At 55.2% G+C, this 56,054-nt stretch carries 58 protein-coding genes and 1 pseudogene (2 of these 59 running past the window's edge); 32 read left to right on the top strand and 27 right to left on the bottom strand.

The window, feature by feature from the left end; translation table 11 throughout:
• Positions 1–695 carry the 3' portion of a lipocalin-like domain-containing protein gene (locus tag BUA49_RS01655; RefSeq protein ID WP_072795058.1) on the top strand. It extends 406 nt beyond the left edge of the window, so 695 of the gene's 1,101 nt are visible here — the last part of the coding sequence; its start codon lies off the left edge, out of view; it ends in the stop codon at positions 693–695.
• Positions 696–700: 5 nt separating this feature from the next.
• Here BUA49_RS01655 and BUA49_RS17910 read toward each other — a convergent pair whose 3' ends face one another.
• From BUA49_RS17910 to BUA49_RS01625, 6 genes are all read right to left on the bottom strand, one after another.
• Positions 701–1,738 carry a circularly permuted type 2 ATP-grasp protein gene (locus BUA49_RS17910; RefSeq protein WP_228704377.1) on the bottom strand — a complete coding sequence of 346 codons (1,038 nt, stop codon included), beginning with the start codon at positions 1,736–1,738 and terminating at the stop codon, positions 701–703.
• Positions 1,739–1,944: 206 nt separating this feature from the next.
• A complete protein-coding gene (locus BUA49_RS01645; RefSeq protein WP_072795057.1) occupies positions 1,945–3,153 on the bottom strand; it encodes an ammonium transporter in 1,209 nt (402 codons plus the stop codon).
• A gap of 226 nt (positions 3,154–3,379) precedes the next feature.
• On the bottom strand, positions 3,380–4,303 hold the full coding sequence (locus BUA49_RS01640; RefSeq protein ID WP_072795056.1) for a flagellar motor protein MotB: 924 nt from the start codon (positions 4,301–4,303) through the stop codon (positions 3,380–3,382).
• A gap of 5 nt (positions 4,304–4,308) precedes the next feature.
• Positions 4,309–5,085, bottom strand: a complete 777-nt coding sequence (locus BUA49_RS01635) for a MotA/TolQ/ExbB proton channel family protein (RefSeq protein WP_072795055.1) — start codon at positions 5,083–5,085, stop codon at positions 4,309–4,311.
• A gap of 68 nt (positions 5,086–5,153) precedes the next feature.
• Complete coding sequence (locus tag BUA49_RS01630; protein WP_072795054.1) at positions 5,154–5,573, bottom strand: YkvA family protein; 420 nt, start codon at positions 5,571–5,573, stop codon at positions 5,154–5,156.
• A 48-nt stretch (positions 5,574–5,621) separates the two neighbouring features.
• On the bottom strand, positions 5,622–6,956 hold the full coding sequence (locus BUA49_RS01625; protein WP_072797580.1) for a DASH family cryptochrome: 1,335 nt from the start codon (positions 6,954–6,956) through the stop codon (positions 5,622–5,624).
• A 149-nt stretch (positions 6,957–7,105) separates the two neighbouring features.
• On the opposite strand from BUA49_RS01625, the pseudogene BUA49_RS18230 reads away from it, so the two are divergent.
• Positions 7,106–7,873 (top strand): annotated as a pseudogene (locus tag BUA49_RS18230) (PAS domain-containing protein); the annotation flags it as partial.
• A gap of 36 nt (positions 7,874–7,909) precedes the next feature.
• Entirely contained in the window at positions 7,910–8,407 is a 498-nt protein-coding gene (locus BUA49_RS18225; RefSeq protein ID WP_267283710.1) for a methyl-accepting chemotaxis protein, read from the top strand.
• Positions 8,408–8,464: 57 nt separating this feature from the next.
• Here the strand turns inward: BUA49_RS18225 and BUA49_RS01615 are convergent, their stop codons facing one another.
• The 3 genes from BUA49_RS01615 to BUA49_RS01605 all read right to left on the bottom strand — a co-directional run bounded on the left by BUA49_RS01615 (position 8,465) and on the right by BUA49_RS01605 (position 11,031).
• Positions 8,465–9,214, bottom strand: coding sequence for an SDR family oxidoreductase (locus BUA49_RS01615; RefSeq protein ID WP_072795053.1), 750 nt, complete (start codon positions 9,212–9,214; stop codon positions 8,465–8,467).
• A 33-nt stretch (positions 9,215–9,247) separates the two neighbouring features.
• Complete coding sequence (locus BUA49_RS01610) at positions 9,248–10,375, bottom strand: alkene reductase (protein WP_072795052.1); 1,128 nt, start codon at positions 10,373–10,375, stop codon at positions 9,248–9,250.
• Between the two features lie 68 nt (positions 10,376–10,443).
• A complete protein-coding gene (locus BUA49_RS01605) occupies positions 10,444–11,031 on the bottom strand; it encodes a TetR/AcrR family transcriptional regulator (protein ID WP_072797576.1) in 588 nt (195 codons plus the stop codon).
• Between the two features lie 101 nt (positions 11,032–11,132).
• Here BUA49_RS01605 and BUA49_RS01600 point away from each other — a divergent pair, with 101 nt between their 5' ends.
• Together BUA49_RS01600 and BUA49_RS01595 are read left to right on the top strand one after the other, a co-directional pair.
• On the top strand, positions 11,133–12,245 hold the full coding sequence (locus tag BUA49_RS01600; protein ID WP_072795051.1) for an S-(hydroxymethyl)glutathione dehydrogenase/class III alcohol dehydrogenase: 1,113 nt from the start codon (positions 11,133–11,135) through the stop codon (positions 12,243–12,245).
• Between the two features lie 81 nt (positions 12,246–12,326).
• On the top strand, positions 12,327–13,271 hold the full coding sequence (locus tag BUA49_RS01595) for a ketopantoate reductase family protein (RefSeq protein WP_072795050.1): 945 nt from the start codon (positions 12,327–12,329) through the stop codon (positions 13,269–13,271).
• Here BUA49_RS01595 and BUA49_RS01590 read toward each other — a convergent pair.
• The 3 genes from BUA49_RS01590 to BUA49_RS01580 all read right to left on the bottom strand — a co-directional run bounded on the left by BUA49_RS01590 (position 13,268) and on the right by BUA49_RS01580 (position 15,863).
• Positions 13,268–14,314 (bottom strand): peptidoglycan -binding protein, encoded by a 1,047-nt coding sequence (locus BUA49_RS01590; protein WP_072795049.1) that lies wholly within the window; start codon positions 14,312–14,314, stop codon positions 13,268–13,270. The two genes, BUA49_RS01595 and BUA49_RS01590, sit on opposite strands and share 4 nt — an antisense overlap.
• Positions 14,311–15,039, bottom strand: a complete 729-nt coding sequence (locus tag BUA49_RS01585; protein WP_072795048.1) for a MotA/TolQ/ExbB proton channel family protein — start codon at positions 15,037–15,039, stop codon at positions 14,311–14,313. The genes BUA49_RS01590 and BUA49_RS01585 overlap by 4 nt, the downstream gene beginning before the upstream one ends.
• A gap of 140 nt (positions 15,040–15,179) precedes the next feature.
• The gene (locus BUA49_RS01580) at positions 15,180–15,863 is read right to left on the bottom strand and encodes a type 1 glutamine amidotransferase domain-containing protein (protein ID WP_072795047.1); all 684 of its coding nucleotides are present in this window, start codon (positions 15,861–15,863) and stop codon (positions 15,180–15,182) included.
• A 204-nt stretch (positions 15,864–16,067) separates the two neighbouring features.
• On the opposite strand from BUA49_RS01580, the gene BUA49_RS01575 reads away from it, so the two are divergent.
• The 3 genes from BUA49_RS01575 to BUA49_RS01565 are packed head-to-tail and all read left to right on the top strand — an operon-like array spanning position 16,068 to position 18,161.
• Positions 16,068–16,820, top strand: coding sequence for a substrate-binding periplasmic protein (locus tag BUA49_RS01575; protein ID WP_072795046.1), 753 nt, complete (start codon positions 16,068–16,070; stop codon positions 16,818–16,820).
• A gap of 52 nt (positions 16,821–16,872) precedes the next feature.
• The gene (locus BUA49_RS01570) at positions 16,873–17,673 is read left to right on the top strand and encodes a substrate-binding periplasmic protein (protein ID WP_084063540.1); all 801 of its coding nucleotides are present in this window, start codon (positions 16,873–16,875) and stop codon (positions 17,671–17,673) included.
• A 47-nt stretch (positions 17,674–17,720) separates the two neighbouring features.
• Positions 17,721–18,161 carry a hotdog fold thioesterase gene (locus tag BUA49_RS01565; RefSeq protein ID WP_072795045.1) on the top strand — a complete coding sequence of 147 codons (441 nt, stop codon included), beginning with the start codon at positions 17,721–17,723 and terminating at the stop codon, positions 18,159–18,161.
• Between the two features lie 56 nt (positions 18,162–18,217).
• On the opposite strand, the gene BUA49_RS01560 is transcribed toward BUA49_RS01565, so the two are convergent.
• Positions 18,218–18,598, bottom strand: coding sequence for a rhodanese-like domain-containing protein (locus BUA49_RS01560; RefSeq protein ID WP_072795044.1), 381 nt, complete (start codon positions 18,596–18,598; stop codon positions 18,218–18,220).
• Between the two features lie 113 nt (positions 18,599–18,711).
• On the opposite strand from BUA49_RS01560, the gene rarD reads away from it, so the two are divergent.
• Complete coding sequence (rarD, locus tag BUA49_RS01555; protein ID WP_072795043.1) at positions 18,712–19,602, top strand: EamA family transporter RarD; 891 nt, start codon at positions 18,712–18,714, stop codon at positions 19,600–19,602.
• 3 nt (positions 19,603–19,605) lie between these two features.
• On the opposite strand, the gene BUA49_RS01550 is transcribed toward rarD, so the two are convergent.
• Positions 19,606–20,487 carry a LysR family transcriptional regulator gene (locus BUA49_RS01550; protein WP_072795042.1) on the bottom strand — a complete coding sequence of 294 codons (882 nt, stop codon included), beginning with the start codon at positions 20,485–20,487 and terminating at the stop codon, positions 19,606–19,608.
• A 94-nt stretch (positions 20,488–20,581) separates the two neighbouring features.
• Here BUA49_RS01550 and BUA49_RS01545 point away from each other — a divergent pair, with 94 nt between their 5' ends.
• The 9 genes from BUA49_RS01545 to BUA49_RS01505 all read left to right on the top strand — a co-directional run bounded on the left by BUA49_RS01545 (position 20,582) and on the right by BUA49_RS01505 (position 30,994).
• Complete coding sequence (locus tag BUA49_RS01545) at positions 20,582–21,451, top strand: cation diffusion facilitator family transporter (protein WP_072795041.1); 870 nt, start codon at positions 20,582–20,584, stop codon at positions 21,449–21,451.
• Positions 21,452–21,461: 10 nt separating this feature from the next.
• On the top strand, positions 21,462–21,680 hold the full coding sequence (locus BUA49_RS01540) for a DUF3565 domain-containing protein (RefSeq protein ID WP_072797572.1): 219 nt from the start codon (positions 21,462–21,464) through the stop codon (positions 21,678–21,680).
• A 70-nt stretch (positions 21,681–21,750) separates the two neighbouring features.
• Positions 21,751–23,427, top strand: a complete 1,677-nt coding sequence (locus BUA49_RS01535; protein WP_072795040.1) for a methyl-accepting chemotaxis protein — start codon at positions 21,751–21,753, stop codon at positions 23,425–23,427.
• A 122-nt stretch (positions 23,428–23,549) separates the two neighbouring features.
• The gene (locus BUA49_RS01530; RefSeq protein WP_072795039.1) at positions 23,550–24,617 is read left to right on the top strand and encodes a TRAP transporter substrate-binding protein; all 1,068 of its coding nucleotides are present in this window, start codon (positions 23,550–23,552) and stop codon (positions 24,615–24,617) included.
• A gap of 186 nt (positions 24,618–24,803) precedes the next feature.
• Complete coding sequence (gene potA / locus BUA49_RS01525; protein ID WP_072795038.1) at positions 24,804–25,940, top strand: spermidine/putrescine ABC transporter ATP-binding protein PotA; 1,137 nt, start codon at positions 24,804–24,806, stop codon at positions 25,938–25,940.
• A complete protein-coding gene (potB, locus tag BUA49_RS01520) occupies positions 25,924–26,784 on the top strand; it encodes a spermidine/putrescine ABC transporter permease PotB (protein ID WP_072795037.1) in 861 nt (286 codons plus the stop codon). The genes potA and potB overlap by 17 nt, the downstream gene beginning before the upstream one ends.
• The gene (gene potC / locus BUA49_RS01515) at positions 26,784–27,551 is read left to right on the top strand and encodes a spermidine/putrescine ABC transporter permease PotC (RefSeq protein ID WP_072795036.1); all 768 of its coding nucleotides are present in this window, start codon (positions 26,784–26,786) and stop codon (positions 27,549–27,551) included. The genes potB and potC overlap by 1 nt, the downstream gene beginning before the upstream one ends.
• Entirely contained in the window at positions 27,548–28,588 is a 1,041-nt protein-coding gene (locus BUA49_RS01510) for an extracellular solute-binding protein (RefSeq protein ID WP_072795035.1), read from the top strand. The genes potC and BUA49_RS01510 overlap by 4 nt, the downstream gene beginning before the upstream one ends.
• A 138-nt stretch (positions 28,589–28,726) precedes the next feature.
• Complete coding sequence (locus BUA49_RS01505; protein ID WP_072795034.1) at positions 28,727–30,994, top strand: diguanylate cyclase; 2,268 nt, start codon at positions 28,727–28,729, stop codon at positions 30,992–30,994.
• A 47-nt stretch (positions 30,995–31,041) separates the two neighbouring features.
• Here the strand turns inward: BUA49_RS01505 and BUA49_RS01500 are convergent, their stop codons facing one another.
• The 5 genes from BUA49_RS01500 to BUA49_RS01480 form a co-directional block, all read right to left on the bottom strand.
• Positions 31,042–31,482: a universal stress protein gene (locus tag BUA49_RS01500; protein ID WP_072795033.1), complete on the bottom strand. Its 441-nt coding sequence runs from the start codon at positions 31,480–31,482 to the stop codon at positions 31,042–31,044.
• A gap of 34 nt (positions 31,483–31,516) precedes the next feature.
• Entirely contained in the window at positions 31,517–32,803 is a 1,287-nt protein-coding gene (locus BUA49_RS01495) for a TRAP transporter large permease (protein ID WP_072795032.1), read from the bottom strand.
• A 34-nt stretch (positions 32,804–32,837) separates the two neighbouring features.
• The gene (locus tag BUA49_RS01490; protein WP_072795031.1) at positions 32,838–33,431 is read right to left on the bottom strand and encodes a TRAP transporter small permease; all 594 of its coding nucleotides are present in this window, start codon (positions 33,429–33,431) and stop codon (positions 32,838–32,840) included.
• A 111-nt stretch (positions 33,432–33,542) separates the two neighbouring features.
• A complete protein-coding gene (locus BUA49_RS01485; protein WP_072795030.1) occupies positions 33,543–34,571 on the bottom strand; it encodes a TRAP transporter substrate-binding protein in 1,029 nt (342 codons plus the stop codon).
• A 97-nt stretch (positions 34,572–34,668) separates the two neighbouring features.
• Entirely contained in the window at positions 34,669–35,220 is a 552-nt protein-coding gene (locus BUA49_RS01480) for a YqiA/YcfP family alpha/beta fold hydrolase (RefSeq protein ID WP_072795029.1), read from the bottom strand.
• 178 nt (positions 35,221–35,398) lie between these two features.
• Here BUA49_RS01480 and BUA49_RS01475 point away from each other — a divergent pair, with 178 nt between their 5' ends.
• A complete protein-coding gene (locus tag BUA49_RS01475) occupies positions 35,399–35,926 on the top strand; it encodes a glutathione peroxidase (RefSeq protein ID WP_072797570.1) in 528 nt (175 codons plus the stop codon).
• A gap of 1 nt (position 35,927) precedes the next feature.
• Here the strand turns inward: BUA49_RS01475 and BUA49_RS01470 are convergent, their stop codons facing one another.
• Positions 35,928–36,917 (bottom strand): LLM class flavin-dependent oxidoreductase, encoded by a 990-nt coding sequence (locus BUA49_RS01470; protein ID WP_072795028.1) that lies wholly within the window; start codon positions 36,915–36,917, stop codon positions 35,928–35,930.
• Between the two features lie 254 nt (positions 36,918–37,171).
• Here BUA49_RS01470 and BUA49_RS01465 point away from each other — a divergent pair, with 254 nt between their 5' ends.
• Entirely contained in the window at positions 37,172–37,921 is a 750-nt protein-coding gene (locus BUA49_RS01465; RefSeq protein ID WP_072795027.1) for a putative 4-mercaptohistidine N1-methyltransferase, read from the top strand.
• Between the two features lie 153 nt (positions 37,922–38,074).
• Positions 38,075–38,815: a ParA family protein gene (locus tag BUA49_RS01460; protein WP_072795026.1), complete on the top strand. Its 741-nt coding sequence runs from the start codon at positions 38,075–38,077 to the stop codon at positions 38,813–38,815.
• A 5-nt stretch (positions 38,816–38,820) separates the two neighbouring features.
• On the opposite strand, the gene nfsA is transcribed toward BUA49_RS01460, so the two are convergent.
• The 3 genes from nfsA to BUA49_RS01445 all read right to left on the bottom strand — a co-directional run bounded on the left by nfsA (position 38,821) and on the right by BUA49_RS01445 (position 41,312).
• On the bottom strand, positions 38,821–39,558 hold the full coding sequence (gene nfsA / locus BUA49_RS01455; RefSeq protein ID WP_072795025.1) for an oxygen-insensitive NADPH nitroreductase: 738 nt from the start codon (positions 39,556–39,558) through the stop codon (positions 38,821–38,823).
• Positions 39,559–39,661: 103 nt separating this feature from the next.
• A complete protein-coding gene (locus tag BUA49_RS01450) occupies positions 39,662–40,081 on the bottom strand; it encodes an acyl-CoA thioesterase (protein ID WP_072795024.1) in 420 nt (139 codons plus the stop codon).
• A gap of 73 nt (positions 40,082–40,154) precedes the next feature.
• Positions 40,155–41,312, bottom strand: a complete 1,158-nt coding sequence (locus BUA49_RS01445; RefSeq protein ID WP_072795023.1) for an iron-containing alcohol dehydrogenase — start codon at positions 41,310–41,312, stop codon at positions 40,155–40,157.
• A 216-nt stretch (positions 41,313–41,528) separates the two neighbouring features.
• On the opposite strand from BUA49_RS01445, the gene BUA49_RS01440 reads away from it, so the two are divergent.
• Both BUA49_RS01440 and eutC read left to right on the top strand, forming a co-directional pair.
• Entirely contained in the window at positions 41,529–42,929 is a 1,401-nt protein-coding gene (locus BUA49_RS01440; RefSeq protein ID WP_072795022.1) for an ethanolamine ammonia-lyase subunit EutB, read from the top strand.
• Positions 42,922–43,752: an ethanolamine ammonia-lyase subunit EutC gene (gene eutC / locus BUA49_RS01435; RefSeq protein ID WP_072795021.1), complete on the top strand. Its 831-nt coding sequence runs from the start codon at positions 42,922–42,924 to the stop codon at positions 43,750–43,752. Before BUA49_RS01440 ends, eutC begins: the two co-directional genes overlap by 8 nt.
• 31 nt (positions 43,753–43,783) lie before the next feature.
• Here the strand turns inward: eutC and BUA49_RS01430 are convergent, their stop codons facing one another.
• The gene (locus tag BUA49_RS01430) at positions 43,784–44,578 is read right to left on the bottom strand and encodes an enoyl-CoA hydratase/isomerase family protein (RefSeq protein ID WP_072795020.1); all 795 of its coding nucleotides are present in this window, start codon (positions 44,576–44,578) and stop codon (positions 43,784–43,786) included.
• 156 nt (positions 44,579–44,734) lie between these two features.
• Here BUA49_RS01430 and BUA49_RS01425 point away from each other — a divergent pair, with 156 nt between their 5' ends.
• From BUA49_RS01425 to nhaD, 7 genes are all read left to right on the top strand, one after another.
• The gene (locus BUA49_RS01425; RefSeq protein WP_072795019.1) at positions 44,735–45,550 is read left to right on the top strand and encodes an ABC transporter ATP-binding protein; all 816 of its coding nucleotides are present in this window, start codon (positions 44,735–44,737) and stop codon (positions 45,548–45,550) included.
• Positions 45,551–46,429 (top strand): branched-chain amino acid ABC transporter permease, encoded by an 879-nt coding sequence (locus BUA49_RS01420; protein WP_072795018.1) that lies wholly within the window; start codon positions 45,551–45,553, stop codon positions 46,427–46,429.
• A gap of 1 nt (position 46,430) precedes the next feature.
• A complete protein-coding gene (locus tag BUA49_RS01415; RefSeq protein WP_072795017.1) occupies positions 46,431–47,474 on the top strand; it encodes a branched-chain amino acid ABC transporter permease in 1,044 nt (347 codons plus the stop codon).
• Between the two features lie 36 nt (positions 47,475–47,510).
• Positions 47,511–48,719: an ABC transporter substrate-binding protein gene (locus BUA49_RS01410; protein WP_072795016.1), complete on the top strand. Its 1,209-nt coding sequence runs from the start codon at positions 47,511–47,513 to the stop codon at positions 48,717–48,719.
• Positions 48,720–48,727: 8 nt separating this feature from the next.
• Positions 48,728–49,537, top strand: a complete 810-nt coding sequence (locus BUA49_RS01405) for an ABC transporter ATP-binding protein (protein ID WP_072795015.1) — start codon at positions 48,728–48,730, stop codon at positions 49,535–49,537.
• Positions 49,534–51,336, top strand: a complete 1,803-nt coding sequence (locus tag BUA49_RS01400; RefSeq protein WP_072795014.1) for an AMP-dependent synthetase/ligase — start codon at positions 49,534–49,536, stop codon at positions 51,334–51,336. Before BUA49_RS01405 ends, BUA49_RS01400 begins: the two co-directional genes overlap by 4 nt.
• Before the next feature lie 241 nt (positions 51,337–51,577).
• Positions 51,578–53,002: a sodium:proton antiporter NhaD gene (nhaD, locus tag BUA49_RS01395; RefSeq protein WP_217650392.1), complete on the top strand. Its 1,425-nt coding sequence runs from the start codon at positions 51,578–51,580 to the stop codon at positions 53,000–53,002.
• A 60-nt stretch (positions 53,003–53,062) separates the two neighbouring features.
• On the opposite strand, the gene BUA49_RS01390 is transcribed toward nhaD, so the two are convergent.
• Together BUA49_RS01390 and BUA49_RS01385 are read right to left on the bottom strand one after the other, a co-directional pair.
• Positions 53,063–53,626 (bottom strand): NADPH-dependent FMN reductase, encoded by a 564-nt coding sequence (locus BUA49_RS01390; RefSeq protein ID WP_072795013.1) that lies wholly within the window; start codon positions 53,624–53,626, stop codon positions 53,063–53,065.
• 66 nt (positions 53,627–53,692) lie between these two features.
• Positions 53,693–53,953, bottom strand: coding sequence for a CSS-motif domain-containing protein (locus BUA49_RS01385; protein WP_072795012.1), 261 nt, complete (start codon positions 53,951–53,953; stop codon positions 53,693–53,695).
• Between the two features lie 65 nt (positions 53,954–54,018).
• On the opposite strand from BUA49_RS01385, the gene BUA49_RS18220 reads away from it, so the two are divergent.
• Positions 54,019–54,147 (top strand): DUF6351 family protein, encoded by a 129-nt coding sequence (locus BUA49_RS18220; protein ID WP_407656650.1) that lies wholly within the window; start codon positions 54,019–54,021, stop codon positions 54,145–54,147.
• A 16-nt stretch (positions 54,148–54,163) separates the two neighbouring features.
• Here the strand turns inward: BUA49_RS18220 and paaX are convergent, their stop codons facing one another.
• Positions 54,164–55,135 carry a phenylacetic acid degradation operon negative regulatory protein PaaX gene (gene paaX / locus BUA49_RS01380; RefSeq protein ID WP_072795011.1) on the bottom strand — a complete coding sequence of 324 codons (972 nt, stop codon included), beginning with the start codon at positions 55,133–55,135 and terminating at the stop codon, positions 54,164–54,166.
• A 503-nt stretch (positions 55,136–55,638) separates the two neighbouring features.
• Here paaX and BUA49_RS01375 point away from each other — a divergent pair.
• A protein-coding gene (locus tag BUA49_RS01375; RefSeq protein WP_072795010.1) for an ABC transporter substrate-binding protein crosses the window boundary here: on the top strand, positions 55,639–56,054 show its 5' portion. It continues 745 nt past the right edge of the window; the window shows 416 of its 1,161 coding nt (coding positions 1–416); its start codon is at positions 55,639–55,641; its stop codon lies off the right edge, out of view.

Genomic DNA, 56,054 nt, shown 5'->3' with positions numbered 1-56,054 from the left:
TTGCCCGTGGGGACATAGGTAATGCTGGGGCTATCGCTTTACCGTTCCGGGTCTGGCTGGATAACTGGCGGCTGACTGGCAATGCCGATAACAATCGCTGGCACTTGCAGGCCTTTGGCGAGAACTGGAGTTATGACTTGACGCTGAGTATTGACGGTGCGCCCGTGGCCCATGGAGAGGAGGGGTTCAGCGCCAAAGCCGCCAGTGGTGAAGGCTCGATGTATTTCAGCCTGGTGGATATTGCCATTACCGGCGAGGTGACACTGGATGGCGAGGTGCTTGCGGTCACGGGCAAAGGCTGGTTTGACCGGGAATGGAGTAGCCAGCTACTGAAAACCGGGCAGAAGGGCTGGGACTGGTTTGCGCTTCATCTGGAAAGCGGAGACAAGCTGATGGCCTTCCGTTTACGGGATGACAGCGGTAGCTTCCGGTCTGGCACTTGGCTTCCTGAAAACGGTGATGCCGTGCCATTGAACTCTGAAAAGCTGAGCCTGCAGGAACTGGATTGGCGCAAAGGCGTGCCTGTGCGCTGGCGGCTCAGCGTTCCGGCCTATCAGGTAGATCTTGAGCTGAGCGCGCCACCAGGTGATTACCTTAATCGGGGGCTTTACCCCTATTGGGAAAGCCCGGTCAGTGTGTCAGGTAGTCACTCCGGCGAGGGTTACATGGAGCTGACCGGTTATAAGGCGCAGTGAGTCGGTTAGCCCAGGTAGGGTGGCTCCAGACCGGCAACTAAATCCTGGATTCCAAGGTGCCATTGCTGCCGAAGGGTCTGGAAATATTCGCACTGTTCTTCCAGGCGATCGGTAAAGCACGGCTTGAGGCCGTCCTTGCGATAGATGGCAACGTCTAACGGCATCCCCACGGACAGATTGCTCTTCATGGTGGAGTCGAATGAGATCAGGGCACACTGGTAGGCCCGGTCCAGAGAGGTGTGATAATTCACCACGCGATCCAGAATCGGCTTGCCGTACTTGGATTCGCCGATCTGGAAATAGGGAGTCTCTTCCGTCGCCTCAATGAAGTTACCTTCCGGGTAGATATTGAACAGGCGCGGTTCTTCGCCCCGGATCTGGCCGCCAAGAATGAGGGAGCAGCTGAAGTCCACATGATTCAGCTTGCCATCGGGGTTGTCCCGGTGGATCACCTCACGCATGGTCTGGCCGACAATCTCAGCGGTTTCGAACATGCACTTGGTGTTCAGCACGTTCGTCACGTCCGTGTTTGCCCGTCGTTCAAGAAGGCTGATCACACTCTGACTGGTGGCCAGGTTACCTGCGGATAACAGGACCAGCTCGCGCGCTCCCGGCTGTTCGTTGCGAGGCAGTTTCAGGTCCTGCATGCCGGGCTGGTACTGGGGGTTGGCGAAGACCTGTTCGGCACTGATGACACCGGCCCGGACAATATCGTAACCATGGTAGATGTCGAACAGAAAACGATTGAGGGCCTGAACCCTCTGGCGCAGTCCGGCCTGGAGCTTTTGCCAGTCACTGGCGGAGATAACCCGCGGGATAAGATCAAACGGAATGAGCCGGTCGGCTCCTTGATCCTCACCGTAAACGTTGAACGTGATGCCCAACCGCTGGAACAGAACGTCGGCTTCCCTGCGCTTTTCCGCGATCAGGTCTTCGTCTGCGTTGACCAGCCATTCTTCGAGCATCTTGTAATGGGGGCGTACCCGGTTGTCTTGATCACACAACTCGTCATACAGGCCTTCGCCTGGTGTCTGAATCAGCATGATACTGCTCGTCTCCCTTGACCGTGCCGGTGGATTTGGCACCTATGGAGTATCAGGCAGCAAAAGGCGGGCCAGTCGGTGTGGGGTTGCTCATATTATCTCCTTTTAATAAAAGGCGACGGCTGAGTATCTGTCAATCCGGGCCATGCAAAATGCAACAGGCGGCCAGGTGGCCTCCTGTTGCAGGGTGTGGGCACCCCGGCTGCTTATTCGACCGCGGTCGAGCCAATACGGTGGACACTGATGTCCGCACCGTTGAACTCTTCTTCCTCGGTCAGGCGCAGGCCTGAGACGGCCTTGACGGTTCCATAGACGATCAGGCCGCCAACAAAGGCAACCATCACGCCAGCAACGGCGCCGATGATCTGGGATATCATGCTCACACCACCGAGTCCGCCCAGGGCCTGCTGGCCAAAGATACCGCAGGCGATCGCGCCCCAGACACCACAAACACCGTGTAGAGGCCACACACCCAGAACATCATCCAGGCGCTCGATCTTGTCCTGGGCCCATTCGAACATATAAACGAAGACACCGCCGGCTACGGCTCCGGTAATAAGAGCACCAACGGGGTGCATAAGGTCGGAGCCTGCACACACAGCGACCAGGCCGGCCAGCGGCCCGTTGTGGATAAAGCCGGGGTCTTTCTTGCCCACCACCATGGCTACCAGAATGCCACCAACCATAGCCATGAGGCTGTTCACAGCCACGAGACCACTGATGCCATCAAGGGTCTGCGCAGACATGACGTTAAAGCCAAACCAGCCGACGGTCAGGATCCAGGCACCCAAGGCCAGGAAAGGGATGTTCGACGGGGCGAAGGCCACCACCCGGCCGTTGCGATAGCGACCTTTTCGGGCGCCGAGCAGCAAGATAGCGGCCAGTGCGACCCACCCACCGACCGCATGCACTACAACAGAGCCGGCGAAGTCGTGGAATGCTGCACCAAACTGGCTCTCCAGCCAGCCCTGGAAGCCATAGTTACCGTTCCAGATCAGCCCTTCGAAGAACGGGTAAACCAGCCCGACAATCAGGCCGGAGGCGATCAACATGGGGTAGAACTTTGCGCGCTCGGCAACGCCGCCAGAGACAATCGCCGGGATGGCTGCGGCAAAGGTCATCAGGAAGAAGAATTTCACCAGTTCGTAACCATTACCGGCAGTCAGTTCAGCGGCTCCGGCCATGAAGTGGCTGCCATAGGCGATGTAGTAACCGACGAAGAAATAGAGCACTGCGGAGACGCCGAAGTCGGTCATGATTTTGACCAGGGCGTTGACCTGATTTTTGTGTCGGACCGTGCCCACTTCCAGAAAGGCAAAGCCCGCGTGCATGGCCAGTACCATGATGGCACCGATAAGAATAAAAAGCGTGTTGGCGCTTTCGGTCAGGGTGTGTACTGCACTCGTGATGTCCACGGGTTTTCTCTCCTGATGTTGTGGTTATCAGCCTCTGGCGGGCTGTCGTGCATTGCTGGGGTGCAGGCAAGCAATAAGTGTTCCAAAATGATGCATATTAATGAGGGCGGGGGTTTGGCAGGATGCCGGGGCGTAAAATAGAGGGTTTGAGCTATATTACCGCACTAAATGGATGCATTTTTTGTAAGCGTGCACTGAATTGGGCGGTAGAGAAGAGCCCAGGTGGTTACCAGCTAATCTCGCCGGATGGTGCACCGCCAGACTCAATACCGATGATGGCTTCCTGACTCCGGGATTCCGACTCAATGAGCGCTTTCAGCTCTATTTCCTGTTCCTGCAGGGGGCCGGAAAGATCAATGATAATTTCCACGCGGCGGTTCTTCGCGCGGTTTTCAGCGGAGGTGTTGGGAACTCTGGGCTTCGTATCGGCAAGACCCTTGACCGCCAGGCGGGTGGGTGTCACATCTCCGGTGGCCAGCAGGACATTGGCTACAGCGGCAGAACGTGCTGCAGACAGGTCCCAGTTGCTGTAGAAGCGGGAGGTGCGGATAGGGACGTTGTCGGTGTGCCCTTCGACCGTCAGCTCTCCAGGCATGTCTGCCAGCACTTTGGCCATCTCCAGAAGCAGGCCTTCAAACTCCCAGGTGAGCTCAGCAGAGCCAGAGGGAAACGAGCCTTTCTCCTCTACCCGTATAACGATGCGGTGCTGATCCTGATCTTTCTCTACCGTAATGCGACCGTCTTCAATGGCGTCGTCAAGAACTTCCCGAATGCGCGAGGCACTGGCCTCAAGGGATTCTTTTGCGGCGGCCTCCAGAGCCTGCTCCGTCGGACTCTTCAAAGTCTGCAGTTCCGGCTGCTGATCGGTTGTGGTTTGCTTCACTTCATTGACCAGCGTCGGCTCGGGAGGCGCCGGAGAAAATTTGTCAAAAATCGGGCTGGTACCCTGCGGAATCTCCAGCGCCGGTATCTCACGCTGAACCCCGAAGGCTTGTGAGAGCTCACCGGCAATCTGTTTGAACTTCTGGGCGTCGATTTCAGAAAACGACAATAGAAGCACAAAGAAGCACATCAGCAGTGACATCAGGTCGGCAAAGGTCACGACCCAGGCCGGGATGCCCGGTTTTTCCTCTTCTGGCAGCTCTTCCATGGGGGCTATCCGCTGGTGGCCTCCGCCTCAGGCGCTTTGTCACGCTGGTTCGGGGGCAGGTAGCTGGAGAGCATCTGTTCGATAATACGCGGGTTTGTGCCTTGCTGAATGGCCACCAGTGCATCGGTATAAAGCATTTGCAGGCGGGCCTCTTCGGTCATCCGAAGCGAAAGTTTGTCAGCAATGGGGGTGGCGATCATGGTTGCAATCATCGCGCCGTAAAGGGTGGTCAGCAGGGCAACTGCCATGGCTGGCCCGATGGACTTCGGGTCTTCCATATTGGAGAGCATCTGTACCAGGCCGATCAGGGTACCGATCATGCCCATTGCCGGCGCAACATCCGCCATGGCCGTGAACACTTTGGCGCCGGAACGGTTGTGGTCCAGCGTCATCAGGCGCTCTTTGTCCAGCAGCTGTTTGATGGTGTCGCCGGTCTGGCCATCCACCAGCATCTGGATGCCCTTGCTGAGGAATGGTGAGGCTATTTCCCGTCCTTCAAGCCCGAGCACGCCCTCTTTACGGGCAACGTTGGCAACGTCCACCAGCTCTTCAATGCTGGCCTGGGTCTCCGGGAGCTTGAACTTGAACGCCCGCGCAGCCGCTTTAAAGGCCCCAAGAAACTGCGGAATGCTGAACTTGGCGAGCACCACCAGCATGGTTCCGCCAACAACGATCAACAGGGATGCTGAGTTGAGGAAAACATCGGGTGACACGCCGAGAATAACGGCGGAAGCGATGAGTACAAGGGCGCCAACAAGGCCGATCAGGGTGGCAAAATCCACATGCTCTCCGAGAGGAATTAACGGTTGAAAACTGGGGGTAGTGAGATTACCTGTAGTTCATTATTCAATCAATGTGCTTTTGTCGGTTGCCCGGCTTCTTCACCATGTTCTTTCCAGGCGGCGTACTTATGCAGGTCAGACTCCACCAGTTTCAGGCACAGTGCAACCACGCCGGCATCATCCAGAAAGCCAAATCCAATTATAAGGTCCGGGATGAAATCCAGAGGGTTCATTACGTATAGAAGTGCCCCCGCTACCGCCGCAATGCTTTTCCAGGGGACATCGCGGTAACTGCCATTCCAGTAATCCCTGATCATGGAGAACATCAGTTTGATATCGGCGCTGAACCGATTCAACTTTCCGCTGCCTTTGACTTTGTCTTCAATCGCCCGCTGTCGCTCAAGCAAAGTCTCCAGATCGGCGCGATTTACTTTCTCTGCTTCGGAATTTAACTGTTTTTGCGCGTTCCTCTGGCTAAACAGAGCCATGAACAAGTGTCCTCTCTCGATTAAGTTGGATAGCCAACTGCAATAATGTCATGAAACCGGCCAGTCTGCTGCATCCACTGTGTGCAATCCCACGGGTTGTTGGGCGTGGCCGCGCCACTTATTAATGAACGTGCCCGCCGGGTCGTACTGCTGTGCCTGCTTTTCCAGGTTGAACTGGCGCATGCCTCGGGGGTCGGCACCTACACCAGCCAAGTACTGCCAGTTGCCGTAATTGCTAGCGACATCATAGTCGATTAACTGCTCCTCGAACCATGCTGCACCATAGCGCCAGTCCAGCTCCAGTTCGTTCACAAAACAACTGGCTACCAGTTGCCGGCCCCGGTTGCTCATGTAGCCGGTTTCCCGGAGCTGGTTCATGGCGGCATTTACCAGCGGGTACTGGGTGTTGCCCTCGCACCAGGCTTTGAAACGGTGCCCGTAAAACGTTACCGGCCGGCGCTTGCGTTGCACGCCGTTACGACGAAAAAGATCAGCCCTGTGCTTCATTGCGTACCAGTAGAAATACTCGCGCCAGAGCAGTTCAAACCACAGCCAGTACGTGGATTCGTTTCGGATTTCATGGAGCTCGTAGTCAGCAATGGTTTCCGCGACCTCCCTGACCGAGAGCGAGCCATCGGCGAGCCAGGGCGAAAACTTTGAGGAGGCATCCCATTCATGGAGTGCATCGAGGGTATTTCGCGTTTGCTTGTAATCATCGATTGCGTGGTTGCCGAACAGGAACGCCTGCAGCCGCGCCAGGCCGGCCTTTTCTCCTCCGGTGAATGGAGTAGGGTGCAGTGGCTCTTTAACGGCGGGACACGCTCCCCGGTTATCTTCGGGAAACCCCGGAGCGGGGGGCAGGGCCGTGAGAGTGCGGATTCGCAACAGCTCAGGGCCGTGATCGCCGAAGTTTTCGACCAGTTTACGGAACTTTGAAAAGGTATCCGGCAGATCCTCGAGGCTCATGGGGAGCGAGCCTTCGGTATACAGGCTAAGGGTTTCGAACTCCTGACATACTGTGCCCGGTAGCTTGTCGCGGATGGCCTGCCACTGGCCCGCTTCCCGCGTGCCTGGCTGGCGGGAACGGATTACTCGGCTGATTTTATGGCTATGTGTCAGTGTCGGAATCACCTCTTCCGGATTGCCATACGCAATGTGTAGCCGCTGGCCGAGGGCCCGAAGGCTGTGCTCCAGCGCCATCAGGCTCTGCCATAAAAAACGCCAGCGATGGGTGCCCATCGCCTTGCATTGCAGAGGACCGGGTGCGAACCAGCGCGGATCAACCACGTAAGCACAGAGCAGCGTGTCGGACGTCGAGGCTGCCAGCAAGGCAGCGTTGTCGTGCAGGCGAAGATCCCGGGTAAACCAGTAAAGCGTATGCAACGTATCAATCCCCTTGAACTTCCCTTTGGTTATAACCATACGCTCCCTCCCTCTAAAAGGATGATCCAGAGCGCCCGTGCAACAAGGGGCGCCAGAGGTAAAGCCATTTTACCGGGTGTTGCCAGCAAAGTTTAATATCGAGAACCACCATGTTCCTGAGTAAGAAACGAAAAGATCAAATGGCTGCCTCTGAGCAGCGAGCCAACCGAGTTGCAGCCGTTCAGGAGGCGATTAATGCCGCCGTTGCCACCATCGAATTTTCTCCCAACGGACTGATTCTTGACGTCAACGATCTTTTTCTCGAGGTTGTTGGTTATCAACGACAGGATGTCATTGGCAAGCATCACCGGATGTTATGTGACCAGGATTATTCCAGCTCTGCCACGTATCGGTCACTCTGGGAGACTCTGCGAAGTGGTCGTGCGCACTCAGGCACTTTCCCCCGCCTTGCCAAAAGTGGCAGGAAAGTCTGGCTGGAGGCGACTTACTTTCCCGTAAAGTCCGCCACCGGCGCCGTGGACCGAGTGATGAAGATCGCGTCTGATGTTACGCCGGAACACAATCGTATGCGTGACCAGCGAGCGATGTTTGACGCTATCAACCGGTCCATGGCGGTTATCGAATTCAAGCCTGACGGTACCATCCTCGAAGCGAATCAGAATTTCCTGAATACGATGGGATATTCTTTGGAACGAATAGCGGGTAAGCACCATCGGATATTCTGTGACGAGTCGTTCTACAGGGAGCATCCCGGCTTCTGGAAGAGTCTCGGTAGCGGCAGACTGGAAAGTGGCCAGTTCCGTCGCTTGCACGCTAATGGTGGCGATGTCTGGCTGGAGGCGAGCTATAACCCGATTTTTGATGAAGACGGTCGTGTCGAGAAGGTGATTAAGTTCGCCAGTGACATTACCAAGCGGGTAGAAAAAGCGAATCAGACCCAGGAGGCGGCCTCGGTGGCTTCGGCCACGGCCACCCAGACCGCCAGCGTTGCCAGCCGCGCTCGTGATGCGCTTCAGCAATCAAAGGTCACGTCTGAACAGATTGCAAGTGGCGTCGACAAGGCCAAGGTTATTATTGCGGAGCTGAACGAACGTTCCCAGAACATTGAGAAGATGGTCGATACGATCGCCGGTGTGGCAGATCAGACCAACCTGCTTGCGCTTAATGCGGCGATCGAAGCCGCAAGAGCCGGTGAGCATGGTCGCGGCTTTGCCGTCGTCGCTGACGAAGTACGAAAACTGGCGGCCAATACCGGGGCTGCAACAAAAGAAATTGAGGGCGTAATCGCGGCCATCCTGGAGCTGTCGGGGGGTGTCGAAAAGCAGATTGATAGCGTCACGGCAGTGGCGGCAGAGGGCTGGCAACAGGTCGCTGAAGTGGAGCTTATTGTGGCGGAAATTCACGATGGCGCAGACCAGGTTCTAGATGCCATCGGTGCTATTGGCCGTTAGCTTGTTCCGGGCGCGGACAGGGTCAGCGCCCGGAACATTTCAAACCTGGAAGCGGGTTTACATCTCCTGAGCCGTAGGACGCAGGATGATCTCGTTGATATCCACGTCATGCGGCTGCTCAATCGCGTAGACAATGGCGCGGGCGACCGCATCGGCGTCGATGGCGACTTTGTAGAGTTCTTTCGCCGCTTCCGCAGCATTGGGGTCGGTGATGGTGCTGGTCAGCTCGGTGGCTATCGCGCCAGGTGAGATGTTGGTGCTGCGAATTTCGTCACCGGCTTCCATGCGTAGCCCTTCTGAAAGCGCTTTGACCGCGTACTTGGTAGCGCAGTAAACCGCACCGCCCGCGAACACTTTGTGTCCGGCTACTGAGGACAAATTGATCACGTGCCCGCTATGCTGCTCCCGCATGGTCGGCAGCACGGCAGCAATGCCATACAAGACGCCCTTGATGTTGACGTCTATCATCTGTTCCCATTCGTCTACCTTCAGGGCATCCAGCGGTGCCAGGGGCATAAGGCCTGCGTTGTTGATCAGAACGTCGATACGGCCAAAGGTTTTCCTGGCGGCTGCAGCCAGCTTTTCTACCTGATGGCGATCTGTGACATCGGTGACCTGCCACAAGACGTCTGCACCTTTCGCTGTCAACTCTTCAGCCAAAGACTTCAGCCGGTCCTCTCTGCGGGCTGCCAGCACCAGTTTGGCGCCACGATCGGCCAAGCGACGGGCGGTGGCTTCGCCCAGACCGCTGCTGGCACCTGTAATGATGACAACCTTGCTGTTAATCGGATCGTTGGTGTTGCTCATAGTCTTTCTCCTGTCTGGATCAAAAAATTCTGATCAGGCGTTAGCTTCAAGTTCTTTCAGCGTGGGATAGTCGGTATAGCCGTGCTCATCGCCACCGTAGAAGGTGCTGTCATCCCACGCGTTGAGCGGGGCATTCTGGCGGAAGCGCTCTGGCAGGTCCGGGTTGGCGATAAACGGCCGGCCGAAGGTCACCAGGTCGCAACGCCCTTCGCTGATACGGGTGCGGGCTTCCTCAGCGGTATAGGCGCCGTTGGCGATATAGGTGCCCTTGAAAACGTTCTGGATCGCATCGATCACTTCTTCCGGGCGGCCGTTGGCGTGATTGCCCTGGAAGGAGTCCTCAACCACCTCGAGGTAAGCGATACCCAGGTCGTTCAGGTGTTTGGCAAAGGTGCCAAAGGTTTCAATCGGGTTGTCGTCATACATGCCATTGAAGCTTCCGGTTGGGCCAACACGAACGCCTACCTTGTCTTTGCCCCACACATCAATCACGGCCTGGATCACCATCAGCGGCAGGCGCAGGCGATTTTCCAGAGAGCCACCAAACTCGTCGGTGCGGTGGTTACTGCCGCTTTTGATGAACTGGTCCAGCAGATAACCATTGGCGGCATGGACCTCAACACCATCAAACCCGGCTTCCTTCGCGTTCAGTGCACCCTGGCGATATTGCTCAACAATATCGGCCATTTCGGCGGTTTCCAGTGCCCGCGGTTCGAGCACATCCACCATGCCGGAATCGGCACTGATAAAGGTCTTGGCGCCTTCCGGCTTGATGGCTGAGGGAGCGACTGGCTGGTTTCCGTTCGGCTGTAGGTCCGGGTGGGAAATGCGGCCCACATGCCATAACTGCATGTGGATGCGACCACCGGCAATGTGCACTGCGCCGGTGACCTTTTTCCAGCCATCAATCTGTTCCTGAGAATGAATGCCCGGTGTGAATGCGTAGCCCTTGCCTTGGGGCGAGATCTGAGTCGCTTCACTGAAAATCAGTCCTGCGGTTGCTCTTTGCTGGTAGTAGTGCGCGTTCATGTCGTTCGGGATATCGCCCGGTTGGCTTGAGCGCGAACGGGTCAGCGGAGACATCAGGACTCGGTTGGGCAGCGTGAGATCGCCCATATTAAATGGCTGAAATAACGGATCATTCTGTTGTTGATTGCGCATAAAACAGTCTCTTCGTGAATGAATTAATATTAATTAGACCAGTCTACTAGAGAGTGTGCGAAAAAAAATTAGCCGATGCCAAGGCACTGCTTGAAAAAGACGCGGACAAATCGCTCCATCGGCTCTGTTGATTTCACAACCTTGGACCTCAGGATGGCGCCTTCCCAGCCAGACAGCAGAAAGCTGGCTGCATCCGGGGAATCAATGCCGGCACTAATGTCACCGGCGCTCTGTGCTTCGGCAATGCAGCGTTCAAAGCGTTTTTCCCAGCCGGAGAACACCTTGTTCAGTCGAACACGGAATATCTCGTTCTGCCCCGCCAGCTCTTGGCCCAGATTGCCAATGAGGCAGCCACGGGTGCAGTTGCAGCTGGCCATGTTGTCAAAGCCAGTATCGAAATAGGCGCGCAGACGATCAACGCAGGAACGGCTGCTGTCATTGAGAATCTGATCCAGTTTCGCATTGTATTCCTCGGCGAACGTATCAATGATTGCAAGGCCGAAGTCATTCTTGCTGCTAAAATAGTGATAGAACGACCCTTTGGGCACGCCGGCAACAGTCAGGATGCCATTGATGCCGGTTGCACCAAAGCCCTTCGTGCCGATAAGGTCGGCGCCTGTCTGAATGATGAGATTGCGTGTGTCGTTCGTTGTCATGGCTTCCATACTAGACCGGTCGTCTAGAATCCGTCAAACTCTCGGTATCCGAAATAACCGTAACTCTTTTAACCGTAACTCTGCCCGCAAGGAGATATCCTGTGATTAAATCCCGTGCCGCCGTAGCCTTTGCTGCCAATCAACCGCTGGAAATTGTGGAAGTGGATGTCGCACCGCCCCAGAAAGGCGAAGTCCTGGTGCGTATTGTGGCGACCGGCGTGTGCCATACCGATGCCTATACGCTCTCAGGTGCCGACCCGGAAGGCCTGTTTCCGACCATTCTGGGCCACGAAGGCGGCGGCATTGTCGAGGCCCTTGGCGAAGGCGTGACCGGCCTTGAGGTCGGTGATCACGTGATTCCGCTTTATACCGCCGAGTGCGGCAAGTGCAAATTCTGCACCTCCGGCAAGACCAACCTGTGTAGCGCCGTTCGCGCAACCCAGGGAAAGGGCGTAATGCCGGATGGCACATCCCGTTTCTCGTATAAAGGCGAGCCGTTGTATCACTACATGGGTTGCTCAACCTTCTCTGAATACACCGTTCTGCCAGAAGTTTCCCTGGCCAAAATTCCCAAAGAGGCACCCCTGGATAAGGTGTGCCTGTTGGGTTGTGGCGTAACTACCGGTATTGGTGCGGTGCTGAATACTGCCAAAGTTGAGGAAGGCGCAACGGTTGCAATTTTTGGCCTTGGTGGCATTGGCCTGGCGGCGATTATCGGTGCCAAAATGGCCAAGGCCGGCCGCATTATTGCCGTTGATATCAACCCCGGTAAGTTCGACATTGCCAAGCAGTTGGGTGCAACCGATGTGGTGAACCCGAAGGACCACGACAAGCCGATCCAGGAAGTTATTATCGAGATGACAGATGGTGGTGTGGATTACTCGTTCGAGTGCGTTGGCAACGTGAAGCTCATGCGTTCGGCGTTGGAGTGCTGCCACAAGGGTTGGGGTGAGTCCATCATCATCGGTGTCGCCGGTGCAGGAGAGGAAATCAGTACCCGCCCATTCCAGCTGGTTACCGGCAGGGTCTGGAAAGGTTCTGCGTTTGGTGGCGTTAAAGGCCGCACGGAGCTGCCGGGCTATGTGGAAAAAGCCGAGAAGGGCGAGATTCCCCTGGATGTGTTCATCACCCATGAGATGCCGCTGGAAGACATCAACAAAGCATTTGATTTGATGCATGAGGGCAAGAGCATCCGGACTGTGATTCACTTTTAAACTTACGCTTGGTGTGTCCGGGCTAACGGAGTCAGTAGCCCGGATCCTTATCAGAAAAAAGGACGGATAAAGAGGCCTGTTATGCTCAGCATACTCATGATCGGCGCAGGTGGTATTGGCGGATACTATGGAGCACGGTTGTCTGAGGCCGGCCACCGGGTTGTCCTGACTGCCCGAGGTGCGCATCTTGCAGCCCTGCAGAAAAAGGGCCTGATGGTTCACTATGAAGAGCGGCTGATAAAGTGCCGGGTTCCGGCTGTTGACCATGCTGCCCTGATGCAGAAATACCAGCCTGGCGATTTTGATGTGATTGTCATTGGTCTAAAATCCATGGCCACAGAGGCGGTGCTGTATGAGCTTGGTACCTGGCTGGCGCAAAGTGACGTGCCGGTTCTGTCGTTGCAGAACGGTGTGGACAACGAGCCCATGATTGCTCGGGTACTGGGCGAAAACCGCGTTCTGGGTGGATTAGCGGTACGTATCGGTGGCCATATTGTTGCGCCAGGTGTGGTTGAGGCAGAAGGTGCGGCTCAGATTGTCATGGGCGAGTGGCCGTCTGTTCCTGACGAGCAGGATGCCCGTCGCCCGCTTCTGGAAATCCTGCAGAGTGCCTTTGAAAAGGCGGGAATTCCTACGACGATTTCGGATGATATTCGCTACGAACTCTGGCGTAAGCTGGTCATCAATAATGGCGTTAATCCGATCTCGGCCCTCACCAGGCTGGATACACAAAGCCTGACCCGGCACCCGCAGTTCAGCCGCATTGTGTATGGCATGATGGCGGAAACAGCGGCTGCCGCAAAGGCCGACGGCCTGGACCTTGGAAAAGAGGATGTCGACGAGATGTTCGGGCTGATCAGCAGCTTTAACGCGATCAAAACCTCCATGCTGGTCGATAAGGAAAAGGGCCGCCCGCTGGAACTGGACAGCATTGCGGGCGCGGTCCTTCGCCGCTCGGAAGCCCTCGGTATCGACGCACCTTATACCAGCACCGTTAATGCTCTCCTGGAGCATGGCTTGGGTTAGCGGTCGGTCAGCTTGATTTCGATGCGCCGGTTTTCCTGTAAGGCTTCGGGTGTGGTGCCGTTTGCCACCGGGAAGAACTCACCAAAACCTGCCGCAACCATGCGGTTTTGCGGCACGCCCTGATCTGCCAGGTAGCGGACTACCGCCACAGCGCGAGCGGTTGAAAGCTCCCAGTTAGAGGGAAACTGCGGTGTATTGATGGGAATCAGGTCGGTATGGCCATCAATGCGCAGAATCCACTCAAGGTCTTGGGGGATCGTTTTAACCACGTCCAGAAGCACTCCGGCCAGCTTGTCGAGTTCTTGCTTGCCTTCTGCTCCGAGCCGGGCTGAACCGGAAGCGAACAGCAACTCGGATGGCAACAGAAAGCGGTCCCCGACAATGCGGATGTTTTCATTGGCGGCCAGAATGTTTCGCAACCGTGAGAAGAACTCGGACTGGTAACGCTCCAGCTCGTTAACCCGCTCAGCCAGCAGGGTGTTTAGGCGCCGGCTGACGTTTTCCAGTTCACCGTCCTTATCTGCAGTCATTTCTTTTTGCAGTTTCAGTGCAGCGGTTATTTGCCGCAGTTGGTTCTGAAGCGATGCAATCTGATTGGATAGCCGCATGATCATGTTTTGCTGGCTGATGGACAGTTCGTCCTGATCATCCAGCTCCCGGTTCATGTTCGCCAGTCTTTCTGACCGGGCTTCGGCATCGGCGGCCTGCTGCATTAACTGATTGCGGGAGGCGTCCAGTCGCTCTTGCAGGCCTTCATTTTGGGCCAGACTGTCGCTGAAGTTGCTCTGCACGGTGAGCATTTGCTGTTCCATGGCTTCCGTTTTGCTCTGTTCCAGCCCCAACAACTCTGATATTTCGTTGAGCCGCTGGTTCAGACGGGCCAGTTCGGAGTTGCGGTCAGACAGTGTCTGGGACAGGAAAAGCTGGCTGACCACGTAAATCAGCAGCATAAAGATCACCAACATAAGCAGGGCGGAGAGTGCGTCTACATACCCCGGCCAGACATTGGTGGTGCTTCGGCTTCGGCGTCTTGAACCGATCATGGCTGGCGTTCATTGCTGGTGAATGGATCCAGCAGGTTGGTAACACCAGTAAGCCATTCTTCCAGCCCGTCATAGAAACGGTTCTGGGCATGGCCGGCCTGGATATCGAGAAAGCCCAGTATCAGCGATCCACCAAGACCGAGCAGAGATGAGCTGAATGCCGTGCCCATTCCCTGCAAGGGCGTTAACAACCCGGTCTGAAGGTTTGCAAATACTTTGCCGAAATCACCCTGTCCCATATCCAGATTGGTAATCACCTCGCCAACCGCATTGATGGTGCCCAGCAAACCCCAGAAGGTGCCCAAAAGCCCCAGAAATACCAGAAGGTTGATGAAGTAACGGGTGATTTCACGCTGTTCGTCCATCCTGGAATGAATGCCATCCAGAACCGTTCGAAGCGACATGGTAGAGAGCGTGAAACGATCACGCTTGGAGTCTTCGCCCAACTGCCGCGCCAACGGCTTGAGCAAGCGGGGTTCCTCCAGCACCGAAAGGCCGGAATGGCCGGTGCGGAACTGGGAGATCCAGCGCAGTTCGGGGAATAAAACGAATACCTGACGGTAAGTGAGGCCGATGCCGACTATTAAAACGCCGACAATTAACAGGTTGAAGACCCAGTTCGCCATAAATGCGGTTGTCAGAGGTTTGTGGACCAACACGCCGACGACGGCAACAATCGCCAGAAAAAAGGTCATCCAGAAAAGGGTATGTTTTGGATTACTCATAAAAAAAGCCAGCCTTTTGAGATGTTCTTCAAGACGTTAGCACAGACTGGCGGATGTTGGTGCTTAATTGGCAGGAGATTATGTGAGTGAGGGTTCCCCGGCGAGGCAAACTGCCACGCCGGGGGCAGGTATTACGGATTTCAGCCTTGCTGAAGTGCCTGAACCACTGCCTTGGCAGCACCCTCAGATGAAGCCGGGTTCTGGCCGGTAATCAGCTTGCCATCCACAACAATGTGCGGAGCCCAGTCGTCACCCTTGGAGTAGGTTGCGGTGTTTTCCTTCAGCATGTCCTCGAGCAGGAAAGGTACGATCGCTGTGAGACCAGCCGCTTCCTCTTCACTGTTGCTGAAGCCGGTGACTTGGCGACCGCCAACCAGGTTCTGCCCCGGCTTGATCTCTACGTTTTTGAAAACAGCCGGCGCGTGGCAGACAGCGCCAATCACCTTATCCTGCTCGTAGGCAGCTTTGATCAGAGCAGCAGACTTGTCGTCGTTTACCAGGTCCCACAGAGGGCCGTGGCCGCCCGGGTAGAAGATGGCATCGAACCCGTTCATGTCAACGTCGCCGAGTTTTTTGGTGCTGGCGAGTGCTTCTTTGGCGTGAGCATCGCCCTCAAAGCGGCGGGTAGTTTCTGTCAAGGCTTCGTCGGCTTCGCTGGTGGGGTCAACCGGCGGCTTGCCGCCTTTTGGTGACGCGATTGTGATGTCTGCACCCGCGTCGCGGAACACATAATAAGGTGCGGTGAATTCTTCCAGCCAGAAGCCGGTTTTGTGGCCGGTATCGCCCATCTGGTCGTGGGAAGTCAGAACCATGAGAATGTTCATAGTGCTCGTCCTTTACGTTGAGAAGTGAAAGTGACCTGTTATTACCAACTCTGCTACCTTTTCTTGTGCTGTTAGCCTGTTAATTCAACCATGGTGATGCGCGTCTTTTTACGCAGCCTGGCCTTTCACAGATCTGAGAGCGTCTATACTGTGAGCAGTTCACTGCAAGTGTTTGGTTTAAATGGCGTGGAGGGGCAATAGATAATGCGGATACTGATTGCCGTTTTGTTTGCGGCGATGACTCTTTCTGCGAGCGCCCAGCAGGGGACGGAGACAGTCCGTGGCCTGACAGTCACGGTGGGCGCTAATCATGCGCCACCGTATCGGATTATCGAAGGCGGGCCACCCACAGGTCTTTACGTAGAGATTTTCCGGCAAATCACGGATCGGCTGGGCTGGAAAAGCCATTATCGGGAAGCCCCTTTCCGACGCGTTCTGAAGATGATGCGACAGGGCGAGGTAGACGTCATGCTTGGAGCCCTAAAGACGTCGGAGAGGGACGATATGATGGAGTTTGTTGCGCCGGCGTTCCCGCCGGAGCGCAAGTTGTTCCTGTATATCAAAGATTCTGGCCGTATTGAGCGTTACTCGGATCTCTACGGGAAAACCATAGGTGTGCTTGAGGGTTCCAGCTACTTCAATCGGTTTGATAACGATGAATTGCTGCTTAAAAAAGCTGCCCCGCGGTATGAGAACCTGATGCTGATGATGGAAAAAGGCCGGTTGGATGTTGTTGTTGCCCCGGAACTTATAGGGTTGTATACGGTTCGCGAGCTTGGTCTGTCAGTTAAGGTGTCTCCGTTTTTTATGCCCGGGGAACGCTCCTGGATTGCAGTTGCCGAAACGTCGCCGGTGCTGGAGTATTCAGACGACATACGCGCAGCGCTCAAGCTGATAGTCGCTGAAGGCATTTACGAAGATCTGGTATTGAAGTATATGGATCAGTACGCTCAATGATCCTTCAAGGCAAAACAGGATGATCGTTCACTTGTCAGGCTCCCGGAAAAAGATGTCTACCATCGTCAGCGTGCTCCTGCCTGTGCTGTTAGCCCTGACGGTTTCCTGCAACGCAGGAGCGGCAGAGTTGTCCTGCAAAACGCTGACGGTGAGCGGCAACCCGGAGTATCCACCTCTGCTGTGGGAAGATTCTCGAGCGCCTGAGCAGCTTACGGGTGCAGCAATAGCTTTGCTGCAGGAAATTCTTGAGCCTCTTGGAGTGAAACTTGAGGTTCGGAGCCTCGGCTCCTGGGCGCGGGTTCAGCGCCTTGCCAGAGTGGGTGAACTCGATATGATTGCCGGTGCTTTCATTACCTCAGAGCGTATCCGGCACATGGATTATCTGCTACCACCTTTTACTCATCTTCCCACCGCCGTCTGGGTACCCAAAAGTCAGGTGTTTGACTATCGCCATTGGCCGGACCTGAAAGGCAAACAAGGAAGTACACTGATCAATAACAGTTTTGGGCAGGGTTTTGACCGCTATGCTGAAAAGCATCTGGAGATTGTCGGTGTCAGAACCATTGAACAATCCTTTGAGATGGCATTAGCCGGGCGTGTGGATTACGTTTTGTATGAGCGCTTGCAGGGGCAGGTAAAGCTTCAGCGTATGGGCTTGGCAGAAGAGTTTGTCTCTCTGGATGTACCCGTCAGCAATGAAGGGCTTTTTTTCACGTTTTCCAAGAACTCGAAATGCAACACGTTCGAGTTCCGCGAACGCATTGCAGATCGTCTGTATACACTGGTTGATGCAGGTCGCCTGGACGAGCTTGTCATTGAGTACACGGCCCGTTACATGTCTCTGCAGCCTTAACGGTTAAGAGACACTTCTTTTCAATTCGTCAGAGAGTTTTTATCAGCATGGCAATCTGGACCCGTAAACCGAACCTTGAAAACCTGGCCAAAGCCAGTGCTAACACGGCTGTCAGCCACATGGGCATTGAGTACACCGACATCGGTGATGATTACGTGACAGGCCGCATGCCGGTTGATGAGCGCACGGTTCAGCCTTTTGGCATTCTCCATGGAGGGTCATCGGTGGTTCTGGCCGAGACCTTAGGCAGCATGGCCGCCAACTATTGCCTGAAAGATCCGGATACCGTTGCAGTCGGGCTCGAAATCAATGCCAATCACATACGTCCAGCCACCAAAGGCTGGGTTTATGGAACGGCCAGGCCCATCCATATTGGCAGTGCAACCCAGGTATGGGAGATCCGCATGGAAAATGAGGCGGGTAAAACGACCTGCATCTCGCGCCTGACCATGGCAGTTACAAAGCGGCCGCAGACCCTCTCAAACTGACCCTCCGCCAAACCAGGGCTCGTCGTTATCCGGGGCTATAACAGCCTCGGCACAGGTTAATCGAACGATGGAAGTTCTGGCTTGGCAGTCGGCTTTCCTGCTTCTTGCCAGGCATCAAACCCACCCTCAATGGATTGCACATGCAGATAACCCATTTCTTGTAACGCTCGTGCGCTCAGTGCGGCGCGGCCCGAGGTCTTGCAGTACAGCACGATCTTCATATCCCGGTTTGCCAGCGCCGGGTCATTGCTGAATTTGAATTCCAGCAGGCCCCGGGAAATGTTTGTAGCCTGGGGAACGTGGCTCTGTCGATACTCGTCCCCGTCGCGGACGTCGAGCAGCAAGTCTGCGGCCTGAATCGCGCTGTCGGCCTCTTCCAGTGAAATTTCCTGAATATGCTGTCTGGCTTCAACGACAAAATCGTGGGCTGTTTTCATGGCAGGCTCTCCTTAACTATGTGTGTGTTGTGAGGTTAAGCCATATTGCGCGGGCGCGTCACCCGCCAGGTATGTTAAATTCGATGTCACAACTTCATGAGGAAGCTATTAGTATGGCCGCGCAGGAAACTCGCAAAGGCGTTTTTTACGGCTTGTTTGCTTACACTATGTGGGGCTGCTTCCCGCTTTACTTCGCGTTGTTTGAGGGTGTACCCGCCTGGGAAGTGGTTGTCCACCGGGTGATCTGGTCCTGTGTTTTTCTGGCGGTTATTATCACCTTCCTGCAACGCTGGCAGCCCGTGAGGACAGCGCTGGCGCAGCCTGCAAAACTCGGGTTTGTTTTAGGCTGTGCAGTGCTTATTGCAGTGAACTGGGGAGTCTATATTTATGCCGTGGAATCCCGGCAGGTGCTGCAGGCCAGTCTTGGCTACTTTCTCACGCCCCTGGTAAACGTTGGCCTGGGCATGCTGGTGCTCAAGGAAAGTATTTCCCGGTTACAGATTGTGGCTGTGGCACTGGCGACCATTGCGATTCTCTATCAGCTGTTGCTGCTGGGTGTTGTGCCCTGGATAACGTTGGTGTTGGCGTTCAGCTTCGGAACTTATGGGCTGCTCCGCAAGCAGGTAGCTCTGGACGGGCTCTCAGGCCTGTTTGTGGAAACGCTGCTTTTGCTGCCGGTGGCTATCTTGGCGCTCGCGTTCGTGAGCTATGCCGGGGCTTCACACTTTTCGGAGGATGCAGCGATCACGCTCTTGCTGATTTCCAGCGGGGCAGTAACGGCGATTCCGCTGTTGGCCTTTGCCGGGGCTGCTCGAAGATTGCGCCTGTCGACTGTTGGTTTTCTTATGTACATCAACCCGACAATCCAGTTTCTGATTGCGTTGGTGGTGTTCAGCGAACCCCTTAGTATCGAAAAGCTGACGAGTTTTATAATGATCTGGGTGGCTCTGGGGATCTATTCGTGGTCGGCCTGGACAGGGCGTGCCAGGACCTTACCATCATAAGGCTTACTCCACGGTCTCCAGATACTGTTCCAGTTCAGTAGCCAGCCATCCTACAACGGCACCTCCCTGCGCCTGCTCGGATTCCAGTGCGCTGAACACCTTCCACCACCTGGCGCTGCGGTGGTGGACAATGTTGAGTTCCCCCCGTTTCAGGGCATCCGCTATCAGAGGCAAGGGCAGGTCGGCCCAGCCAGCCCTATCAACAACCGCATCCCGGATCAGCTCGTACTGGGTAAACGCCAGATAATTGGCCGTTTCCGGAGACTCGGCTTCCAGCCGGTCATTCTGCATAGACGCGAGCGTGACTTCTGTATAGCTGATGAGATCGTCCTGGGTTACCCGCTTCAGCTGGCTCAGCGGGTGATCTGGCGCGGCAACCGTAAGCATGCGCACATCTGCAAGCTCGCGGAACCATTGATAGCCCTCGCTCAGAAGCGCCGGCATCAGGCCATAGGCCACATCTACTGACTGGCTTTTAACGAGGGGAGGTAGCTCTCGGGGCGTGGCCAGATAGACAGAGAGACTGGTCTGTGGGAAGCGGATCTTGAGACGACGCAGGAGGTCGCGCCATACAGGTTCCGGAATCGAGTCGTCCCGGGCTATCCGCAAAACCGACTCTGCACCGCTCAGGTGGTGCTGGCAGCGTGCGAAAATCTGCCCGGCCACCTGATCGAACCGCCTGCAATCAGTGAGGATGGCGTGGCCTACGGTGGTCAACTGGAGCTGATTCCCGCTGCGCTCGAACAGTTCTACTCCAAGCTCGTCTTCCAGTGCGGCGAGAGCAGTACTTATGGTAGTCCGGCTTCGGCTGAGCTCCCGGGCTGCCGATGCGATGGTGCCGTTGCGCACCACGGCCAGGAACACTCTTACTTGCGATGTTTTCAACACAATCTCCCTGGGTGACGGTTTTTCCGTCGGTCACCGACTCACATTGTCGGGCCTGCAGCGATAATATGCCGGCAATTCAAGGGAGATCAAAATGTTTAAGTCTATAGCGCGGGAAAATATGGCGCTGAGTTTGTCTGCGGTAGCTGCCGGCCTGTTTGCTCTTGCCGGTATTACCTGGGGTTTATGGATCGATTCGCTTGTTATTCTGTTTGATGGCGCCTACTCACTGGTAAGCCTGCTGCTGTCACTTTTGTCACTATACGCCGCGCGGATTGTCCGCCGCCCTGCCAGTAAAGAGTACCCGTTTGGTCGCGGTGCCGCAGAGCCGCTGGTAATTGCCATCAAAGGGCTGGTGATAACGCTGGTGTGCATACTCTCGCTTGGCGCTGCCATTGCCGCACTGCTTGAGGGTGGGCGCGCCGTAAGTGCCGACAGAGCGCTTGTTTTTGCAGCCGTCAGTGTTTTGGGCTGTGCTGTCGTATGGCTTTATCTGAAATGGGCCGGACGTCAGGAGTCTTCCGGCCTGGTTGTTGCCGAACAGAGCCAGTGGTTTATGGACTCTGTTCTCAGTGCAGCGGTATTGCTCGGATTTGGTATTGCCTGGTGGCTTGAACAGAGCGCGTGGTCGGCGTGGGCGGTTTATGCTGACCCGGTGATGATGATCATTATTTCTGCCTACTTCATACTTGTGCCAGTGAAAATGACCGTGGGTGCGGTAAGGGAGCTTTTGCTGGCAGCGCCTTCGGCAGAGTTTGCGGAAGAAGTCCACGAAGCACTGAGCTCGGTAGGACTTGTTCCGGAACAGGTAAAAATGGCCAAGGTTGGCCCCAACCTGATGATGGAAATCAGTCTTCCCGCCAACTGGCCTGGACGGGCAGAACGCCTGAAATGGCATCTTTCAAGACACCTGGAAGATCTTCCGGTACGCCCGGCGATTTTCATACGCAGCCTGGTCAGTTAACTTGGGCGGTATGAAACAGCCGATCACCGGATACCACAAAGATGAACAAGGCCACTGGGTTGCCCGACTTGCCTGCGGTCACAATCAGCATGTACGTCATACTCCGCCGTGGGTTAACAGGCCTTGGGTAACAAACGAAGCCGGGCGGCGCTCCATGCTTGGCTTTGAGCTCGAGTGCCGCAAGTGCGAAGAGAGTGCGGCAGCGGATTTCGCGCAGGGTTATGACTAAGTCGTATTCAAGATATTTCGGGTTCAGTCGATAATAGCTTGAGTCAACGCCTTCCCGAGGATCTGCCGTAATGAATTTGCTGAACAACCTGCGCATACGAACCCGCCTGCTTCTGGCCGTGCTGATACCTGTATTGGTTACAGCGGCCACCGTCGCCTGGATTTCTGTAAGTCAGATACAGGCCAATGGAGAGGCAGAGTTAAACCGCCTTGAGTCAAGTCTTCTGGAGGGTCGGAAGGCCGGTCTGAAGAACCTGATTGATGCTGCAGAAGCGGTAGTGCTGGAGGCTAAAAATAATCCTGCACTTACGGAAGATGAGGCCAAGGCAGCAGCGGCGTCGCGTTTGCGCTCCATCCGGTTTGAGAAAACCAACTACGTGTTTGCTTACAGACGTGATGTATACAACCTGGCATACGCCCCGGATCCGTCCAAAGAAGGCCCGAGCAATAATCCCACGCTCAAGCGGCTGGTTGGGGATCTTTTCAATGCCGGGGAATCCGGAGGCTACTACGGCTATGATTGGATGAACCCGGCTTCCGGTAACGAAGAGCCCAAGGTTTCCTATTCCACGATCATCCCGGGTTGGGACTGGATGATCGGTGCCGGCGTCTACGTGACGGATATTGACAAGAAGGTCGCGGCGGCACGTGTTGAAATCGAGGGAAATATAGTCGCAACCCTTGGCTTTATTCTGCTGGTCACCGTCGTCGTTGTGGTCATTTCATTGGTAATTGGCATTGCTGTCGGTCGCACGGTAACGAAGCCATTGAAGAGCATCAGCGATATGATGCAGGAAATCGCTGACGGTGAGGGTGATCTGCGGCAGCGCCTGCCGGAAGATGGAAGTGATGAGCTTTCGGAGTTGGGCCGCCGTTTCAATGCCTTTGTTATCAAAATTCAGACAACTATTCGGGAAGTTGGCGTCACGACGGATCAGGTTGCGTCTGCTGCGGAAGAGTTGAGCCGTGTTGCCAATGAAACGCGGGCGTCGGTGCAGGAGCAGGGCTCGGAAACCGACCAGATTGCCTCTGCGATTAATGAGATGGCTGCGACTATCCAGCAAATATCCGGTAACGCCAGCGAAGTTGAGGGCGCCGCATCGGATGCTGATCGCATGGCCCGAGACGGTGGTGAAACCATTGCCAGCGCTCAGGGTGCGGTAAACAAGTTGTCTGAGGAGATTCAGGAAAGCGCTCTCAGTATCAACGCTCTGGCGGAAAAGTCAGACGATATCCAGAAGGTTCTGGGTGTCATTCAGGCAGTCACCGAACAGACCAATCTACTGGCGCTGAACGCGGCAATAGAGGCCGCCCGGGCAGGTGATCATGGCCGCGGTTTCTCGGTGGTCGCAGATGAAGTGCGCCAGCTTGCCCGGCGCAGTGCGGAATCCGCAGATCAGATCCGGGAAATGATTGATGGCTTCGTGAGCGAATCACGTTCCGCCGTTGACCGTATGAACCGATCCCGGGATCGCTCGTCCGAGACAGTGGAGCGTATTAACCACGCGACGGGAGCCCTGGTGACAATCGAGAAATCAATCGGGCAGATTCACGACCAGGTTACCCAGATAGCCACTGCGGCAGAGCAGCAAAGCCAGGTGGCGGAAGAAATCAATCAGAACGTGGTGCGCATTGTCGATGCGGCACAGCGCAGTGATATCGGCGTCACTCAAACCAACGAGGCGAGCCATGAGCTGGCCCGCCTCGGCGAGAGCCTGAGGGAGCTTGTGGGCCAGTTCAAGGTTTGAGTCAGTTTGCCCGGAAGGTACAGATGGTCAGTTTACTTTTGGACGGGAAGGCTTTCACAGGCTAGTATTGGGGCGTTTGGCAATATCTATATAACATAATAATTCGATTTATGGTGCTAACAATGATAACTCGTCTGTTCAAAATCACAGCGGCAACGCTGTTGCTCTCTGTCAGTTCACTCAGCATGGCTGAGGAAAACTTCACTCTGCGTCTTGCGCAGACCTGGGGCCCAAACACTCCGATTCTGGGTGAGGCTGTCCAGCATATGGCTGATATGGCAGAAACCATGTCTGCCGGTCGCCTCAAGATCCGTATTGATGGATCCAACAAGCACAAGGCGCCTTTTGGTATCTTCGATCTGGTTCGCAATGGCCAGTACGATATGGGGCACACAGCATCCTATTACTACAAGGGCGCTATCCCCAATGCCATGTATTTCACCACGGTGCCGTTCGGCATGATTGCCCCGGAGCAATACGCCTGGTTTTACCACGGCGGTGGTATGGAACTGATGCAAAAAGTCTATGAACCTTACGGCCTGCTTTCCTTCCCGGGCGGTAATACGGGCAGCCAGATGGGTGGCTGGTTTCGTGAAGAGATCAAGTCTCTGGATGACCTGAAAGGCCTCAAGATGCGCACCCCGGGCTTCGCGGGGGAAGTCATGTCCGAGCTGGGTGTTGCGGTTACCAATATTCCCCCAGGCGAGCTCTATAGCGCGCTCGAGCGCGGTACCATTGATGCCCTTGAATGGGTTGGCCCTGCGCTGGATTTCGATATGGGCTTCCATCAGATTGCCAAGTACTACTATTCTGGCTGGCAGGAGCCGGGTGCCGAGGTGCAGTTTCTGGTTAACCAGAAAACCTGGAAGAGCCTGCCCAAGGACCTTCAGGAAATCCTTCGGGTTGCCATGCGTCTTGCTGCCTATGACATGTACATCCAGAACTATGACGAGAGTGGCGTTGCCTGGGCTCGCATGAAGACGGACTACCCGGATGTCACCCATAAGACCTTCCCGCCGGAGGTCATTGAGGGACTGCGCAATGCCACCAACAAGCTCCTGAAGGAAGCGGCCGAGAAGGACCCGCTGGCGAAGGAAATTATCACGTCCCAGCGTGAGTACCTTGAGCAGGTACGCCAGTGGACCAACATTTCAGACAAAGCCTACCTGGACAGCGTTGCTGACCAATAAAACCTTCCAAAGGCCCCGGGTTGCTTCTGCAACCCGGGCGCTTTCATGACAGAATGCGTCCCGTAGATGGATAACGCCGCTCAAATCGGGCGTTCCAGGTATAACGACGGGCAAAAATCCTGCATTGCTCTTTTTATACGGCGTTCTTTCTGAAAAAATACTCCGCTTATTCTTTGGGCAGGGCTGATGACTAGAACACTCCTATCGCTGAGCGGCATCAGCAAGCAGTTTAGCGGCAAGACCGTACTGGACGAACTCAGCCTCACCATTGATGACGGAGAGTTCATTACCCTTCTTGGGCCCTCCGGCTGTGGTAAAACCACCCTTTTGCGAATGATGGCGGGTTTTGAACTCCCGGATCAGGGCACCGTTACGCTGTCTGGCGTTGACATCACACAGACCCCGCCAGAGAGCCGCCCGCTTAATACAGTTTTCCAGAACTACGCACTGTTTCCTCACATGTCGGTTTTCGACAACGTGGCCTATGGCCTGAAGATGGAAAAACGGCCGAAAGCAGAAATACGCGAGCGGGTCGAAGACGTACTGGCCATGGTTCAGCTGGAGGACTTTGCCGGGCGCAAGCCGCACCAGCTTTCCGGCGGCCAGCAGCAGCGGGTTGCGATTGCCCGGGCTGTTGTCAAGCGGCCAAAGATGTTGTTGCTTGATGAGCCGCTGTCTGCCCTGGACTACAAACTGCGACGTACCATGCAGGTAGAACTCAAGCGCCTGCAGCGGGAGTTGGGCATTACCTTCGTGTTCGTTACCCACGATCAGGAAGAAGCGCTGTCCATGTCTGATCGCATTGCAGTGCTCAAGGACGGTTGTATTCAGCAGCTAGGCACGCCCCGGGAAGTCTATGAGCGCCCGGCGAACGTGTTTACTGCACGCTTTGTGGGTCAGACCAATTTCTTTCCCGGTCGTGTCACCAAAATTGAGGACGGTCGCATCAGCGTGGATGTGTTTGGACTGAGCCGGGAGTTGAGCAAGCCGTCTTTCCGTGTCGCGATGAATCAGCCATTGCACGTTCTGCTGCGCCCGGAAGATATCCGGGTACTTGCGCCGGATGATGCCGAGGGCGTTGCAGGCAAGATCGTAGAACGTAACTACAAAGGCAGCACCCTGGATTCGGTGATTGAACTGGAAGACGGCAGCCAGGTGATGGCCAGCGAGTTCTTTGATGAGGATGACCCGACCTTTGATTACAGCATTGGCGAGCGGGTACGTGTCAGCTGGGTAGACGGCTGGGAATGGTTGCTCGCGGAAGAAAGCGACGAACCATTGACCGACGAAGAGGAGCTGGCAGCCGATGATGCTGAGCATTAAGCAACAGCCGTTCAGAGCTGCTGTTCTGGTGCTGGTGTGGGGTTGGCTGCTGTTCCTCGTGCTTGCGCCCAATATGTTGGTGGTGGGTGCCAGCGTGATGACGCGGGATTCTTCGACCTTCATCTCACTGCCACTGAACCTGGATGCCTACCGGCAGCTGTTCAATCCCTTGTATCTGGAAGTGTTTCTTCACTCCCTGTACATGGCGGCCATGACTACGCTCGTTTGCCTGCTGATCGGCTATCCCTTCGCCTGGGCGTTGTCGCGGATGGAAAAGCGCCGTCAGGTGCTGCTGATCTTCCTGTTGATTGTGCCTTTCTGGACCAACTCCCTGGTGCGCACATACGCCCTTAAGCTGATCCTGGCCACCAACGGCCTGCTGAACAGTGCACTCATGTCCCTGGGCGTGATCGACGAGCCAGCTCAACTTCTCTATACCGAAGGCGCGGTGATCGTAGGCCTGGTGTATTTGTTGCTGCCGTTCATGATACTGCCGCTGTACTCAGTATTTGATGATCTGCGCCAGGACGTTCTGCTGGCCTCCCACGACTTGGGTGCAGGCCATTTCGCTACCTTTAAAAACGTCATTGTTCCGCTGACGCTGCCGGGAGTACTGGCGGGTGTCATGCTGGTATTGCTGCCGGCCATGGGGCTGTTCTTTGTGCCGGATATTCTGGGTGGTTCGCGCAATCTGCTGGTGGGCAATGTGATCAAGAACCAGTTTCTGGATGCCCGCAACTGGCCGTTTGGTGCCGCCGCCAGCATCATGCTGACCCTCACCATGGCGCTGCTGATGTTTGCTCACCGCCTGAGTAAGCGCCGCCTGGGCGAGGAGGCCGCGTAATGCGCTGGCTTTCCCGTAGCTATCTCGCGCTGGTGTACCTGCTTCTGTATGTGCCAATTGTTGTATTGGTGGTGTTTTCCTTTAACGACTCCCGCACAGGCTACGACTGGGGCGGACTCAGCCTGCGCTGGTACGAATCATTGTTCAATAATCACGCCATGATGCTGGCCATGTGGAATTCGCTTTGGCTGGCGCTCACGGCTGCCACCGTGTCTACGTTCATTGGCGCGCTTACTGCATTGGCTCTGCATCGCTATCGTTTTCGGGGCAAAAAGGTGCTGAGCGGCATGCTGTTTGTGGTCATGATGTCGCCAGAAATTGTGCTGGCGATTTCATTGCTGGGGCTATTCCTGTTGCTGGGTTTGAATCTGGGGTATGTATCACTGCTGCTGGCGCACGTTACTTTCTGCCTGCCGTTCGTAGTGATTACGGTTATGGCCCGGCTCACCGGCTTTGACGAGCGCTTGCCGGAGGCAGCGCGGGATCTGGGGGCCAGCGACTTCACCATGACCCGCACCGTGCTGATCCCGGTTATCATGCCCGCATTAATGGCAGGCTGGTTGCTCGGCTTCACGCTCTCCATGGACGATGTTGTGGTGAGCACCTTCGTGAGCGGCCCGAGCTATGAAATTCTGCCACTGCGCATCTACTCTATGGTGCGTGTGGGGCTTAAACCTGAAGTAAATGCACTTGGCACGCTGTTGCTGGTGTTCTCACTTGTAATGCTGATGTTGTCGCAATGGATTCTTTCAAGGAGCAAAAAATGAAAAAACTCGCACTGGCCGCCATGCTGGCACTTGGCCTGACTGGCTGTAGTTCTGACGATCCGCAGGTGCTGAATCTGTATAACTGGTCGGAGTATATGCCCCAGGAAGTGCTGACCCGTTTCGAGGAAGAGACCGGAATTCAGGTGGTCTACACCACCTATGACAGCAACGAAGCCATGTACGCACGGCTGAAACTTCTGGATGAGAGTGCCGCCTATGATCTTGCGGTGCCGTCAACTTACTACGTCAGCAAAATGCGCAATGAAGGGCTGTTGATGCCCATTGATCGAAGCAAAATCAGCGGCTTTGATCAGCTTGACCCGGAAATCACCGGCCTGGATATCGACCCGGATAACCAATACAGCGTGCCTTACCTCTGGGGTACAACAGGTATTGGTGTAGATACCGCCGATATTGAAGGCGAGCCGGTTACTGCCTGGGAAGATCTGTGGGATGAGCGTTTCAAGGGCCGGGTGATCCTGACCAACGATATGCGCGAAGTCTTCCACATGGGGCTGCGTGTTCTGGGTTACTCCGGTAACAGTACCGATCCACAGCAAATCGAAGAGGCCTATCTGAAGCTGACAGAGCTGATGCCCTCCGTGCGAACGTTTAACTCAGACGCACCGCGCATGCCATTCCTGGAAGGAGAAGCCGATGTGGGTATGATCTGGAACGGTGAGGCCGTTATGGGCAAGGAAAGCATGGAAACGCTTGAGTATGTGTATCCGAAAGAAGGTGTTATTGCTTGGCTGGACAGCTTTGTGATTCCGAAGAATGCAAAGAATCCGGAAGCGGCTCACAAGTTCATCAGCTTTGTTCTGCAGCCGGAAATCGCGGCGCTGATCAGTGAAGACATCGGCTATGCTACACCGGTGCTGTCGGCACGGGAGCTGTTGGGCGAAGAGATTGCCGGGGATCGCTCCAGCTATCCGACACCGGAAGACATGGTGAATGCCGAGTTTCAGTCCGATATTGGTGACGAAGCTCTGCAGATTTACGCCAAGTACTGGGAAAAGTTGAAATCAGGTCTTTGAACTGAGCTTTTCACCTGGAAACTGCAGAGGCGCCCCAGGCTCTGCAGTTTCCCCTTTCCTGTCTTAGATTTGTACACGTAAGGGCGATGGTGCTCTATACTTTCCTGCAAATCCCCTACCGGCAGGATTCCAGCGTCAATGCCCGCAGCCTTTCTGAGAATCCTGACTATCGTGCTTGGTGTTCTGTGCGCGCTTGGGCCTGTTGTAGCTGTTGCAGCACCGCAGCCTGTTACCGAAGGCTGGGAATACCGCTGGGGTGATTTACCCTTCAGTGCGGAAGGGGTGCCGGACTGGTCAGTTGCACAGCAGCCGGAGCAGTGGCACGCCATTGCTTTCCCCTCCAACCCTCCTGGTCGCGATGGCCGGGATCAGGTGTGGTACCGGGTAACATTGCCGGAGGGTGAGTGGCAAAATCCCGTTCTTTATATTTTCAGCGTCGATCTGATTGTCCAGGTCTGGCTGGATGGCGAAAACATCTACCAGTACGGCACTTTCGATAAAGACGGGCGAGGCGAGTTTGAAGGCTGGCCCTGGCACGAGATCGCACTGCCTGAAGGTTACGAGAACAAGACGCTCTATTTTCGCGTGTTTTCCGATTACACGGATATTGGCCTTTGGGGTGAGGTCAGCATCGTGGATCACTCAGAGCTCGTTCTCTATATTCTCGGAAATTCCCTTGAAGCTTTGCTTGTTGCCGGGTTCTCACTGCTGGTGGCTTTGCTCGCGCTGATTTTCTCTCTGCTTCAAGGCGGGAGAAGGACCTTTTCCAGCATTGCCCTGTTTGCACTGGCCTCTTCGGTCATGCTGGTGGCCGAGAGCCAGGCCAGCCTGCTGATTTTACCCCACGCCCTGTTATGGGATTATCTGGCGGCCGGAAGTTACTACCTGCTGCCTGTCGCGCTCGGGCTAATGCTGGATCAATGGCTGGAAGATCGCCGGCCCCGGGCGATCAGACTGATCTGGAAGCTGCACCTGGGTTATCTGGTTGGCGCTTTGGGCCTGGCTTTGACGGGTGTGGTGGACCTCTCGTCCACCTTCCCGCCTTTTGATGCTCTGCTTCTGATTTCACTGTCTGTGATGGGTTTGTTAATTGTGCCCCGATTCCGCTCACTGTCTGGAGAACAAAAAGTTCTTGTGGTGGCTTGCGGTGTATTTGGCGCCTTGCTTGTTGCCGATATGGCGGTGGCTCATGGTTTTCTGCCTTGGGGGCAGGTGCCGGTCAGTCTTGGCTTGCTCGTCTTTGCTCTGGCAGTTGTCATTATTTCACTGCGGCACTATGCGATTACTCAGCAAGCCTTGCAGGAGTTGACCGTGACCCTGGAGCAGCAGGTGGCCGAGCGTACAGAAAAAACGGAATCCCTTTTGCTGCGGGAGCAGGCAAGAGGGATTTTACTGTCGTTTGAGAATGAGAAGAGCCAGATATTCGCAGATGTGATTGCCGAGCTGCAGGCGTGTGTCAATTTGAGTCAGGCATTTCAGTTGCTCGTTGAAGCTATGCCAAGGCTCTGCAGTCCGCTCAAGGGTATGATCTATCGTCAAACGCTCAGCGGTAGTTATGAGCGTCTTGTGTATTGGGGCTATGGCGACGGGCACCCGGAGCTGGCGCCGGTTGTTGCGAATCTCAATAACCTGCCTGATCCGATTCGCCAGATCGTGGGGTCTATGGAGGACGCTGAAGCTGCAAACAAGGGCTGGCATGGACTGGTGTGCTTTCCTATCAATATTGAGTTCGCAAGCCATGGCACGGGGCTTGAAGGCTTATTACTGCTCGATGGCGATAGCATCAGCAACTCCGGGTACACCGAATACGGTGCGGCACGGCTTATGTCATCCATTAATCTGGTTGCGGAACGCATCGGGGTTACGCTTTCCGGCATTTCGCTAAGAGAGGATCTGCAGAGATTTTCCTATGAAGATGCGCTCACCGGCCTGAAAAATCGCCGGTATTTTGATCAGCTTTTCGAGCATGAAGCGGCCGTGGCTTTGCGCAAAGGCTCGCCATTATCGCTTCTGCTGCTGGATATCGATCATTTCAAACGCTTTAACGACACTCATGGACATGAAGCGGGTGATTTGGCTCTGCAGGCTTTCGCTTCGTTACTGAAAACCCGGTTTCGTGGCAGCGATATTGTCTGTCGTTACGGTGGTGAGGAGTTTGTCGTAATTTTGCCAGGCTCCGATATCGCCGGCGCCAGAGAGCGCGCAGAAGAGCTGCGTGAGGCAGCGAGGAAAGAGCCAGTGGTGTTTGAGGGCAACAGTCTGGGCCCTCTGACCATATCCATTGGTGTGGCTAACTGGCCGGACAGTACCGGCGAGCCGGGGCAGTTGTTGAAGCTTGCAGATGAAATGCTGTACCGGGCAAAAAGAGGCGGTCGTGATACCGTTGAAGTATTTTCAGAGTCTTAGCCGACCAGAAGATAGCATCTGGCCGGCCTGGACAATGTGTGCCCAGCTCAGACCACCAGAACCGGACACTTGGCGTGAGAGGCTACCCGGTGAGAGACGCTGCCCAGGAACATCGCTCCTTTGTCGCCGTGCAAACCGCGGCTACCGATGACGATCAGGTCGGCTTCCTTGTCCTGAGCAAACTCCACAATGACGCTTGAAGGGCGTCCTGCCTTCACAAAACCACGAACGTTTGTAGCACCCCGTTCTGCCGCCTGCAGTTTGGCATGTTCAACCAGTTCTTTCGCGTGTTCTGACAGTACCTTGTCCGGTATATCCATGCCCGGAGGCCTGTCTATGGATAGTGAAGCCTGAAACAGGCTGTGATGTTTGTATACGCACAGCAAATAGATCTCAGCATCGGTAAGCTGCTGCAGCCCAATGGCCTTTTCCAGCGCCGCCAGGGCTGACTTGGAACCGTCTACGGCTACCAGGATCCTCTTGAACATGTCTTTCTCCTTAAGATTCCGGTTCGGTTACGAGTCAGTCCCTGAAGGCCACGTCACGCAGGAACAGTGCAATTTGCGGGAAGGCGATGATCAGCCCCGCTGCTGCCACCAGCATAAAGACAAACGGTGGCGTACCTCGGATCACTTCCCAGTACGGGCGCTTGAATATGGCTATAGCAGTGAATATGTCGCAACCAAAGGGTGGCGTTGCCGAGCCTATGGCCACCTGAAGTACAATCAGAACCCCGACAAGCACCGGATCCAGCCCGGTGGCCTGAATCGCCGGTGCAAAGATCGGCGTCAGCACCAGGATCACCACTATCGGATCGACAAACATGCAGGCAACGAAGAAGGCAATACAGATCGCAATCAGCACGCCGACCGGACCTGCTTCATTGACACCGACAGACTCCAGTATGGCTTGCGGGATCTGTGCAAAGGAAATAATCCACGAAAAACCGTTACCGACAGCAACCAGTATGAAAACCACTGCGGTAATCAGGCCAGTGGATTTGGCGATCCGATAAATGTCCGGCAATTTCAGCGAGCGGAAAATCGCGAATTCCAGCAGGAACGCGTAGAGCACGCACACCGCAGCGGCTTCAGTCGGACTGAAAATGCCTCCATAGATACCGCCCACAATGATAACCGGGAAGAACAGCGGCCATAGCGCTTCACGGACGGCGACCCCCCGATCTCTCCAGCCGACCCTTTCCTCGGTGGGAACGTTGTTAACGTAAGCATAGATCAGGCAATAAATTGAAAACATGGCCAGAATCAATAGGCCGGGGCCGATGCCGGCAATGAACAGTTCGGCAATGGAGGTTCCGGATATAACCCCGTAAATAATGAAGCCGATACTGGGGGGGATCAGAAAGGCAATGTCACTGGCGTTGATGATCAGCGCGAGCGAAAACGAGTCGGAATAACCCGCTTTGAGCAGTTTTGGCCGCAGGGGAGAGCCCACAGCTACAACGGTCGCCTGGGTAGAACCGGAAACCGCACCAAACAGTGTGCACGAGGCAGCAGTACTGATTGCCAGCCCACCTTTTACGTGGCCAATGAACGCCATAACCATATTGATCAGGCGGTCTGCGGACTGGCCGCGGGTCATGATGTCCGCCGCCAGAATGAACATGGGCACGGCAATGAGAGATGCGGGGCGGATGCCTCCCATCATCTGCTGAACAAAGGTGCCCATCTGTCCGAAGCCATCAAACATCATTACAAAACCGACCACCGCACCGGCAATCAGCGGAACCATCATCGGGAAGCCCAGCAGTAGCAGCCCGATCATGATCGCCATCATTATAGTTGCCATGAGTTTCTATCCTCTGTTAAAGCAGCTGCAGGGTTCAGACTTCGGATTCGCTGTCCGCATAGCCGTCGATCACACCGGTGGAGAGGTACACATCCTCGCTGGTGAGGTTTTTGATGGCCGTGAGGAAATACTGGATGCCAGTGATCGCAAAGCCCACTGGGGCCCAGATGTAAATCCACCAGATTTCAAAACCCAGCGCCGGCAGAATTCGCCCACGGCTTTGGAGGGTTTCGACATACCCATAGGAGTGGTAACAGAGGAAAAACATCACCACGGATGTAAACAGGGCAATGAAAATCATCAGTACTTTGCGTCCTTTTGGTGGGATCGCATCATAAATCGCAGACATTCGGATATGGCGGCCATGGCGGGCCGCGTAGCCAATACCTGCAAAAGTTATCAGGATAATAAGAATTCGGTTGATCTCACCGGAGAAAAACAGGCCTTCACCGAAGACAAAGCGTGCAATAACGTTGATGCATGTATTGACGGCCATGAGCATCACGCCAACCGCGAGCATGACGGCCTCGGTCTTGGCAATGACTTCATCAATGGTTCCCAGAAATCCGGGCAAGCCGGACTCATAGGTGCCGGTATCGTCTTCTAGATCCGGAGAGTTCTCGGACATGGGGGTCTGCTCCAGAGCATGTCGCTCCCGGCCGGTAGGTAGTCCCCGGCGGGGCGGGGGTTAAGAAAGATTCCCGCCGGGCGGGGCCCGGCGGGAATGGAGCCATTATGTTCAGTTGCTCTGAATGGCTTCCAGGTCTGCTTTGAACTGGTTGAGCAATTTCTCGCCGCTTTTGCCTGCCATTTCAACGTACTTCTTCTCGACCTGCGGAGCTCGGGCCTTGAATACGTCGATCTGCTCGTCAGTCAGACGGGTGACCGTGACCTCATCACTGGCCTTCCGGATTTTAGCCAGTGCTTCGTCTGCCAGACCATCGATGTGCACAATGATCTCTTCAAACGCATAGTCGGCAGCATCCTGCACCAGCTTCTTGTCGGCGTCGGACAGGCCTTCATAGAAATTCTGGTTAGCCATCATAGCGGTGGTGAACCAGCCATGACTGGTAAAGATCAGATTTGGAGATACTTCATACAGTCCGCCAGATTCGATCCAGAAGATCGGGTTTTCCTGGCCCTGAATCATGTTGGTCTGCAGCGCGCCGTATACTTCGCCCCAAGGAAGTGGAGTCGGAGTTGCACCAAAGGCTGAGTAGGTTTCGGACAGCAATGGGTTGGTCATTACACGGATCTTCTTGTTGTTGAAGCCCTCTGGGCTGGTGACCACCTCATCAACCGTAACTACCATTTCGCCTTCCGGATACATCTTCAACAGTTCCAGACCCTGGTCTGCGTAAAGCTTCGGAAAATCCTCGTTGATCGCCTTACTCTCACGGAAGAACTTGACGACTGTCTTCATGTCGGTAGGCATCAGATACGGGATGAAAAAAATCTGTGCTTCCGGAATCAGGGCACCCGTGAAACCAGGAGACTGGTTTACAAAGTTCAGGATGCCAGCCTGGGTCTGTTCCATGATGTCATCGGACTCGCCCAACTCTCCGAACCGGTAAACCTGCAACGTGTTGTCCGAATTTTCCTCGATGTATTCCTTGAACTTATACGCGTATACGTCCTGTACGTCGCCTTCATACTCTTCGTGTGCATAGCGCCAATTGGCTGCGTTCACGGAGTTTGCTGCGGTCATCGCCGCGAATGCGAACGCTGAAATTCCCACCAGTTTCTTGAATTTTCTCATGCTGCTCATCGGGTTCTCTCCGTTCGTTTTTTTACAGATAATTATTGTTACATTACTAAAGACTGGCAAAACTTAACGACTTTCGCAAGAAATTGACGTTTTTGGTTTATTTCTGATCAGTACTTATGATGTTGGTGCCTGCTCTTGAAAGAAACGCCCGGAACTCATCAGTAATCCGGTCAAGGCTGTTCTCGAGGCGGTGGCCATCGGGCAGCATCAGCGCCGGAAGCGCCTGCTCGCGGGCAAACTCTATAACTGGTATAACAGGCACAACGTCGTCATCCCAGCCATGAATAATTTGCACGTGTCGGGCCTGGATGAGCGGGCTGGATTGCGGGTAGTTTGGGAGCGCCAGTGCCGGAGCTAGCAGGAAACACCCCAGAACCGGTATCTGGGCGCTGGTCTGTGCGCATACCCAGCCGCCCATGCTGGAGCCGGCCAGAATGATGTTTTCCGGTGCTGCGCCGCTGGCGGCAATGGCATCCTGCATCTGAGTGAGCCGAACCGCCGGGTCTTTGCTGCTCCGGTGGTCAACGGCATAGGCCTGAACCTTGTCGCAGGTCTCCGCCAGAGTTTTCAGGGCCTGGATTTTGGTGCTGCCAGGGCCGCTCTCGAGCCCGTGGGAGAGAAAAACATGCGTAGTCGTTTGTCTGGTCATGGATCAGCCTTACCGAAGCAGATATGTCAGTCTGACCGGATGATGGGCACGGTTTTTTCTTATGTCCAGTTGCTGGTCTGAACTACTGGGCTGTTCCAAGCGTAATCTATTGTTCGAATTATGCGAGAGGGTGTGGTCTGTGGAAACGCTAAAAAGAAACATGATGTTGGTACTTTTCATGATGGGTACATTGATGGCGATGGCTTTAAACGCCAGCAATGCAAAAGCAGATTCGTGTCCGGCTTTTCTTGATCATGACCTGAGAAAACTGCATTCCAGCGATGTAATTAATCTGTGCGACGTTGCATGGGGTAAGCCTGTTCTGGTGGTAAATACGGCGAGCCATTGTGGTTACACAGGGCAGTTCGAAGGGCTGGAAGCACTGCATAAGGAGTATCAGGCAGACGGCCTGGTGGTCGTTGGTTTCGCCAGCGATGATTTCAGGCAGGAGGCTGCCACTGAGTCTGAGGCTGCATCCGTGTGCTTCAAGAATTTCGGGGTTACTTTTACCATGATTGCGCCTGGCCCGGTGACTGGGGCAGACGCTAATCCCATCTTCCGGGAAATTGCCGCTCAGAGCACGGCGCCGCGCTGGAACTTCACGAAATATCTGATCGATCGGGAAGGCAAGGTGGTGCAGTCCTTCCCCAGTCGCATACGCCCGGACGATCCGGAGCTTGTCAGGGCGGTGGAGTCGTTGCTCTGACCTACGGTCGTGTGGCCTCTAGTATATCAAGCGCATGACGGCGCTTTGCTGGGTCATGAATGTCGACCGTGAACATAATCTCGTCCACAGTCACGCTGGCCAGCAGTTCATTAAGCTGCCTCTTAATGGCCGCGGCATCACCGAGCAACTGAAGTGCCAGAAAGTCTTTTACTGCGGCCTGTTCGCCCGCATTCCACAGGCCGTCCATGGATTCTACTGGTGCTTTCATCCAGAGCGGCTGGCCCCTGAATAGCGCCAGGATGCGTTGGTAACTGGTGGTTGCCAGATACTGCGCTTCTTCCATCGAATCTGCTGGCACGGCGGGAACCGCCAAAATGCTGTAAGGCTGTTTCAGCTGCCCGGAAGGCTGAAAGTTGTCCCGGTAGACCTTCAGCGCTTCATGGTACAGGCGCGGGGCGAAGTGCCCGGCAAATGCATAGGGTAAGCCCCGCATGGCTGCGAGCTGGGCACTGTAGAGGCTGGAGCCGAGCAGCCAGATTGGCACATTGGTTCCGGCGCCGGGGATGGCCTTAACCGCCTGGCCAGGCTGCAAAGGCGCGAGCAGGGATTGCAGCCGCGCAACGTCTTCCGGGAACTGTTCTGCCCCCAAGCCATCCCGGCGCAGGGCGCGAGCCGTTATGGGATCGGTGCCCGGCGCCCGGCCGAGCCCCAGATCAATCCGGCCCGGGTAGAGGCTTTCCAGAGTGCCGAACTGCTCGGCGATCACCAATGGCGGGTGGTTAGGCAGCATCACGCCACCGGAGCCAACCCGAATGGTCTGGGTCTTGCCGGCGATGTGGCCAATCAGCACCGAGGTGGCAGAGCTGCTGATACCTTCCATATTGTGGTGTTCTGCCAGCCAGAACCGCTTAAAACCGAGTTTTTCAGCATGTTGGGCATAGGCCACGCTGTTTGCCAGCGTGGTGCCTACGGAATCGCCTTCGCGAACCGAAGCGAGTTCCAGCAGTGAGTAGTCAGGATAGTTGATCATGGTGCTCCTGGATTGTGCCCTCTGGTGTGATGATCAGGCAGCCAGATATCGACAATGACCGGAGGGTTAAGAGGTTTGAAGTGGCCGTTACAGGTGCTGGCATTGATCTTCATGAGTATGTCCGAAGATATGGAGCTTCAGGGCCAGGGTTTCAACCTTTGTGACAGATCCGGAGGCGAAAGGGCTTCGATTCTTCTGCTGGTGGTTTTCCGTTGTATGATGAAGTTCCGACATGTGCCTTGGAGGCCGAGTAAATGCGACCGAGCGGTTATTACGAAAGCGATACAACGCTTGCCCAGTATTGTGAGTTCCATTTCGGAGAGCAGTGGCATGGAGAGTCGAATTTCCCGAAGGAACTGGCGCTGGCGTGTATTGATGCCATGAATGATCGAGTCATGGGCAGGGCGCTGGATATCGGCTGTGCCTGTGGTCGATCCACATTCGAGCTGGCGAGGCAGTTCGAGCATGTGGATGGGGTCGACTTCTCGGCCAGCTTCATTCACAAATGTGTGGAAATGGCGGAACAGAAATTTGTCCGTTATGCTCGCCCCGAGGAAGGGGAGCTGGTGAGCTATCATGAGCGCACATTGGTGGACCTGGGACTGGATCATACCGTGGAGAAGGTAGCTTTCCATCAGGGCGATGCCTGCGACCTGAAACCTCAGTTCAACGGTTATGATCTGGTGCTCGCGGCCAACCTGATCGACCGTCTGTATAAGCCTTCGACCTTCCTCACGACGATACATGAGCGGATCAATGATGGCGGGTTGCTGGTCATTGCGTCGCCTTATACCTGGCTTGAGGAATACACTCCCAAAGGGGAATGGATTGGCGGATTTCAGAAGAATGGTGAAGACTACAGCACGCTGGATGGCCTGCGGGAAATGCTCGCACCGCACTTCCACATTTTGGGCGAGCCGCGCCGTCTGCCGTTCGTAATCCGGGAGACCCGGAACAAATTCCAGCACAGTTTTTCGGAACTAACCGTGTGGCAGAAGGTCTGACTGCCAGATCCGAGGCTTGTCATCAAACTGTCATCGGTATTGATTTAGGATGCCCCCTCATCAGGACGATATGCATTGCGTTTATGCATCGTGTGAATGCTTTAACCGGGGACATCCCCGGTTTTTTTATGCCTGCACGATAGGAGAGGAAAAGTGAGGACGATCGCGTTTTACAGTATGAAGGGAGGCGTAGGTAAAACCGCCGCTGCAGTCAATATCGCTTATCTGGCGAGTCAGGCGGGTTACTCCACACTGCTCTGGGATCTGGATCCGCAAGGCGCATCGAGCTGGTACCTGGCAGGGGCAAACAGGGTCAAGGGACATAAACTGTCTGATCTATTAAAGGGGAAAACGCCCATTGCCGAATTCATTCATGAGAGCGGTTACCCCAACCTGGATTTTATCCCTTCCCATACAAGTTTCCGTAACCTGGATTTGAAGCTTGATCAGGATGACAGCACTAACCTGATCAAGGAGTGGCTGGCGCCGCTCTCTGAGGAAACCAGTCTTGTGGTGCTGGATTGCCCGCCCTCGTTGTCCCGTTTGTCGGAACAGGTCCTGAAAGCGGCGGATGCCGTATTTGTGCCGGTGATACCTACCTGGCTTTCCCTCAATAGCTGGGAACAGCTACAGGCGTTCGCAAAAGAGAAAAAGCTGAAACCGTCACGGCTGCACCCTTTCTATTCCATGGCCGATCGTCGCAAGAATCTGCACCGGGATCTTATTGACGGTCAGGATGAGTATTTGCCAAAGGGTCTGAAAACCATTATTCCCAATGCCAGTGTGGTCGAGAAAATGGGGGAGAATGGCACGCCGGTAGAGCTGATCGCTCCGGCTTCGGTGGCTGCAGATGCCTACCGGCGTTTATGGCGTGAAATTCAACACCTGCTCTGAGCCCCTCACTGCATCTTGAAGCCCTTTCCCTTTAGAAAGTCTTTCATGTGCGGACGCAGTTTGCTGGTGAACAGGGGCTTCAGTTGCTCTGACCAGTTGGTGTCCTTGTTGCCACCGGTTCGCGCCAGATAGTACTTGTTCATGGTCTTGTCGAAGTCCGCTACCTGGGCTTCATCCTGTTCGTCCTGGTAATAGTCTTCCTTGAGAATGGTCTCTGCTGGCAGCCGGGGTTTAACTTCCGGGTTCTGGTCAGGGTAACCGAGGCACATCCCGAACACCGGATACACGTGTTCAGGCAGGTGGAGAATCTCGCTGATTTCTGCAGGATTGTTCCGGATGCCGCCAATGTAACAAAGTCCCAGACCCTCTGATTCAGCGGCAATGGCAACATTCTGAGCCATCAGTGCGGTGTCGACACTGGCGATTACCAGCTGCTCTGTCATGCCGCGAACGACGTCTGCACCAGCCCTCTCTGCTGCTTCCGTAGAGCGTTTCATATCAGCGCAGAACACCAGGAAATCCGAGCATTCGGCAATGTAGGTCTGCCCACCGGCGAGCTCTGCAATTTTTTGGCGGTTTTCCGGATTAACTACGTGAATTACGGAATAGGCCTGAACGTGACTGGACGTGGCTGCACTCTGGCCGGCACGGATGAGCTCCACGAGCAGCTCGCGGGAAATCTTCTGGTCCGTGAATTTCCGGATGGAGCGGTGGGATTTCAGTAGTTCAATGGTCGGGTTCATGATACCTCGCAATCGTTGAATTTCAGATAGCATACGAACGTTTTAAAAAATGGAGGATACGGTGTTTCGCTGGTGCACGCATGTATTGGTGAGAGCTTGTTGTTCAGGCCACCTCTATTTGGACCAACGCAGTTCGGATCTGGTCAGGGATAGCGGTTGCCTTGTTGGTCTCCTGATCAACAAAAACATGAACCACTTGCCCAAGTGCCGATGCTTCGTTTTCGCCTTGTTTGAAAATGCCGAGTTCGTACGTCACGGAACTGTTGCCGGTCTTCACAACTCGCAGTCCGGCCTCAATGGCATCAGGGTAGGCGACGGGTTTGCGGAACTGACAGTTTGAACTCACGACATACCCCACCACGGTCGCGGAATGGATGTCGAGGCCGCCCTCTTCGATAAGATAGCGGTTGATGGCGGAATCGAAGTAGGAGTAATAGGTGACATTGTTCACATGTCCATACACATCGTTGTCCATCCAACGGGTGCTTATGGGATAGAAAACCTGAAAATTGCTTCGTTCCAAGGATACTCTCCTTTGGGTTAATTAAGGGGCTGTCCAGTGATTCTGTGCCGAGCCCGCATTGCGGGCGATCGTGTTAGAACGCTGCCTGGTAAATCGCCAACGCGTCAGCTTCCGACACTTCTCTCGGGTTGTTCACCAGTAGTCGGGTTTGTTTCATGGCATCGGCTGCCATTACCGACAGATCGGATTCGCCAATACCAACCTCACGCAGGGTTTGCTCTAGCCCCAGGTCTGCACTCAAGGCTTCAAGACGATGGATGAACTCGTCAACCCGCCGTTCCTTCGGAACGGAGGCCAGATCCGGGAAAGCGTCCGGTGCCAGGGTGGCGTAGGCATCGGCGCAAGCGCAGGCGTTAAAGCGCATGACATGGGGCAGTACCAATGCATTGGAGAGGCCGTGCGGGACGTGGAAAATACCCCCGATCGGATACGCCAGGGCATGCACTGCGGCTACCGGAGAGTTGGCAAAGGCCTGCCCGGCCAGCATGGCGCCAAGTAGCATGTCGGAGCGCGCCTGAACGTTACTTCCCTCTTTTATCGCGGTTTCAATGTTGGCCCCGAGCAGTCGAAGAGCTTCACGGGCCAAAGCACGCGACACCGGATTGTTGTTCGCCGATGCGGAGGTGTAGCTCTCAATGGCGTGCACCATTGCGTCGATGCCCGTTGCTGCAGTCACAGGGGCTGGTAGGCCGAGGGTAAGCTCGGCATCCAGCAGGGCAATGTCGGGAAGCAGCTGCGGCGCCACAACACCTTTTTTCTCGGTCGCACCCACGGTGATGATGGAAATGGGCGTCACCTCAGAGCCGGTGCCCGCGGTGGTGGGAATCTGAATCAGCGGGAGCCGCTGGCCCTTGGCCTGTCCAACGCCGTATACATCCTCCAGATTTTCGCCGCCTCCGATTAACAGCGCAACCAGCTTGGCGACGTCCATGGAGGAGCCCCCACCAAATCCAATGACACCGTCGATGTTGGCTGCCCGGGCTTCCGCAAGGGCGGCTTCCACGACCGCAACAGGGGGGTCAGCGACAACACCATCGAAGACGCGATAGTGCACACCGGCCTGATCCAGAGAATCTGTTGCGGCGCCCAGCAAGCCTGCCTTGACCAGACCCGGGTCGGTCACCAACAGAACACTGTTGCCAATCTGCGCACTCACAATGGTGCCAAGACGTTTGATGGATCCCGGTTCGCAGATGACGCTTTTGGTCGTGTTAAAGGTAAATGCTGGCATTATTCTCTCCTGGGTCAGAGACTCCATTGGCATAACGCTGCCGGCCTGAACTGCGAGGCTTCCTCGACGAGGTCCGCAATCGGGCTGTGGGGCGAATCTTTTTTATACTTTTCATCCCGAAAGCATATCGGGAGACGGGGAGGGTTGGAAACACTGTTTGCTATGCTGGGCAAACAGTGTTTGATGAATCAACGCAGTTATGGGCGGAGAGTCGGGATGCAGCACAAGTATTCATACATGCTCGGTGAGCGGATCTGGCACTTCCGGAATCTGGCGGACCTGATGGCAAAGGCTACTCCGGCCCGTTCCGGTGACCGGCTTGCGGGCGTGATTGCCGAGTCCGCCGAAGAGCGCGTTGTGGCCCAGATGAGGTTGGCGGAGTTGCCACTGAAAGCATTTCTTTCAGAAGCGCTGATTCCCTATGAGGCGGATGAGGTGACGCGCCTGATTCTGGACGAGCACGATGCCCGGGCCTTTCAGGCGGTCGCCCATTTGACCGTTGGCGACTTCAGAAATTGGCTGCTCAGCGATCACGCGACACCTGAGGCGCTTGTGAGCCTGCGGCCCGGCCTGACGCCGGAAATGGTGGCGGCCGTGAGCAAGCTGATGCGCAATCAGGACCTGATTCTGGTGGCCCGAAAATGCCAGGTTCAGACCGCTTTCCGAAACACCATTGGTTTGCCGGGACATCTCTCGACACGGTTGCAGCCAAACCATCCCACCGACGATATTGCCGGCATTGCCGCGAGCATTCTTGACGGACTTCTTTACGGCAGTGGCGATGCGGTGATCGGCATTAATCCGGCCACCGATAATGTGGCTCAGGCCACCAAGCTGATGCGGATGATGGATGAGGTTATTCGCAAATACGACATTCCGACCCAGTCCTGTGTCCTGACCCACGTAACCAATACCCTTGAGGCGATTGAACAGGGTGCCCCGGTGGACTTGGTGTTCCAGTCGATCGGGGGCACCGAAGCCACCAACAGCAGTTTCGGGTTTAACCTGTCCACGCTCCGGGAGGCCCAGGATGCCGCGCTCTCCCTGAAACGGGGCACGGTGGGGCAGAACGTTATGTATTTCGAAACCGGCCAGGGCAGTTCCCTGTCGGCCGACGCTCACCATGGGATTGATCAGCAAACCTGTGAAGCCCGCGCATACGCTGTCGCCCGCCGGTTTAATCCGTTACTGGTGAACACCGTGGTCGGGTTTATCGGGCCCGAGTACCTGTTTGATGGCAAGGAGATTATCCGGGCCGGGCTGGAAGACCATTTCTGCGGGAAGCTTCTGGGTGTGCCGATGGGGTGTGACATCTGCTACACCAATCACGCGGAGGCGGATCAGAACGACATGGACAACCTGCTGACCCTGCTTGGGGTGGCAGGCTGTACTTTCATCATGGGCATTCCCGGCTCTGACGACATCATGCTCAATTATCAGACCACCTCCTTCCACGATGCCCTTTACGCGCGCCGGGTTCTGGATCTGAAGCCGGCGCCAGAGTTTGAAGCCTGGCTCGACCGGATGAAAATCTTCGAGGACACCTCAAGGCACGAGCCGAGCGCCGCATTGCCGACTGTCTTCCAGAATAGCCTCAAGGGTTTAACCCATGACTGACAGTAACAAGGAACTGGTCACAGAGAATGTCTGGCGGACCTTGCGTCGTTACACCGATGCCCGGATTGGGCTGGGGCGGGCCGGAATCAGCCTGCCTACCTCTGAACTACTGGCATTTCAGCTTGCCCACGCCCGGGCGCGGGATGCGGTACATTTTCCACTGGATGTGAACCGGCTTGTCGAGTCCATGAAAAATATGGATAGAGTGAGCGCGCTTGGGGCGCCGGTATTGCTGCACAGCCAGGCTGAAGATCGCTTCACGTATCTGCAGCGGCCCGATCTGGGCAGACGTTTGTCCGAGCAGGGGCGTGAACGTCTGATGGCGGCTGAGCAGTCGGAAGCCCGGGCATCTGATATTGCCATCGTTATCGTAGACGGGCTGTCTTCTTCCGCAGTCCAGAACAATGTGATCCCGTTTCTGGACCGCTTTCTCAATGACCTGCAGCGCGAGCGCCTGGACTGGCAACTGGCGCCCCTGACGATCGTGCAGCAGGGCAGGGTTGCCATCGGTGATGAGATTGGCGCTCTGCTCAGGGCGAGAATGGTGGTGGTGCTGATCGGCGAACGGCCAGGGCTTAGCTCGCCCGACAGCCTCGGGATCTACCTCACGTTCAGGCCGGAATCAGGCCTTTCCGACGCTCGCCGGAACTGTATTTCCAACATCCGGCCCGCCGGACTCAATTTTGAAGATGCCAGCCAACGCCTTCTTTACCTGATTCGCGAAGCCGATCGCCTGAAGCTTTCGGGGGTCGACCTTAAAGACCGGACAGAAGAGGTGGTCATCGAACAGGACCGAATCAGTAACAACTTTCTGGCCAATTGAACAAAGGCTCGGCTTTGCTGGCGGCTGAGCTTTACTGGCCGGAAAAAGCGGCTGGTCGCTTGGCGAGAAACGCCGATACGCCTTCCGCGAAGTCGGCTGTTTCGGTGGCCTTCAGAAACGCCTGTCGCTCGGCTTCCAGGTGGACTTTGAGGGGGCTGCCATTGGCATCATCCATCAGTCGGCGGAACGCACCAAAAGCCCGAGTCGGCCCATTGGCGACCCGATTGACGGTGGCCGCCAGAACCTCATCAAATGTTGCTTCCGGTGACACCTCGGTCACCAAACCCAATTGTTTCGCTTCGATTGCGCTCAGGGTCCGCCCAAGCATCATCATTTCCGTAGCGCGTGCCGATCCGATCTTGTGGGGCAGAAACCATGTGCCACCGCAGTCAGGCACTGTGCCTATCCCGTTGTAAGCAACCAGGAATCGGGCGTTTTCCTCGGCGACTATAAGATCTGCCATCAGTGCAAGGCTCAGACCCGCACCTGCGGCAGCGCCCTTAACGCCTGCGATCACCGGAGCGTCCATGCTTCGCAATTGAAGAATGGCCGGAATCAGTGCATCAAGCATTCCGTTCACAGCGTCACGGGCCCGATCGGGGGAGCCGGACATGCTGGCTACATCGCCCCCCGCCATGAATGCACGCCCTGCGCCAGTCAGGACCACGCATCGAAGCCCGGGTGTGTGAGCCAGATCCTGGATTGCACGGCGAAGGGCCTGGGCCATGGGGACGTCAATGGCGTTAAGAACCTCCGGCCGGTTAAATGTCAGAGTGGCTACGCCGGTCTGTTCATCAAATGCCGAGATCACCGGGCTGTCTGTCATGGTTGGGAATTCCGTTGCTGAGAGTGTTCTGATAACTATAGAACAGACTGCCTTGGTTTTTATGATGAAAGTAGGCTACTTTAAGTTTGATTCAGGAGATTAACCTGACGTTGACGTAAACAACAACAATCATAATCTGCCGATGTGCGGGGAATAATGTCCAGTATCCTCGAAATTAATAATCTTTCGCTCTCGTTCGGTGGTGTGAAGGCGTTACAGGATGTGAGCTTCCGCGTACCGGAAAATACCGTAACCACAGTGATCGGTCCGAACGGTGCCGGCAAGACATCGCTGTTTAACTGCATCTCCGGGTTTTATAAGCCCCAGCAGGGCACTATTCGTTATCAGGGCGATGTGCTCGCTGATATCAAACCGCCAGCCCGCGCCGCTATGGGTCTTGCGCGTACCTTCCAGAATATTGCTCTGTTTCGGGGTATGACCGTGCTCGACAACATCAAACTGGGGGCGCACGTACATATGAAAAGTGGCCTGCTGGGTTCCCTTGCCTATTTCGGTGCGGCTCGTCGCGAGGAAATGGCCGTGCGCAAGCACGTAGAACAGCACATTATCGATTTCCTTGAGATCGACCACATACGGCGCCAACCGGTAGCCAGTCTTTCTTATGGGCTTCAGAAACGGGTTGAACTGGCCCGCGCCCTGGCCATGCGGCCCAAGGTGCTGATGCTGGATGAACCCGTCGCCGGGATGAACCGGGAAGAAAAAGAAGATATGGCGCGGTTTATTCTCGATATACGTGAGGAGTGGGGCGTGACCGTGCTTATGGTTGAGCATGATATGGGTATGGTCATGGATATTTCCGATCATATTGCCGTGCTCAACTTTGGCCAGGTGATTATGGAAGGCCTGCCTGCAGAGGTGCAGAACAATCCGCAAGTTATCGAAGCGTATCTGGGCACCAGTGATATGGACAGCCTGCGCAAAAAGCTTAACTCCGAACGCGAGGTGGCTTGAATGGATTGGTTGTTTTTTGGGGAGATCAGCCTTGCAGGCTTGGCCATGGGTGGTCTCTATGCCCTGATCGGGCTGGGTTTCGTGATCATTTACAAAGCCACCCGGGTCATTAACTTCGCCATCGGCGAGATCATGATGTTCGCTGCCTACCTGTTTTTGACCTTTGCCGGAGGTATGGAAATGTCACCCTGGGTGGCGCTGCCGCTAGCGGTGCTTGGTGGGAGTATTCTGGGTGGTGTGATCGAAAAGACGATGATCCGGCCAATGCTGGGGGAGTCGTCAATTTCGGTCGTGATGGTCACTATCGGTATTGCCAGTATTCTGGTGGGGCTGGTAGAGCTTATATGGGGCGCAGACCCTCAGCTTCTACCGGGCTTTCTTCCGCGCAAGCCGGTGTTCATCGGCGAGATGTATCTGGCACCTAAAATTGCCTACGGCTTCCTCATTGGCGCCGCACTGCTCATCGTTTACCTGCTGTATTTCCGTTTTTCCCGCGGTGGCGTGGCGCTGCGGGCCACCGCCTCGGATCAGGCTGCGGCCTATTCCATGGGCATTAACGTGCGCCGGGTGTTCAATATGGCCTGGGTGTTTGGCTCGCTCGCGGCGTCGCTCGCGGGCGTACTGGTCGCCGCAACAGGTGGGCTTAGCCCGCAGTTTGGTGCCATCGGCCTGAGTGTTCTGGTGGTGGTGATTGTTGGAGGGCTCGACAGTATCGTCGGTGCGCTGGTTGCCGGGGTATTTATCGGTTGGCTGGAAACCGTGGCAGGCGCTTACCTGGGTGGGGAGTACCGTATGCCGGCTACGTTCGCGGTGCTGGCAGTCATTCTGGTTTTCCGCCCTTACGGCCTTTTTGGCACCCATGAAATAGAGCGAGTGTAAGATGCGCATCGGTGACGCCAAACAGAGTTATGAGGCCGACGAGGCCATCTGGACCAGTTCCACACAGAAAATCTGGTTCGCGCTTTTCCTACTTACGCTTCTGATTTTTCCGTTTATGGCCGATTCCTACCTGTTGTATCTGGGGTGTCTGGTCGGTATTGCGGTTATCAGTACTACGGGGCTGAACATACTGACCGGATTTACCGGCCTGATTTCCCTCGGTCAGGCCGGCTTCATGGGTGTCGGCGGTTATACCGTGGCCTGGTTATCCCTGAACACAGCATTGCCTTTCCCGGTAACGCTCATGCTTGCCGGGCTGCTGGCGGCCGCGGTTGGTATTCTGGTGGGGCTTCCCTCCCTCAGAGTGAAAGGGCTCTATCTGGCGATTGCTACGCTGGCAGCCAGTGTTTTCCTGCATTTTATCTTCGCCGAGTGGGAATCGGTAACCGGTGGTATGGGAGGCTTGAGCCTTGAGCCGGCGCACCTGTTTGGGCTGACGTTCCAAAGTGATTTTGCGATGTACTTCATCATTGTGCCGCTGGCGGTACTGATGGTGCTTGCCGCCAAAAATGTGTTCCGCACCCGCATCGGCCGGGCGTTTATCGCTATCCGGGACAGGGATATTTCGGCCGAAATTCTTGGCATCAACCTGCTGCATTACAAGCTGATGTCCTTTGCGCTCAGCTCATTTTATGCTGGTGTTGCCGGTGGCCTGTTTGCTTATTTTTTCCGGGTCGTCACACCAGAAAGTTTTCCGCTCTCCATGTCTATTTTCTATCTGGCGGCCGTCATTGTTGGCGGCATGGGTAACTTGCTGGGCGGAATCCTCGGTGCTGCCTTCATGACGCTGATTCCGGAAGTTCTCAAACTGCTTACCGCAGCCCTGACACCGTTTTATCCGAACGCACCGATATTCATGTCGCCAATGCTCGAAATCATCTTTGGCGCGCTGATTGTTGGTTTCCTTATTTTTGAACCGCACGGGCTGGCGGAGATCTGGCACCGCATTCGGCGCTTTTTCAGTTTATGGCCCTTCAGGAACTAGTGGATTTAACAACAAGAAGCCGCAAGGAGAATAAACATGTTCAAAAGCATCCTCAACAAAGGTCGCAGGCTCGCAGGTATCGGTAGCATTGCCGCTGCTCTGGCGGCAGCGGCGCCCGCTATGGCACAGGATAAAGAACCCATTGTATTTGGTGGGTCCATACCTCTGTCTGGCGTTTTCGCTTTTGCCGGCGTGCACATTCATGCCGGCTTGACCGACTATACAAGCTGGATCAACAGCCAGGGCGGGATCAACGGCCATCCGGTGAAGTATGTAATGGAAGATACCGGCTATGAAGTGGACCGTTCCGTGGCCGCATTCAAGAAAATCACCGGCAGTAACAAAGTTCCGGTTTACTACGGTGACAGCACCGGGTTCATGAAAACAATCGCCTCGGAACTGAACAGCAGAGGCACCACGCTGATGAGCGGTGCATCGTTTGCGACCGCGCTGACGGACAATGAACAGTACCCGTATCAGTTCATTCCCGGCCCGAACTATAGCCAGATGTTCGGCATCATTCTTGAGTACATTGCGACCCAGGGCAAAGATGGCGAGATGCCTACCGTTGCATTTGTATACAGCGATACCGAGTTTGGCAAAGACCCTATTGAAAGCGGCAAGGCCAAAGCCGCCGAGATGGGTATCGAAGTCGTAGAAGAGATTGTCACCAAGCCCGGCAGTGTGGATGTGTCTGCAGAGATACTGAAGCTGCGCCGGGTGCGCCCCGACTTTGTGGTATTCCACGGCTATGTGCTATCGCCCATAAACGAGTTCATGGTGCAAATGCGGCAGATGGGTCTGGATACCCAGTTTATGGGCACCTTCTGGTCTTCTGACAAACTCATCATCAACAAGATGGGTGCAGATGCTGATGGTTATATGGGGGTTATGCCCTACAACTATTATGACAGCGCTGAAGGCGGACCGATGCTCGACGCACTGCGTGCCGAGGCAGAAAAGAGTGATCCGGATGCTGGCTACCGTCCGACCGGTTACATGCAGGGTTGGTTTAACGCGATGGTCTGGACTGAGGTGATCAAGCGCACCATGGATGCGGGCAAGGAGCTGACTGCCGAGAACATGGCCGAGTCTCTGGCTTCAATCAAGGACTGGGACACCGGCGGCATTATCGGTATTCCGGTTTCGGTGCAGGACATGTCGTTCCCGGTTGGTCGTATCTGGCGCGTGAACGCTAAAGAAGCCCGCTATGAACCGGTATCTGACTGGATTCACCTCGACTGAGACGCTGTATGGAAGCCTTGCTGGAAATCGATAATATAGAAGTGGTTTACAACAAGGCGGTGCAGGTTCTCCGGGGCCTGTCACTGCGTGTTCCCCATGGCGCCATTGTGGCGCTGCTGGGGTCCAACGGTGCTGGAAAATCCACGACACTGAAAAGCGTGTCGGGGCTGCTGGCTCTGGAAGACGGCGAGGTGACAGCCGGAGAGATTCGCTTCAAGGGCCGTCCTTTGAAGGGAGTGGCGCCGGAAAAGCTGGTTCGCAATGGCCTCTTTCATGTAATGGAAGGGCGCCGCGTATTCGAAGATCTGACCGTTGAGGAAAACCTCGTTGCGGCAACCTATGCGCTCAGTGGGCGTAAGAATTCGCTAAACGATTCCTACGAGCTGGTCTATGACTATTTCCCTCGCCTCAGGGACCGCCGTAAGCAACTGGCTGGTTACCTGTCTGGCGGGGAGCAGCAGATGCTGGCGCTTGGCCGTGCGCTGATTGCACAGCCAGAACTGATCATGCTGGATGAGCCATCTCTTGGCCTGGCTCCGCAGCTGGTTGAAGAAATTTTCACCATTATTGCCCGTATAAACCGGGAACAGGGCACCGCAATATTGCTGGTGGAGCAAAATGCGGCCGTGTCTCTGGCGATCGCGTCTTATGGCTACATCATGGAAAATGGAAAAATCGTGATTGACGGCCCTGCGGATAAGCTTGCCACCAACGAGGATGTGCAGGAATTTTACCTCGGGGTTGGAGGCAAGGAGGGAGAGGCCCGCAGTTACCGGGACATCAAACACTACAAACGCCGTAAGCGGTGGCTATCATGACAACACCGCAGGTTCGCGATCTTACGCTTGTCCAAATGCTCCGTGCCCACGCAAAAGAACGCCCGGACATGCTGGCGCTTCGCCAGAAAGATTTCGGTATTTGGCGAGCCTATTCCTGGCAGGACTATTACCAGCGGGCCCGACACTTTGGTCTGGGTCTGCGTGCGCTCGGTCTTTCCGAAGGTGGCCACGTTGCCATTATTGCGGAAAACAGGGTGGAGTGGGTCATCGCGCAGATGGGCATCGGCCTGGTAAAAGCTATCTGCGTGGGGGTTTATCCCACCAGCCCCTGGAACGAAGTCGCCTATGTGCTTGAGCACAGCGATGCAGAAATGGTGGTGTGTGAAGACCAGGAGCAAACCGATAAGGTGCTGGAGGCCTGGCCCCAGTTGCCGCAACTCAAGCACAACATTGTTATCGATCCCAAAGGATTGCGTTCCTATCCGGCGCCGCCGTCCTCGTTTGAAGAAATCGAGACCCTGGGGCGGGAGTTTGAGCAAAGTCATCCTGAGCTGATTGACGAACTGCTCGATAGCCAGCAGATGGATGATATCGCCCTGATGATCTATACCTCCGGCTCGACTGGCCGGCCCAAAGGCGCAATGATCAGCTGGGGCAACTTGCAGGCCGGTGCGCCCGGGTTGATAGAACTGTTGGGGGTGGCGCAGCAGAGTACCAGCCTGTCTTATCTGCCGCTGTGCCATGTGGCCGAGCAAGCGCTGACCAATATAGCGCCTGTCTATGTGGGCAGTGCGGTGAGCTTTGGTGAAAGCCTGCGCACGATTCAGGAAGACCTTCGGGAGATTGCGCCGACGTTTTTCCTGGGTGTTCCGCGAATTTGGGAAAAGCTCCATTCCGCTATTTATATCAAAATGCAGGAGACGGGCGGTTTGCGACAGCGGCTTTTTGCCCGCGCGATGAGCGCCTGTGAGCCTCTGGCGACCAAGCCAAAGGCCCAGTGGAGCGTGGGGGAACGGCTTACCTACAGTATTTATTATTGGCTGGTGTTCCGTGCTCTGCAGAATTTTATCGGGTTGCGCCGTTGTTCCATCGCGCTTACCGGCGCGGCCCCGATTTCAACAGGCATTCTCCTGTTTTTCCGAACCCTGGGCGTGCCCCTGGTTGAGGTATACGGCCAGACCGAAAGCACGGGTGTAGCGACGGCCCAGCGCCCGGACAATGTTTGCCTTGGCTCTGTCGGCATAGCGGTTGCCGGGTTGGAGGTAGCTTTGGGGGAGCAAAACGAGATCCTCATGCGCGGCGGCACAGTATTCAAAGGCTACTACAAGAACGATGAGGCAACGGAAGCCACCCTCAGGGAAGGCTGGCTGCATACCGGCGATGTCGGTGAGTGGCAGGAAGGGCAGCTGAGAATCGTCGACCGGCTCAAGGACATCATGATTACCGCCGGGGGTAAGAATCTGTCGCCCACGGAAATTGAAAACACGATCAAGGCTAGCCCTTACATCAAGGAGTGCATTGTTGTTGGTGAGGCCCGCAAGTATGTTTCAGCGTTGATTCAGGTCGATTTTGAAACAGCCGCAAAGTGGGCAGAGCAGGAACGGATTGCCTACACTACTTTCCGCAGTTTGACGGAACTTGAAAAGGTGCAGGAACTGATTCAGGCAGAGGTAAGCAAGGGCAATGACAGGCTGCCACAGGTGGCGCAGATCAAGCGTTTCCATCTGCTGAGCAAAGAGCTGGATCACGATGATGATGAGGTGACCGCCACTATGAAAGTGCGTCGGAGCAAAATCTATGAGAAATACGCAGACGTGATCGAGTCGTTATATAGCTGAATTGTGCTCTGTCAAGGCTCGAACGTGAGATTTCAGAGGGAATACTGAGCAGGATAGCTTGCGAACGACCTAGATCAAGTCGACTTGACGGAATCTATGGTTTGCTAAGCCTTTTCTGATTGATAATGCCCTCCACACAACTTTTGAGCCAGGTATCATGACTGAAATCTGTAATTCCGAAACGCTACCCCCGCATCGGGGTCTTCACAGTGTTATTGCCCATCGCAATATGGCAACGAGAATGGCACTGATCATTTTTGGGCTTTTTGCCTTCGGATGCAGCACTTTTGCCAGTGCTGCAGAGTCCGGTATCCAGAGCCTCACGAACCACCCGGTTGGCTATCTCGCGATTGCGATCTTTGTTATCGCCTATGCATTCGTAATGCTTGAGGAAAAGCTGCACCTGCGCAAGTCTAAACCGGTGCTGCTGGCGGCAGGCCTGATCTGGTTTCTGGTAGCCGGCGCGGCGGCCATGAGCGGTGATACTGAAAGCGCCAATGCGGCACTGAAACGCAACCTTCTGGAATACTCTGAGCTCTTATTGTTCTTGCTGGTGGCGATGACTTACATAAACGCCATGGAGGAGCGGCAGCTTTTCGACGCGCTTCGTGGCTGGCTGGTGAACAAGGGCTTCAGTTATCTGAGTCTGTTCTGGATTACCGGCTTGCTGGCATTTTTTATCTCGCCTATCGCCGATAACCTGACCACTGCGTTGTTGATGTGCGCAGTGCTGATGAAGGTTGGAGAAGACAGCCCGCGCTTTATCGGGCTTGGTTGTATCAATATTGTGATTGCGGCAAACGCTGGCGGGGCATTTTCCCCGTTCGGTGACATAACAACCCTGATGGTTTGGCAGAAGGGCGTGGTTGAGTTCACCGAGTTTTTCAGGCTGTTTATTCCAGCTGCGGTCAACTTCCTGGTGCCGGCTGTGATCATGAGTTTTGCCGTTCCGAGTGAGCCACCTAAGGATGCGACGGATCCGGTGATCATGAAGCGCGGCGCTCGCCGCACAGTTGCGTTGTTTCTGCTCACCATCACAACAGCGGTGCTGGGTCACAACTTTCTGCATCTGCCCGCAGTGGTTGGCATGATGATGGGGCTTGCTTACCTGCAGTTCCTGGGCTACTACCTGCAGATCAGTTTCAAGCGGGGGGTCGCTCGTGAGCGAGTCTGGGCTGAAAACCACCAGAATACCCGCCTGCTTGAACGACTCGACAAAGCTGTACCTTTTGATATTTTCAACCCGATGGCCCGCACAGAGTGGGATACACTGCTATTTTTCTATGGTGTTGTGCTTTGCGTGGGCGGGCTTGGCTACATCGGTTACTTGTCTGAGGTATCCCAGCTACTGTATGCCGACTGGAACGCGACGGGCGCGAATATTGCAATCGGCGCTATGTCGGCCATCGTTGATAACATTCCGGTGATGTTTGCCGTGCTCTCGATGGAACCGGATATGTCCCATGGCCAATGGCTGCTGGTCACGCTTACTGCGGGTGTTGGTGGTTCTATGCTATCAATTGGCTCAGCGGCCGGAGTGGCGCTTATGGGGCAAGCCCGGGGCTATTACACCATCATGACGCACCTGCGTTGGACACCGGTGATCATGCTTGGTTATGCGGCGTCCATCGCAACGCACCTATGGCTGAATGCCAATCTGTTCTGAAATGCTTTACACGGAGCCCGTTTCGGGCTCCACGCTTCAAATCGCTCTGCTCCGTCTGTATCAGCGCATGGTTTTCAGGGCTGTGGCCCATTTTTCCAGCTCAGCCAGCATCGCGGTGGCTGAAGGGTCGATCAGATCGTTGGAGTGGAACACCTTATTGTCGTCCAGCTGATTCCACGCCATGGGTACCATCACGCCTTCAACCATTGGCATCATCTTCAGAGTTGTGACCAGCTGACGAGCCAGTGCTGCGGCACGTACACCGCCGGCTGCTCCGCCATAGCTTACGAACCCGCACGGCTTGTAATTCCACTCGTTGTAAACGTAATTCAGCGCGTTCACAAAGGCCGGAGGCGGGCAGAAGTTGTACTCAGGCATCACAAATACATAAGCATCGGCAGCGTTTACGCTTTCCGACCAGCTTTTGGTGTGCGCGTGCTCGTAAATGCCTGAGCGTGGATGATTGGCTTCGTTGTAAACCGGAAGGTTGAAATCAGCCAGGTCTACCAGTTCGCAGTCAAAGTTGGAGCTGGTTGCGGCAAATTCCCGAAACCAGGTCGTTATGGACGGGCCTATGCGACCGGGGCGGGTGCTGCAGGTTACGATATTCAGTTTAAGGGCCATAAAACAGTGTCCTGAAGGAAAGTAAGAGTGAGCTTGAAGCCGGGGCTTGTTTGTATAACTTCGAACTTAGACTCCCGGGCGGGCGCGATCAAGCGGAGCATTCTGAGAGAGATGAACAGAGAATCCGATCAAGTTCGCAAACAGGCCTGTTGTGTAGAGCAAGGTGTTGTCCAGGACAAAGCCGACATCTCTGACGCGGCTGGCCAGAAAGAGCTCTCGCCGCATGGCTGCGAGCACTTCAGCTGAGCATTCGGTAAAGCCCAAGGCGTTCATCCTGTCGATGACCGAGCAAGATTTGCTGGTCGCCAACGGCTGCATGGAAGCCATTGAGCTTGCGTTACGAGTAGTGACAAAGCCCGAAGGTACCGTGGCTATAGAAACGCCCGCATACTATGGCACTGACAGACAACACTTATGGAACGGTTTCATTCACAGAGGGCCAAGTCACTCGGCTGCACGAGATTTTTCCTGACGGTGTCTGCGACTACAGTCAGCCAGATCAGGGGCGTCCTGCTGGTTGAGCGGTAAGCGGAAGAGTCAGGCTGACTCTTCCGCCACTATTGCACCGTTATTAGCCGCATTTTCTTCGATCAGTCCGCCGAAGCGGCGATAAAAGCCTGGTGTAGGCCCGGGCAGTGGGCCTGAAGCATTTTCCAGCAGATTCGCCAGGTGCTCATCGGAGCGGCTGTATATCGCCCGGTAGAGGTTGCGACATAGCTGTTTGGCGCTGCGTCCTTCCCAGCCGCCCGGTAACAGTTCATCTGGCAGCAAGGGGTCCCGCAGCAGTATTTTGCGATACTCGTGAATCAGCAGGATGCGCGCGGTAACGCAGTCTTCAGGGTTCAGGTTGTCGTTGGAGCTGAGCTCCCGCCAGAGTGGCCGGAACTTTTCCAGGAAGCGCTTGTACCGAAAGCCCAGCTCGTCCAGGTTCCAGCTTTCCTTTACCTGCCTGCGCAGAGCCCTCGGGCTTCGCTGTTCAAGAGGCTGGGTCTGCATCACGATGGTGTCTTCCAGTGCGCCCCACTCCTGAAGCAGTGGGACCAGTTCGTGGCGTGTAAAACGCGGGTGTTCCATAACACCTGAGGCCATGCTGCCGAAGCTCAGCCATTTCAGCTCTTCGCGCACTTTGGCGCGGGTTTCCGTTTCCAGTTGATTGAGGAATACCAGGCACCAACTGCCATTCCAATCGTCTGTGCCGAGTGCGTATACATGCTCGAACGCCTGCTGGAATCGTCTCAGTCCTGCACCGGTAACGCTGTAATAGCTGCACCGACCCACTTTTTCAGTTTGTAACCAGCCGTCTTGAACCAGCCGGTAGACTGAGGTGCGGACAAGCCGCTCGCTCACGCCCATCGGGGTCAGGAGTTTCATCAGGCTGCCCAGCCAGACGTCACCGCCTCGCGGGTGCATAATGTCGCCGTAGGTTGTGATGATCAGAGATCCCGCGCGTAAAGGGCGCTTGTGCTGGAAGTCCCGGATCAAGCTCTCGAGTTGTTGTTTTGCAGACATGGTTCTCTTATCTCTTCAAGACTTTCCGTCATGTTGTTCCTGCTGGCTTGACGGCGTTCGGGCGATCATTATCCCCGATACAGCCATCGGGTAAAGCTGCATACATTCAGAGCGGGTAAGAACAGCTCTGTTGCACAAGCCTGCTGCTGGCGGAATGTGCCGGATGTTCAAGAGGAAGTGTCAAAAGGGCACTTATGTACTAATACATTGGTATCGATTGTTGTAAAAGTTATGTACCTGAATGCAGTCCCCAGTTGACACTGGCTTAGTGATACAATATTTTCCATTGATATCCGTCAACGGTATCGTATTATTGAAGTGGCGGATAGTTAGTAATGGCAGTGATAGACGAATGTCTGTCACGCTGCGCTGAAAACGGGGCGCTGTAAAGGCACACGTGATACGGAAAAGTGTAGCCCTTGCAGAAAAAATCGTTCTGTTTTCGGAAATTCGAGGGCCTATAAAACTAAAACGCCCTGACTAAACCTGGGAGAACAACAAAAATGTTCAAAAATATCACTCGTCGTGCAAGCAAGTTTGCGGCCATTGCAGCGGTCGGCATGCTGGCAATGAACGTTCAGGCCGCTGAGCCTATACGTATTGGTTCCTTTCTTGCAGTTACTGGTCCCGCCTCTTTTCTGGGCGATCCGGAGCTGAAAACCATGGAGATGTACGTTGAAAAAATCAACAAAGACGGCGGCGTGCTGGGCCGTCAGCTCGAGCTTATTCATTACGATGACGCAGGCAACGCTGCCAAAGCACGTAACTTTGCAAGCCGCCTGATCCGGTCAGACCGGGTAGATATTATTGTAGGCGGAAGTACCACGGGCGCCACCATGGCGGCCGTACCGATGGTCGAGCAGGCGCAGATTCCGTTCATTTCCCTGGCGGGTGCTGTGGTTGTTACCACCCCGGTTAA

Origin of the sequence: Marinobacter antarcticus (genome assembly GCF_900142385.1) — a bacterium.
Lineage (GTDB): Bacteria > Pseudomonadota > Gammaproteobacteria > Pseudomonadales > Oleiphilaceae > Marinobacter > Marinobacter antarcticus.
Note: the sequence above shows the minus strand (reverse complement) of the source record. Positions and strands in the feature narration are given on the sequence as shown.

Coding starts and splice junctions, on each gene's coding strand:
- BUA49_RS01565 (WP_072795045.1), top strand. CDS start 17,721: ATGGCAATCTGGACCCGTAAACCGAACCTTGAAAACCTGGCCAAAGCC.
- BUA49_RS01430 (WP_072795020.1), bottom strand. CDS start 44,578: ATGACAGACAGCCCGGTGATCTCGGCATTTGATGAACAGACCGGCGTA.
- BUA49_RS01470 (WP_072795028.1), bottom strand. CDS start 36,917: ATGATCAACTATCCTGACTACTCACTGCTGGAACTCGCTTCGGTTCGC.
- rarD (WP_072795043.1), top strand. CDS start 18,712: ATGGCCGCGCAGGAAACTCGCAAAGGCGTTTTTTACGGCTTGTTTGCT.
- BUA49_RS01510 (WP_072795035.1), top strand. CDS start 27,548: ATGAAAAAACTCGCACTGGCCGCCATGCTGGCACTTGGCCTGACTGGC.
- nhaD (WP_217650392.1), top strand. CDS start 51,578: ATGGCACTGATCATTTTTGGGCTTTTTGCCTTCGGATGCAGCACTTTT.
- nfsA (WP_072795025.1), bottom strand. CDS start 39,558: ATGAACCCGACCATTGAACTACTGAAATCCCACCGCTCCATCCGGAAA.
- potC (WP_072795036.1), top strand. CDS start 26,784: ATGCGCTGGCTTTCCCGTAGCTATCTCGCGCTGGTGTACCTGCTTCTG.
- BUA49_RS01445 (WP_072795023.1), bottom strand. CDS start 41,312: ATGCCAGCATTTACCTTTAACACGACCAAAAGCGTCATCTGCGAACCG.
- BUA49_RS01465 (WP_072795027.1), top strand. CDS start 37,172: ATGCGACCGAGCGGTTATTACGAAAGCGATACAACGCTTGCCCAGTAT.
- BUA49_RS01405 (WP_072795015.1), top strand. CDS start 48,728: ATGGAAGCCTTGCTGGAAATCGATAATATAGAAGTGGTTTACAACAAG.
- paaX (WP_072795011.1), bottom strand. CDS start 55,135: ATGTCTGCAAAACAACAACTCGAGAGCTTGATCCGGGACTTCCAGCAC.
- BUA49_RS01570 (WP_084063540.1), top strand. CDS start 16,873: ATGTCTACCATCGTCAGCGTGCTCCTGCCTGTGCTGTTAGCCCTGACG.
- BUA49_RS01400 (WP_072795014.1), top strand. CDS start 49,534: ATGACAACACCGCAGGTTCGCGATCTTACGCTTGTCCAAATGCTCCGT.
- BUA49_RS01595 (WP_072795050.1), top strand. CDS start 12,327: ATGCTCAGCATACTCATGATCGGCGCAGGTGGTATTGGCGGATACTAT.
- BUA49_RS01585 (WP_072795048.1), bottom strand. CDS start 15,039: ATGAGTAATCCAAAACATACCCTTTTCTGGATGACCTTTTTTCTGGCG.
- BUA49_RS01575 (WP_072795046.1), top strand. CDS start 16,068: ATGCGGATACTGATTGCCGTTTTGTTTGCGGCGATGACTCTTTCTGCG.
- BUA49_RS01390 (WP_072795013.1), bottom strand. CDS start 53,626: ATGGCCCTTAAACTGAATATCGTAACCTGCAGCACCCGCCCCGGTCGC.
- BUA49_RS01475 (WP_072797570.1), top strand. CDS start 35,399: ATGATGGGTACATTGATGGCGATGGCTTTAAACGCCAGCAATGCAAAA.
- BUA49_RS01490 (WP_072795031.1), bottom strand. CDS start 33,431: ATGTCCGAGAACTCTCCGGATCTAGAAGACGATACCGGCACCTATGAG.
- BUA49_RS01420 (WP_072795018.1), top strand. CDS start 45,551: ATGGATTGGTTGTTTTTTGGGGAGATCAGCCTTGCAGGCTTGGCCATG.
- BUA49_RS01535 (WP_072795040.1), top strand. CDS start 21,751: ATGAATTTGCTGAACAACCTGCGCATACGAACCCGCCTGCTTCTGGCC.
- BUA49_RS01485 (WP_072795030.1), bottom strand. CDS start 34,571: ATGAGCAGCATGAGAAAATTCAAGAAACTGGTGGGAATTTCAGCGTTC.
- BUA49_RS18220 (WP_407656650.1), top strand. CDS start 54,019: ATGGCACTGACAGACAACACTTATGGAACGGTTTCATTCACAGAGGGC.
- BUA49_RS01495 (WP_072795032.1), bottom strand. CDS start 32,803: ATGGCAACTATAATGATGGCGATCATGATCGGGCTGCTACTGCTGGGC.
- BUA49_RS01605 (WP_072797576.1), bottom strand. CDS start 11,031: ATGACAACGAACGACACACGCAATCTCATCATTCAGACAGGCGCCGAC.
- BUA49_RS01640 (WP_072795056.1), bottom strand. CDS start 4,303: ATGGAAGAGCTGCCAGAAGAGGAAAAACCGGGCATCCCGGCCTGGGTC.
- eutC (WP_072795021.1), top strand. CDS start 42,922: ATGACTGACAGTAACAAGGAACTGGTCACAGAGAATGTCTGGCGGACC.
- BUA49_RS01540 (WP_072797572.1), top strand. CDS start 21,462: ATGAAACAGCCGATCACCGGATACCACAAAGATGAACAAGGCCACTGG.
- BUA49_RS01590 (WP_072795049.1), bottom strand. CDS start 14,314: ATGATCGGTTCAAGACGCCGAAGCCGAAGCACCACCAATGTCTGGCCG.
- BUA49_RS01480 (WP_072795029.1), bottom strand. CDS start 35,220: ATGACCAGACAAACGACTACGCATGTTTTTCTCTCCCACGGGCTCGAG.
- BUA49_RS01615 (WP_072795053.1), bottom strand. CDS start 9,214: ATGAGCAACACCAACGATCCGATTAACAGCAAGGTTGTCATCATTACA.
- BUA49_RS17910 (WP_228704377.1), bottom strand. CDS start 1,738: ATGCTGATTCAGACACCAGGCGAAGGCCTGTATGACGAGTTGTGTGAT.
- BUA49_RS01410 (WP_072795016.1), top strand. CDS start 47,511: ATGTTCAAAAGCATCCTCAACAAAGGTCGCAGGCTCGCAGGTATCGGT.
- BUA49_RS01530 (WP_072795039.1), top strand. CDS start 23,550: ATGATAACTCGTCTGTTCAAAATCACAGCGGCAACGCTGTTGCTCTCT.
- BUA49_RS01500 (WP_072795033.1), bottom strand. CDS start 31,482: ATGTTCAAGAGGATCCTGGTAGCCGTAGACGGTTCCAAGTCAGCCCTG.
- BUA49_RS01385 (WP_072795012.1), bottom strand. CDS start 53,953: ATGGCTTCCATGCAGCCGTTGGCGACCAGCAAATCTTGCTCGGTCATC.
- BUA49_RS01610 (WP_072795052.1), bottom strand. CDS start 10,375: ATGCGCAATCAACAACAGAATGATCCGTTATTTCAGCCATTTAATATG.
- potB (WP_072795037.1), top strand. CDS start 25,924: ATGATGCTGAGCATTAAGCAACAGCCGTTCAGAGCTGCTGTTCTGGTG.
- BUA49_RS01560 (WP_072795044.1), bottom strand. CDS start 18,598: ATGAAAACAGCCCACGATTTTGTCGTTGAAGCCAGACAGCATATTCAG.
- BUA49_RS01580 (WP_072795047.1), bottom strand. CDS start 15,863: ATGAACATTCTCATGGTTCTGACTTCCCACGACCAGATGGGCGATACC.
- BUA49_RS01415 (WP_072795017.1), top strand. CDS start 46,431: ATGCGCATCGGTGACGCCAAACAGAGTTATGAGGCCGACGAGGCCATC.
- BUA49_RS01630 (WP_072795054.1), bottom strand. CDS start 5,573: ATGGCTCTGTTTAGCCAGAGGAACGCGCAAAAACAGTTAAATTCCGAA.
- BUA49_RS01545 (WP_072795041.1), top strand. CDS start 20,582: ATGTTTAAGTCTATAGCGCGGGAAAATATGGCGCTGAGTTTGTCTGCG.
- BUA49_RS01425 (WP_072795019.1), top strand. CDS start 44,735: ATGTCCAGTATCCTCGAAATTAATAATCTTTCGCTCTCGTTCGGTGGT.
- potA (WP_072795038.1), top strand. CDS start 24,804: ATGACTAGAACACTCCTATCGCTGAGCGGCATCAGCAAGCAGTTTAGC.
- BUA49_RS01505 (WP_072795034.1), top strand. CDS start 28,727: ATGCCCGCAGCCTTTCTGAGAATCCTGACTATCGTGCTTGGTGTTCTG.
- BUA49_RS01440 (WP_072795022.1), top strand. CDS start 41,529: ATGCAGCACAAGTATTCATACATGCTCGGTGAGCGGATCTGGCACTTC.